This is a genomic window from Okeania sp. SIO3B5, assembly GCF_010692555.1.
In the GTDB taxonomy this organism is placed as follows: Bacteria; Cyanobacteriota; Cyanobacteriia; order Cyanobacteriales; family Microcoleaceae; genus Okeania.
On sequence record NZ_JAAHHG010000028.1, the window covers coordinates 4,432 to 53,995 of the forward strand.

Consider the following 49,564-nt stretch of genomic DNA (forward strand, 5'->3'; position numbering starts at 1 on the left):
CTAATTTCATTAAAGCATTAGCATAACTATTAATAGTTAGAACATTATCAGGTTTCAGTTGTAGAGATTTTTCAAATAAAGGCAACGTTTCTTCAACTCTTCCTAATTTCATTAAAGCATTAGCATAACTACGAATAGTTAGAACATTATCAGGTTTCAGTTGTAGAGATTTTTCAAATAAAGGCAACGTTTCTTCAACTCTTCCTAATTTCATTAAAGCATTAGCATAACTACGAATAGTTAGAACATTATCAGGTTTCAGTTGTAGAGATTTTTCAAATAAAGGTAATGTTTCTTCAACTCTTCCTAATTTCATTAAAGCAGTAGTATAACCATAAATAGTTAGAACATTATCAGGTTCGAGTTGTAGAGCTTTTTCAAATAAAGGTAATGCTTCTTCTACTCTATCTAATTCCATGAAAGCACTAGCATATTTATTAATATTTAGAACATTATTAAGTCTCATCCGACGTTTAATTCCACCTTTGCGTTGAACTTCAAAACCATATCTATAAATATCAGGCATATTAATTCGCCGATCTGAGCGACGAATTTCCACAATGCCTAATTCTTCTAAGTATTTTAAAATTTCTTGAGGTTTTCTAGAAGGAGGTTCTTGATTCCATTCTGTATTTTCTAGTATCTTGAGAAAGTTTTCTTCCTCAGTTAAAAGATTGAGATTTTTAAGACCTATTTTAAGAGCTTCTAACCAGGGATATTCTTCCACTGTAAGTTCTTTTATTCGATCTTTAGAAGTACCCATTAAAGCTACTTGTAAATCAGAAGGTTCTAATAAACGATTTTCTGGTAAATCCTTTTCCTCAAATTTTTTCAATCTACGTTCTGCTGCTAAAGAGAATAACTTTAAAAAAGAACGAGGAACAATTCTCCTTTTAGCATCTTGAAGGTGATTAGGAATCCATTTATAAGTGTAACTTTCTTGAGCATTATCTCCCATCCATTCCCCAACTATTTTTTCCATTAATAATTCAAAACAAGACTCATCTAATGCTGGCAATATACCCAATATTTCATCCTTTTTTGAAATTAAACCAGGAACTATTTGTAAATAATCATTCATTTCTGATCCAGAGTTAGCCAAACGCTTCACAAATACCTGATATAACCATGAAGTTTCCCACTCTAAACTAACTTGATATCCTCTGAATTTAGAAGCATCTGGAAATCCTAAAAATTCCTGTCGAAATAAATCTGTGCGTAGAAATATTTTGGGTCTAATTCGTTCCCAACGACGCCATCTATCTAGCCAAAATGCTAATAGTTCGGCGATAGAATTAGCAAGTTCTAAATAAGAAGGAACTACTCGCTCCAGCTCATCATAAGTGATAAATAACCAGCGATCGCTTGCCAATAATTCCTCATCTAATTTATCCAAAGCATAATTGATACTTTCAAAATTCTGACGAGCATCTGGAAACCAATGGGAAATTAATGATAATTTGTTAGTTAAACTATCACGAGTTTCCTCTGGTATTTCCTCAACCCAACTATGATTTGATAATTCTTTTTCTTGCTGAAATATTACTCCTACTATCAATCCTGCCCAGAAAATCCGCCAATCAATTCTATCCTTGTATTTCATGTAGTTTTCTGTGATATCTGGTGCAGGAAATTTTTTTTCCCTAGTTTTAGTACGACCATATCCAGAAATCCAGATTGTTGTTTCTAAAGGGGGTAAACCTCTAATATTTAAGTTTTTTACTAAAGCTTGGCGACCAGCATAATTTGCTAATAAACGAAAAAATTCTGTTTTACCAGCACCTCTTTCACCTAATATTAAAAGTGTGTCAACTTCCAAAGCCATTCGGTGGCTAGGTAAAGGTAAAAAATTTTTGAGGAATATATTTTCATCATTACTTTCATGTTCCGCTACACCTCTTCCTGGTGCAATATTAGCCATAATTTCTAATAGCTTTTTTTTATTAAAGTTAGTCATTTTCCTACCAAATTTTATTTATTTAATTTACGCTTAAAAATAGTGCAAAGTCTTTCAGCAAGTTGCTGATAAGGTTTACCTGTTAAAACATCAATAAGATATGACAAACGACTATCTTCCTCCGGAGTAGAATCTCGCTTAAATAAACTTACTTCTCTACGCAACTCACTTTGCCAATTTATAATTATTGGGTAAAAACTAGCTTCTCTATCATCGGGTTTAGGAACATCTTCCCTATAGTAATGCTCTTGAAAAACAATGTAAGCTTTCTCTCGAAAAGCTCCAAGTTCCTGTTCTGCCCATTTTACATCTAATCCCGGAGCTAAAGCATGGACGAGTAAAACTGGCAGCGGTTCAGGAGCTAAAGGTCTTGCTAGACGACGAATAACATGAGTTAAACCTTTCCAACTTTGACGAGATTGAGTGCCAAAAATGACTGCTGCATGGGATAAGTCAGCGATCGCCAGTCCACCAAGATCGTGAAACCCGGTTCTGGTATCTAGCAAAATAAAGTCTAACTTTCCCACTGCATTAAGTTCTTTGAACAAATTTTGCCAGGTTTCTGGCAGTTGATTATTAGCGTTGAGCAAATTTTGAAAATCTAGTCTTGCCAACTTTTCCAGATAGTTATCATCCACGCTACCAGCTCCCAGCAAACTCAGACTCTCTCCGGTATCTCCCAACAATTTCTGCTCGTTGACTAATTTCAAATGAGTGCGGAGTTTCCAGTTTTTACTCTGGATATTTTTCTCTAACAAATAATCGATCACCCCAGGAATGCTCTCCTCTGATGCAGAGGAGAAAACAGTCGATAGACCAGGAGATTCTAAATCTAAATCGACTATAGCTATACGATGACCATGACGAGCCAATGTCAGAGCCGTTGCTACTAATGTTGTTGTACGACCAACTCCACCCTTAAAGGAAAAAAATGAAACTATTGCTGGTTTGTGCCCTTCATCTACCACTTTCTGCGACCAAGGAGGCTGACCTACATTTTTATTTGTCCATGCTTGCTTCGCTACATGACGCTCTAACACATACCAATGAGGTTTATTTCCATCATCCCATTCTGCCAAAACCCTTTCTTGACAGATGACATCAATCAAGGCTTTATAACCATCTTTTTCGCCCTGTGGTAGCCAAATATCTTCGCCATAGTAGTTGCCAAGTGTTTTCCTCAGCGAGTTTTCTAGGTCATTTAGGATATCATCTTCTAGCTTACTGTTATTTAAAGGTTCCAGAAAAATCCTAATTTTCCCCACAACATCCCGAATTATAGTTATGGATTCTAGATTTTGTGTTAGTTTGTCTTTTATAGGAGATTCCGCAAAACATTCCCGCACTTTTTCAAATGTTGCACTGAAAGTTATATCAATCATCTAAATTTCCCCACTGGAAATTCTGCCATCCAAAATTAATCTAGGAATAATCTCATTATAGATTTTTCCAGCTCGTTTAACTGCCTCTATTGCTTGACTTTCACACCATAAGTCTGACTTGGCATAGCGTCGCTCTGGATGATCGTCCGCTAAGACTGTCCCGTTTGTACGCGAAATTGGTAGTTGAGTATCAAGAATGGGATACATTACCCGTAACCTCTCAACAGCTTTGCCTTGAAGTTCTGTTAAATCATGGCCGAATTTGCTACAAGCTTGATTTTTAATATATTGCTCTACTATAACTTTAAAAGCACATTCTACTACATAAGCTGCCAAATAAACCGCATTATCCCAACGATGCTGACTCAGCAAAATTTCTGCATCATGTAAATGCCTCCCCGCAGCTTGAATAAATGATTCTTCCATGGTTTACTCAGTTAAATTTCTCCCTTTTATACTTGACAAAACATTCTCATCCGGCACCTCCCCATCTGTATAATAACCCGCCGCTTTCTTCGCTGCAATTTCCACCTGCGCATCCTCTGGCACCAAATCATCAGGAATAGGCACTCGCTCCACTATCTCAATACCAGAATTAACAATAGCGTTATATTTCATATCGCTCATCGACACCAAACGGTCAATTTTACTCACACCCAACCAATGCAAAACATCTGGCATCATTTCCTGAAACCGCATATCTTGCACCCCTGCCACACATTCAGTCCGAGCAAAATAAGCATCTGCGCGATCGCCTCCTTCCTGTCTTTTCCGAGCGTTATAAACCAAAAATTTAGTCACCTCTCCTAACGCTCTCCCCTCTTTACGGAAATAAACTATCACACCCACTCCCCCCTCCTGCGCTGTCTGAATACAAACCTCAATACCATGTACCAAATAGGGGCGACAAGTACAAATATCAGAACCGAAAACATCCGAACCATTACACTCATCGTGAACTCTGACTGCCAATTTTTTTGTGGAGTCGGCAACATCAGCAACATTTCCCACTATATATACTGTCGTACCACCAATAGGAGGCAAAAATAAATGTAAATCTGGGCGCGTTACCAACTCTGGGAACATTCCACCCATTTGTTGAAACAACACCCGACGCAAGTCACTTTCTTCCACATTGAGTCGTTTAGCAATTCCTGGCAAATGCCAAACTGGGTCGATCGCTGCTTTTGTTACCAATAAATTACCATTATCTTTAACAATATTGCCATCAACTTTCAATACACCCCTAGCAACAGCATCCTGTAATTCTGGCATATTAATATTTGCCTTTGTAATAGCAATAGTAGGTCGGATATCGTATCCTTTTTCATAGTAAGATGCAAATACTTCTTCCACCACCGCCCCCCAAGGATCGAGACAGACAATTTTATCGGGGTCATACCAACTCGGATGAGGCCCAATATGTGCTGCCGGAGAAGTATTTGTTAAATCAGCACGGTGATTTGATTGTAGTTTACCAGAAGCGATCGCCAAAGCACGATAAACGGCATAAGAACCGGAGTGAGTACCAATAACATTACGATGGTTAGGATTACTCAAAGACCCGATCGCAGGTCCCCGCTCTATGGGGTTTTGAGCGCCCCACTGCACGGGAATTGGTTTTTTGTCCGCAGGACCAGGATGGGATGTTAATACAATATGCTTATGCTTTGCCATTTTTTCTTAACTTTGAGATAATAATTATATTATTTGTTTTGATGAAAATAAGCATAGCATAATTCAACAAAAAACAACTTAAAGCAAATTTAGCATTGCGAAAATAATGTGAAATTTATCATATAACTATCACAAATATAGTATAATCTTCTATAATTAAAATGAACATTTATATGGTCATATAATGTAACTCCTTAGATTAGTATTCAAATATCTGAATATTAGTCCTAAGTATTCAGCCGTTAGCTATCAGCTACTGATAACTTTTAACTAATAACTGAAAAAGCTATCAGCTACTGAAAACTAATAACTGAAAACTGATAACTGTTAACTAATAACTAAAAAAGCTATCAGCCACTGAAAACTGTTAACTAATAACTGAAAAAAATGAATTATATTAATCGTCGTCAATTTCTTCAATATAGTAGCCTCGCTATTAGTACCAGCATATTAACAAGTTGTGCTACTCCTGATAACTCCAATTCTACTGCTAAAAATAACAAAAATCTTGACAAAGTAACCTATGGAACTAATTGGTATGCTCAAGCCGAACATGGAGGATTTTATCAAGCAATTGCTACAGGTATTTATGAAGATTATGGATTAGATGTTACTATTAAAATGGGCAATGCTCAAGTGAATGGAACTCAGTTATTAGTAGGAGGTGCAATCGATTTTTATATGGGGTCTAGTATAGAGGCAATTAATTCTGTACAAACAGGAATTCCTACTATTACAATTGCAGCTATTTTTCAAAAAGATCCCCAAGTATTAATTGCTCATCCAGGAACAGGAAATGACTCTTTAGAACAACTCAAAGGTAAACCTATTTTGATATCTTCTTTGGCTGATAAAGGCTATTGGCAATTTCTTAAAGCTAAGTTTGGTTATACAGACGACCAGAAACGTCCTTACAACTTTAGTGTAGCTCCATTTTTATTAGATAAAAACTCAATTCAACAAGGTTATCTGACATCTGAACCTTTCACAATTCAGAAAAAAGGAGGCTTTGAACCTGTAGTTATGTTATTAGCAGATGCTGGTTATAAACCTTATGCTACTACTATAGAAACAACAACAAAAATGGTAGAAGAAAATCCCGATCTAGTGCAGAGATTTGTCGATGCTTCAATTAAAGGTTGGTATAGTTATTTAGAAAATCCTGAACCAGCTAATCAATTAATTAAAAAAGATAATCCAGAAATGACAGATGAGTTATTAGCTTATAGCTTAGAAAAAATGAAAGAATATGGCATTATTACTTCTGGAGATGCTGTAACAAAAGGTATTGGTGCAATGACTGATGAACGGTGGAAATCATTCTTTGATACTGTTGTAGAAGCTGGAGCAATTAAGCCAGATACGAATTATAAAGAAGCTTTTACTTTACAATTTATTAATTAGGAAGTAATTAATAATTAATAATTAATAATTAATAATTAATAATTACCTCTTCTTAGAAAAGGTAGTTCGTAAGCATTCAGCTATTAGCAATAAGATCTTGTGCTTAAGGACGAGATTTAAATGAATATAGACTTTGGAGCTGACTTTAGCCAAATTTTTCTAGCTTAATTCAATATTGCTTTTATCACTCACTAAAAGCAATAGCTGTTAACGCAGTTCCGACCATAGGAGGCTAGCTGATAGCTGACGGCTGAATGCTTACGGTAATTCTAAATTCTGAATTCTAAATTCTAAATTATTGAAGATTCCTGATATAATATAAATTAGCCAACAAAATTACGCAAGAGGAAAATTATGTCTATTAATCTCAGCAAAGGTGAAAGAGTAAATCTTTCCAAAGAATCTCCCAATTTGAAACAAGCAGGTATTGGCTTGGGATGGGATGTAAATACTACAGACACAGGGTCAGAATTTGACTTAGATGCTTCTGTATTTATGTTAGGAGCTAATGGAAAAATTCCAGCAGAAAAATACTTTGTTTTCTACAATAATCTCGTCTCACCAGATAGTTCTGTCAAACATTCAGGAGATAGTAGAACAGGAGAAGGTTCTGGAGATGATGAACTAATAGAAATTGATTTAACAAAAGTAGATGAAGCCATTCAAGAAATAGTATTTGTAGTGACTATCCATGAAGCAGATGCCAGAAGACAAAACTTTGGACAAGTTAGAAATTCTTTTATTAGAATCTATGATATTACCACTGAAGAAGAAGTAGCTAAATATGAATTAGAAGAAGATTTTTCACGAGAAACAGCTCTGGAATTTGGCAGACTTTATCGCAAAAATAATGATTGGAGATTCCAAGCTGTCGGACAAGGTTATAATTCAGGTTTACAAGGATTTGTTGATAAATATGCCTCTTAAATCAGCTAATATTATTAGTGCAGGATGGCAGAAATAACTAACCAGTTACAAAATCCTAAAAGCTTTAACAATCAATATTTTTGACTTTTTACTTTTGACTTTTAACTTCCGCGTAGCGGCACTAGAATAATTTAGGACTTTGGCAATCAATGAAGAATATTTTTTTATTTAATCAAATTTAATCAGGTAAAAAATTATGCCCATATCTCTCGAAAAAATTGAAAGAGATGCTCCCAGATTAATCGATCTTGCTAAAAAAGCAGATATTTCAATCCTCAAAGCAAATCTAACAAATCATCAGGCTAAAGTTGCACTTTGTCTAGATATTTCTGGCTCGATGTCCTTCCTTTATTCATCTGGTAAAATTCAAACTTTAGCAGAAAAAATATTAGCTCTAGGGTGTCGGTTCGATGATAACGGTTCTATAGACATTTTTCTGTTTGGACAAAATCCTCATCAGGTAGGAGAAATGACTTTAGGTAACTTTCAAGATTTTATTCCTAACATAGAACAAGAACATCCTCTAGAAACAGGAACTTATTATGGCAAAGTCATGAAAATGATTAGAAATTTCTATTTTCCAGAGGGAAATGGTGATAGTAGAAATTCTCCTTTTACTGCAGATGAACCCATTTATGTAATGTTTGTCACTGATGGTGCAACTTCTGATGAAGAGGAAACACAAAACCAGTTAAAATGGTCGTCTTTTGAGCCAATTTTTTGGCAGTTTATGGCTATTGGTAAGCCACGGAAAGATGTTTCAGGAGAAGGACTTTCGGGTTTTGTTGGTAAAGCATTAGCTACTGATTTTAGCTTTCTGGAAAAACTTGATGAAATGAAGGGTTATACTGACAATGCAGCTTTCTTTAATGTAGAAGATCCAGAAAGTATTTCCGATGACGAGCTTTACGATATATTAATGGAGGAATATCCTTCTTGGGTAAAGTTTGCTTATTCTAAACAGTTACTCAAATAGAAAATTTTGATTTTTAGTTAAATAGAACTTACGCAAATTCATCTTTAAAACGCCATCTGTAGGGGCGAATGGCATTCGCCCTCACTGGATTCAGTATCAGTCCGTTCCTGGAGTTAATAAATCATAGCTGATAGCTGATAGTTGACGGCTGAGTGCTTACTCACTAACTAACGGCAAATTCAGTTAAACTACGTTTATATGGGGCATGAAATCCTAAGACAATATCTTTTTTAGGAACCCCAGCAGCTATCAATTGATTAGCAATTCCGATTTCTGTTCCATCTCTTTGAATCCATATTTTATTATCTTTTAAGTCAACATGAATAATCACACCATAGATTATTTTTTGTTCTTTCCAGCCTATATTTAAAACTTGATAATGATGGCGTTTTGTATCAAAGAGAAGTTTAATTTCTGTGTTACTTTTTCCATTGTTTGCGCAGCATTCCGCAGGAAATGCTTACCTTTCAAAAGACTAGCTATTTCCGAAAGTCTAAAAACCCCCACTTGATTATTTCTTGATTGCCAGCTTCAATCCATGAATTTAGACGATAGTTCATTTTGTCAAAAAACTCCTGAGTCCATACATTCCGCTCTTCGTTTTGTATTTCTTTCATTGTGGCAAGTAATCGCGAATAATTTATACCAATTAAAAAAAAGAATGTTACGAATAATCAGGGCAATTAAAATACTTTATAGGAGATGTTTTTTGGACTAAAAAGATAAATTTAGCCCTAAAAACTGCTATTAAAGCCATTATTATGACTCCTGACTCCTGAGTTCTGAATCCTAAGAAATATCCTAACTATTTGTAGCCAACATTTATCAATTTGGTATTATAGCTATATTCTCAGACATATCGAGCCACCTACTAATACTGGGAAATTTAATAGACTTAGTAATGGAATTTTTTTTGTGATAAGTATCACTGCTGTTGTTAACTAAATTAATCTAAAATTTTGAGGTAATTTTAGATTCAATCAAATATGTTAACCAACGCATCTTTAATCAAAATAGGTTCTGGTTGGGAATTTGTCAGTGAAGAAATTTTAGAGGATTTTCTTTATGAAAATTTGGAAAAATTACTCGGTTTAAATGTCTTAGACAGACAATATATTGTTAATAATCAAAGATGCGATATTTTGGCAGTCGATAGTCATAAAAAATTAGTAGTTTTAGAATTAAAAAATGTGGAGGATAGGGGAATAGTTCAACAGTTGACTCGTTATTATGATGCTTTATTAGGCGAGCAACCTTTTAGTGAGAAAGTAGATTATCAGCAACCTGTAAGATTAATAGCAATTACTCCTAATTTTCATCGAGATAATTTTACAGATAGAACATATCATACTCTTGATTTTCAGTTTCTAGAGTTTTCTGTGATTGAAAATGAGGATAAGTTTTATCTCAGTTTGAAAGATGTCGATAATGGGAAGATTTCAAAGACAATTATTCCATATCAAGAATTAGAAAATGATTTATATTTACCTACTCCACCTACAGCACTTTTGAAACTTGTAAATAATTGTGATGATCAACGGCAAGAAGAGATTTTTAGGATTCGACAGAAAATTTTGGGGTTTAATCCTAAAATTCAGGAATTTGCTTCTGCTGGCAGTATTAAATACGGAAGTGGTAGTGGCAAAAGTAGTAAATTTTGTGCTGAATTTTGTTCTTATAAAGATGAAATAATATTGTTTCTTTGGCTGCCATATAAAGGTGGTGAAAGTTCAAGAATTGGTAGAGCAAGAATTTGGACAGATTGGCAAGATCAAGCTTTGATTGAAGGTTATGTTTCAAAAGGAATAGGAACAAAAATAAATAAGCATAAAAAGAGTATGCAAAAATTAATAGAAGCAATTGAAACAGAAGGAGATTGCTGCAAAGTAACATTCACTGAGAATAAAATTGTTAAGGGTAGATATAGTTTACCAATCAAACCAACTATGCTCAATAAATATTTTCAGGTAGTCAATAGAATTCTTAGTGATTACGAACACGCAAAACTTTTAACATACGAAGATGTAGAGTTATTTAAGCATTATAAAAAAATGTCCAAAGAAAGAATGGGAAAAGAATTAAATTCAAAAGTTTTAGATTATTACAAATCTCTAGACTCATTAATTGACCTAGTATTAGAAAAATGGTTAGCAAGACTTTGAATATAACTACAATTCAATCTGATAAAAAAAATATTTAGCTTTAAGAAAAACATCCTGCATATACAAATCCCGATACCTAAATTAATCATTACTAACTAACAGCAAATTCGGTTAAACTACGTTTATATGGAGCATGAAATCCTAAGACAATATCTTTTTTAGGAACCCCAGCAGCTATCAATTGATTAGCAATCCCGATTTCTGTTCCATCTCTTTGAATCCAAATTTTATTATCTTTTAAGTCAACATGAATAATCACACCATAGATTCTTTTTTGTTCTTTCCAGCCAATATTTAAGACTTGGTAATGATGACGTTTTGTATCAAAGAGAAGTTGAATTTCTGTACTATTTTTTCCATCATTAACTGAATGTTCGGTGAGAATATTTTGGATAAGTTGAGAGTAATATCATGTCCGGATAATTAGTGATAAAAAACTTTCTCCTTCTTTTCTTCTTTCTTCCCTCCTGAATTCTGAATTGCAGAATTGCTGAATTCTGAGTGTTTATTTATAACTGTTCAACCGGACATGATATAATCTATTCTTTCCATAACACGACTTCCTGTTTAATATAATCAAAAATTAAAAGTTTAATTTGATATTCTGCCACAGAATCTTGAATAAATTGACGAGAAAAGAAATCTTCATAAGTATCTTGAGGAATTGCCAAGTAGAGGATTCTTTCTGGTTATTCCTGTTTTAAGGCTAACCGATAATTGAGAATTTGCCCTAAAGCAAGATGAAATTCTGTGACTTCTGATGCTCTTAAGAAAGATTTAATTTCTATGGCGATTTTTTGACCTGCTTTTTCGGCTGCAATTAATCTTTCTGCGCCTAGATATATGTAAAATTCTACATCATTTACTTTCAGATAAAGCGGATCGTTAGTAATCTTCCAGCCATCTTTTTCAATGGCGATACAAACTGATTGATGAAATATATCTTTGGCTGACACAGAATTTAATTATTAACACAATTACATTAGTATAAATAGTTATTATCTCTAGCTGTAGGAGCTAGCTGTTAAGAAACCTTGAAAATTCAATATTTATCTTCAATATAGACTCTCTCCTACAGATATTTTTTCATTACCAATTAATACATAATTCCCTTACCTTTTTCATTAAACTCTTTAAAAGTTTGCTCTGATAATTCCTGGGTAGTCATTGCTTGCAAAACAGAAAATGGTAATGTCAAATGATTAGCACCTGCTAATAAAGTGGCAACAGCTTCATCAGGAGATTTTATACTTGCTGCTAAAATTTCTGTACCGCTACCCTGCACTACCTCAGCCATTTCCCGTACCAACTTTAAACCATCTCCCAATAGTCTTGTTGCCCGGTTAACATAAGCGATCGCATATTTAGCACCTCCTTCTACAGCTACTACTGCTTGAGCGGGATGATATATTCCAGTTACAGAACAACTAATTTCTCGAGACAGATGAGATAGTGCTTGAAAACCAGTGGCAGTTGCCGGAATTTTCAGAACCATTTTATGACCAATTAATTTCGATGCAGTTTTCGCTTCTGCCATCATGTCATCAAAATTAGTAGCAGTAAGTTGGTAATATAATTCTCCAGAAACAATTTCTGAAAGTTCTTTTAATGTAGCTTCTGGAGACAGATCGCTTTTTACTAACAAAGTAGGGTTAGTTGTCACGCCAGATATCCAACCAAATTTACTGGCAACTCTAGCTTCTGTTACTATTGCTGAATCAAGATAAAGAACCATTTTTTCTCCTACAAAAATTGGCGTTGCTGAATTTGTGTATGATATTAATTTTAATTACTAAGGAGTCAGGAGTCAGGAGGAAAGAAAGGAAGATATATTTCTCTTTCTCCCCACACTCCCCACACTCCCCCACTCCCCCACTCCCCTACTCCCCTACTCCCCTATTCCCTCAAAAGGTCCTAAAAAAGTAGGTCGAGGGCGAGTAATATGAACTTCCCATAATGCTTTTAATACTGCCAAAATTTCACGGGTTGAATAACGCCTCATGGAATCATTTCTAAATTTTCCCCAATCTGGTGTACCTAAACCTGTAGCATCGACTCCCAGTTGACGACAGGTATAAACTGCACGAGGTAAATGATAACGTTGAGTTACTAAAACTGCTTGGGTAATGCCAAATATTTCTTTGGCACGATAACAACTTTCATAAGTGCTAAAACCAGCATAATCTAAAGTAATATCATCAACAGATACACCACGGGAAATTGCATATTCTTCCATTGCCTTCACTTCATTATAATCAGGGGTACCATTGTCACCAGTCATCAAAATTTTTTGAACACTACCAGTTTTGTACAAGTTCACAGCTCCTTGTACTCTGTCAGCTAACATTGGCGTGGGAGTACCATCTTCCCATATTCCGGCCCCAAAAACTATAGCAATAGGTTGCTCTGGCACTTCTTCTGGGTTTTTGTATCGATATTTACTTGTCGCTATTCTGACATAAACGTTTAAAGCTAGAGGCATTAGTAGCATTGTTAATACTAAAACTAGAAAAATTAAGCGTTGATTGAGTAAAAATAATTTAGGTAACATAATTAAGAATAAATTTTAGGTTTTATATCAAGTTCTGGTAATTTGAGTATAGGAGACATGTATAAATGTTAACTAGGGCTTGTTGATTAAATCTCAAAGCATTAAGTGATATTGGCTAAAGCCTTTTTGGGGTTTAAAAAAAGTGCCTGGTATCACGTCCCACACTCTCAAAAAGTTAGCATAAATAGCAGAATAATTGCAGAAAAATCACGATCGACAAATATATCCGACTACCTCCTAACTACTTTCTACTCCCTCACTCCCCTACTCCCCCACTCCCCTACTCCTTAAAAAGACTTTTTCAGCAAACCCTAACTACTATTTGTGTGCCAAACCAATTGCTTCAGAAATAGAATTTAATCCTCTTTCATCTAACTTTTGTAATAACCCTTGGAGAATTTGTTTGACCATTCCCGGTCCTTGATATACCCATCCTGTGTAAACTTGAATTAAACTTGCCCCCGCCGTAATTTTATCCCAAGCATCTTCTACAGTAAATATACCACCTACACCAATAATTGGTAATTTTCCTTGAGTTTCTTGCCAGATAAATTTAATTATTTCCGTAGATCTTTGAGTTAATGGTGCGCCACTAATTCCACCTGCCTCTTCAATGACAAGTTTACCAGTTTTAGCAATAATTTTAGTTTTTAATCCATCACGAGAAATAGTTGTATTAGTGGCAATAACTCCAGAAATTTGATATTGTTGAATTAGGTCTAGTATTGAAGCGATCGCTTCTTTTTCTAAATCTGGCGCAATCTTAACTAAAATTGGCTTAATACCTTGATTTTCTGCTTGTAAATCTGCTAGAATGTTACTTAAATTTTCAACATTTTGCAGGGAACGTAGCCCTGGAGTATTAGGAGAAGAAACATTAACTACAAAATAATCACCCCAATCTTTTAACAATCTAAAACTACCTAAATAATCTGTTGCTGCTGACTCTAAAGATGTTATCTTGGATTTACCAATATTTATACCATAAGGAAAAAAATTACGACAAAAAGAATAATTATTCTCCCGTAAGCTGAGAACCTCTGGAACATTTTTTCCTTGAGATTGTAATCTCATAGCTAAAGCAGCAGCACCTTGATTATTAAATCCCATTCTATTCAAAGCAGCTCGATCTATTGGCAAACGAAATAATCTTGGCTGAGGATTTCCCGGTTGTTCGTGAAGAGTAACTGTACCAAGTTCAGCAAACCCAAAACCTAATTGAGGCCAGGCATTAATGGCCACACCATCTTTATCAAATCCTGCAGCTAAACCAACGGGGTTTTTAAAGTTTAATTTCCATAAAGTTTGTTCTAGACGAGTATCCTCAAAACATAAAGATTTTTGCATCATTGTCTGCAACCCACTTATTAGTTTACTAGAGGAGTTAGTATCCATAAAACTGAGAATATTTAGGACTTGATGATGTACCCATTCTGGATCGGATTTTAATGCAGAAAATAGAGTCGGAAATATGACAGAGCGATAAATATTTAACACTTGATTCTAAATGGTAGTTGACAATTAAAAACTAAAAATGAAAACTCAAATTTTTATAAGGTATAATCTTGAGATGACAAGACTATTTTTAATCAAAGCACACTAATTAATTCTCGATTGTTAATATATCATTAATATTACTGATAAATAAGAGTTAGAGATATGCACCCGTCTCAACAGGAAAATTTTATAAAATATCTCTTTCCCATCACTAAAAACAAGATATTTTATTGAGAACAGCTTGTTTAAAATTAATATTAAGCCATATTTACTAGATTGAGCGGATATAAATTAATAATTAATAATTAATAATTAATAATTAATAATTACTTCTCATTGAAAACAGATTGAATTGACTCAAAGGAAAATTTTTCTTTATTATTCCCTGAAAATGCGAGGATTAAAACCACAATTTTTCTGCAAAAAATATTGAAAATATTATGTCCTTAAAGGCTTATGAATAAACAGTAATAGGGAGTAAAAAAAATGAGTTATGAAAGCAGAAATAATACAATAAACCATAGGAAAAGAAAGTTTTTAACTTCTAAATAATTAGGGTTTGCTGATTAATTCTCAAAGCATTGACATATAAAGACAAATAGGGTGCATCTCATATTGGCAAAAATACTTTTTTCCTATATATTTCCTGTTCCCTGTTCCCAGATCCGGTGTTCCCTAAAAGCAATAACTTTTTGGCTTTATTCACGCATTGAGATGCACCCGACAAATACCTTTTTGGGGCCTTTAAAAAGTGCACCTGTTTCAGCTCTTAATGCTCAAAAAATTAGTATTTTAGGCACATAGTTGGGCAGAAAAATTATTCTTACAATTCTTACTCCTACTTCCTCGCTCGTACCCCGTTCCTCCTGTCTCCTGTCTCCTGTCTTCCCCTCCACCGGAGGGGGAGGGGCGAGGGGTGGGTTGTCTCCTACCCTTACCCATAAGACTTTTTCAGCAAACCCTAATTAAGCTTATATATTATAATCTATTTCTTTTCTTCTCAAGATAACCATTAAATAATGAGGATAATCGATCGATGTTCAAAAAAAATGAATCAGGAACAAATCATAATAATTTGATTGCTTTAGAAAGCATAATTAGAGCAATTAGAGAAGAAGAAGATTTAGATTTCCTCATTAAAAAAGTCATCAATTATCTCCAATCAGAATTTGATTGTTGTTTAATTTGGGTATGTTTGTACGATCAATTAGCAAATAAAATAGTAGGCAAAGGTGGAATTACTCCCAATGGTGAAATTTCTGCTCTCAAACAAAAATTCACAATAAATCATGGAGATATATTAGAACAAGTATTACTGGAAAGAAAAGCAATTAAAGTCGCTGACTTAAGGGCGGAAAAGCAAGTTGGGGAATGGGTAAAAATACCGCAAACATATCAGATTAAAGGTACAATTTTCTTTCCTATACATGACAAAGAAAAATGTTTTGGTATTGCCTTAATAGGTTCACAAGAGTGGGGAAGCTCTTTAGAGCCAGCAGAAAAAGCACTACTATCTTTAATTTGGGGCGAACTAGGGCAAAAATTACACAAAATAGAAAAAGAATGGCAACAGCAACAAGCAAAACGACCTGATAAACCCATCCTCTCATTACTATCTCAATTAGGAAAATTAACAACCCTAGACCGACGCCTCGAAACAGTTGCAGAAATAACTCATAAATTTTTACAGCCATCCCGCACAAATATTTACTGGTATTATCCCAATGGACGCTATTTTTGGCGTCGTGCGAGTAATTATCAAGTAATAGTAGAATGGAGCGACTTTAAACGTCCTGCTTCTGGCATTACATTGCAAGACTTAGGTGAATTCTATCATGTACTATTAACTGGACAAATTATTTGCATCGGAGAATATTACACTTCTGTAGACAACGATATTACTCGCAGACTGACTCAACAAATTAGAGCTTCTTCTGTATTAGCAGCACCAATTATCTTAGAAGAGGAACTATTAGGATTTATTGCCGTAGAAGAACAACACAACCGTCTATGGCAAGATGATGAAAAAAACTATTTGCAAGGAGTAGGTCAACTGATAGCTTTAACTTCTCCCCTCTCAGAAATGCAAGATAAAATTCGTCAAGCTAAACTAGACCAAACCTTAACTGCAGGCATAACTCGTGCTATTTACGGTGATGATGATTGGCAAAAAACCCTAAAAACAACAGCAGAAAAAATATCTCAGCGCTTAGGTGCTAAATATTTTGTGTTGACTATCCGCAACAGAGGACAATTTGAAGTTGTTTATCAAAATCATTCTACCCAAAGTCGAACAGTCAAAACTGCTCTACCCCCCCTCAGTCAGAAAGATATGGCCTTACTAGGCCGAAATACTGGAGTAGTAGGCATTGAAAATTGGTCAGAAAGTCATATATTGGGTGCTTGGCAGGAAGATTTTGAGAAACTTGGAGTACGTTCTCTTCTCTTGTGCTGCACCATAGGAGCTGGGAAAAACGAACAAGAAGAATTTATTACAAAAAATCAAGGCGATCGCTACAACCAACCTGAAGGACTCGTAATTATTGGTGATGAAACACCCCGCACCTGGACTCGCAATGAACGAGAATTAGTACAAATTGTCAGTCAACAGTTAGGTTTTCTCCTGCATCAAAGGCATATTAATCAGATAATCAACAAGCAGCAGCAATATACGCAATATCTACAGTCTGGTTTAACTACTGTACAACCAACGACAATACTGGCAAATTCAACAAAAATATCGATTGACTCTTCCAACTCCTTATTATTACAAGAAGTGAAAAATTTGGAACCAGTGGGAGAACAGAGCGTATTAGGAAATTTATCACTGGACAATCTCGAACGAAATTTTCTTGAATTTATTGCTCAAGCAATTGTAGGAATAACAGAGATCAACCTGCAAACTGTTCCCCTAGTTGGTTTAATTACCTGGTATCCAGTATCACAAACAGGTAGAGTAATTAGCTATAGTTATCTTGAGTCTCATATTACTAGCACTGACAAAATTTCGATTCCAGTTCGCACTGATTCTTGGATTCAACAAATAATTTCTACAAATGGTTGGTTGCATCTGAGCGTAAGTGATGTTCCAGCAAAAACTCTACGGTGGCTCAATATTCTTCATAGCGGTCAGGTTATAGCAACTGCTTTGCGTACTGCTGTTGAACATCAACCAACTGGTATATTATTACTTGCAGATCCTCACAAAATTTTATGGCAAAAAACAGAAGTACCACAACCACCAAATTCTCCTACTGAAACTCTGAAAAATTTATTGACTCATTTGGTTTCTCAGTTTGCATGGTCGCGTCGCTATTTGATAGTCAAGACTACTTTGGAATCTCAGCGAGAGGAATTAGAGTGGTTGAACTGGTATAAACAAAGGCGTTTAGAAGAACTTTACCGTACTGTTGGTTCTGGTTTTAAACAGTTAAGTGAATTGAATTATACTCCATCAGAAAATCCAGCTCAACAGAAAAATGTATTGACAAATCTACGTTATCAGCAATTATTACGACAAATTGGGAATGTTTTATCATCTACTACTTCATTATTGAAACAAGAAAAATGGCGTTTACAAGCAAATTTTGATGTTGTATCTGTAGCTAATTTGTTGAGGCGATCGCTCACTCGAATTGATTCCCATGTTAAAAAAAGACAATTGCAATTAGAAGTTCATCGGGAAGGAAATTTGAATATTTATGGAGACAGTATTAAATTAGAATTAGTTGTTTATGAGCTTTTGATTGGTGCCTGTCGTCGTTCTCCAACTGGAGGAAAAATTGATATTAAATGCCAAACTATAGATGAAGAATGGTTAGAAATTTCTATTCTTGATGCAGGTAAGATTAGCTCAAAATTAATTGCAGAATTTAAATCCACTTCCATCCCAGATGTATTAGAACCTTCTCCATTAGTTTCACCTCCAGGCAAGCATTTAATTATCTGTCGGCGAGTAATTCAACAAATGGGAGGAGAGTTGGAGTTAAATTTACAAGAAAGTGGTTTAATTGAAAGTAAATTACTTTTACCCTTAGCTCTCCTTTGATTTCTACAAAATTTAGGGAGTAGGGAGTAGGGAGTAGGGAGTAGGGGAGTAGGGGAGTAGAGGAGCAGGAAAGTAATTTTTTTTTGCCCAACGATGCGCCTACAGCGGTTTTCATTTGGGTAAACCACAGTAGGGGCGATTTCCGTTCCGGAATGCTCCGCAAACACGAATCGCCCCTACACGATTTTTGCTTGTGAAGATGTGGTTCATCAATTTGAAAAGCGCTGTAATTAGGGCTTGCTGAAAAAGTCTTTTAGTGGGGGGAGGAGACAGGAGACAGGAGACAGGAGACAGGAGAAATAGGAATGAGCGAGGAGGTAGTCGGAAAAATTGTCCCTTGATTTTTCTGCCCAACTCTTGCCTAAGATACTCACTTTTTGAGCATGAAGAGCTGAAAACCAGGCACTTTTTTCAAACCCAAAAAGGCTAAAATCTTTATATGTCAATGCTTTTTGATTTAATCAGCAAGCCCTAATTAGTGATAACAAAACTTTCTCCTTCTTTTCTTCTTTCTTCCCTCCTGAATTCAGAATTCAGAATTCTGAGTAATTTATTTATAACTGTTCAACCAGACATGATATTACTTATAATCCTGAAAAGTGTTAAAATATAAAATTAACACTAATTCACATAATTGAAAAAAATAAACTTAAGCTCTTTGGCTTATTATAAAATGTTTGTCAAATAAATATTAAACGACATAGGGTGTTAAGTGTGTCACATAATGCATACCTCCCACAAAACAGGTCGGTGAGATGTAAGGCCAACCATTATTCCAAAAATGGTAAGTGTGCCGTCACACATCCTACTTAATCAGCATATTAGTAAAAATTAAAAATCTTAGCTATGACTGACAAATACCAAGCAAACAATGTAGCTCAACTTATTTATACTACAGCTATTAGTGTAATTGAAGAATGTAGCAGTAAAATTTTTTCTAATATTTTAGATGCTCATATTATTCAGTTTCAAGCTAATTTCAATATTTTGAATGCCACAGAAAGCCAACAACTAAAAGCAGCAATTGAACAGTTATATAGTAATTATAAAATACAGCAAATACCAGCATTACACATTGCCAGTATAGATTTTATTATTGGTCGAGAGGAATATGCTAATAATCAAATAGATACAGCATTAAATAAATTTAAAAATAGCCTATTAATCTGGGAAAAAAGTACAAATTTTCTACCTGGAGAAGTAGTTAATCAACAAATCAATGAAAGATTAGAAAAAATAGGAATTGTATTATTTTATATCGGATTATGTTGCGAACATAAAGGCAATTCAAACATTCCAGTAGAACAAAAAAATAATTATTGGCAACAAGCACAACATAATTTTCAGCAAAGTTTAGATTTATTTGGTAAAATAGACCGACAAGAATTAGTAGCTAAATTCATCATTCAGCAAGGTGAAGTTCTCAAAAAATTAGAAGCATGGGGCGATCTATACAAGCTTGCTCAAAAAGCTTTAGAACTACATTTAACTTACGGTACAGAAGAACAAATTGCTCATGATTATGGATTTTTGGCTGAGGCAGCAATGCACGAGTCAAAATGGGACCATGCTAGTCAATTAGCAGAATTAGCAGTTGCCATTCAAAATCAATCCATAGGAGACCCTCTAGAAATTGCAGAATATCAAAATTCTTATTTCTCAATTTTAACTGAATCTCAAAGTAATTTAGAAGAGTGGCAAGCTACTGTTAATCAACTAGAAAAAGCACGACGAAAAACAAACCCTCATCATGATTTACAGTCCTATATTTCCATACTAAAAGCATTAAAAAAACTTTATTTTGACCAAGACCAATATGGAAAATCTGCCAGAGTCAAAGAAGAACAATTACGAGTTGAACATCAATATGGATTAAAAGCTTTTATCGGAATAAATCCATTACAACCACAACAAAACTCTGATAATAATCTGATAGTTCCTAGAGAAATTAAAGTTTCTGGTCGCCTAGAAGACTTGAATAATTTAGTGGGAAGAATCAAAAGCCAGGAGCATAAACTAATAGTTATACATGGAGTCTCTGGTGTGGGTAAAAGTTCTTTAATTAATTCTGGATTAATACCTACTCTACTAGCAGAAAATTCAGATGAGAATCAAGAAATTTCACCCATACTACTGCGAGTTTATACAGATTGGATGAGAAATTCTGACTCTGCAACTTGGAATCTAGAATATGTATTAGAAACATTGCGTAAAAACCATCAAAAAAATAATTTAAAAGTATTAATTTTAGACCAGTTTGAAGAGTTATTTACTGTCTGTCCAAAACTAGCTCAAAGACTACCACTTTATCAATTTTTATATGACTGTTTAAACTTGGATTTTGTTAAAGTAGTTTTATCTATTCAAACAAATTACTTACATTACTTATTAGAGTGCGATCGCCAGGCAAACTTAGAAACAGTAATTAACTATGAAATTTTATCTAAGGAAATTCTTTACTACATCAGTAATTTTGAGCCAAATCATAGTCAAGAAATTATCAAAAATTTAATTGGATTTGCTCAATTAGATTGGGAGCCAGATTTAATTTCTCAAGTAGTAAAAGATTTAAGTTCAGCAGACAACACAGTAAGTCCGATTGAATTGCAAGTAGTAGGCACTCAACTTCAAGAAGAAGCAATTACAACTGTTGAAGCATATCATAAACTAGGAAATAATCCTATCAAAAAACTCACAATAAACTTTATAGATGGAGTAATAAAAGATTGTGGTTTTCTGAACGGACAAACAGCAATATCTGTCTTATACTTATTAACAAATGAACATGGTACACGCCCTCTAAGAACTCATTCTGAATTAGCATCAGAGTTATTAATGGAAGCCAATAAATTAGATTTAGTTTTAGATGTATTAGTTGCTCGAGGATTAGTTTTGCTGCTGCCAGATTTACCAGAAAATAGTTATCAATTAGCTCATAACTATTTAATTCCTTTAGTTCGAGAACAGAAACAGGAAGGAGAAAAATCAATTTCTGAATTTGAATTTGACGGAGATATGATGTAAGCATTAATTAATAATTAATAATTAATAATTAATAATTAATAATTAATAATTAGGGTTTAAAGAAATAATATCTCCTTATATTCAATCCTCTCGGTTTTAACCAGAGGTAATTATCAATTATCCATGATCAATTATCAATTAATGAACTCTCTTTGAAAAAAAGAGGATTGACTAAAAGGAAATTTTTTTCTTCTCTTGGTCGATTGGATATGGCGAGGTCTCCTCGCCATCCCTCGACCGCTTTTTTATCCTTTAAAAGAGAGGCTTTAAACCTTAATTATTCGCTAAGGGAGTAGGGGAGATTGAATATTGAAATAATTATAAAATTATCAACATATACAACATATATATGATACCTGAAGTGACAAGATATAATTATTTACCTTAGCTTCATTTTTAACTCAGTTTAATTTAAGGTATATACACCATTCTTAAAATTGAAAATATTGTAATTTTATAGCAGAAGAAAGAAGGAAGAAGGAAGAAGGAAGAAGGAAAAATTTTTCCTTCTTGTATCATGTCCAGTAACATCGTTTGTGTATAGAATCAAGTCACAATTGGAAGAAACCTTTCTGCCTTCCTTCCACCAAAATATAAGTATTCAAGCGGACGATATTATTTCTTACCGAATAATTAATAATTGTTAATTAAATAATTCAGCTTTATTAGCTTCCCCTTTCAAAGGGAAAAAAAAGAAGAAAAAAATCCTTTTAATCAATCCTCTTATTTATAAGAAGAGGTAATTCTAAATTCTAAATTCTAAATTCTAAATTCTTAAATTCTTCCTTATTGAATTATGAAAAAACTAGCTAAAATCATCCTCAATACTGCTTTATTTGCTAGCTTGGGTTTGAGTTCTATAGTCATACAAGCAGGTAGTTGGGATAACTTTAAACTGCGCTATTTTCATCTAACACAATATCTAAATAATCAAGATAAAGAACTCCAAGATATTCAAGCACAAAACCTCGATCCTCAGAAATATAGTCGAATTAATTTAGATCAACTTTTGAATGGCGGACCGCCAAAAGATGGTATTCCTTCTATTGATAAACCGAAATTTGATACAGCCACAACAACACCTTTTTCAACTAATGAAACAGTAATTGGTATAGAAATAAATGGTGAAGCTGTTGCTTATCCTTTTGGCATTATGAATTGGCATGAAATTGTTAATGATACAGTAGGAGGAATGAAAATTACTGTTTCTTATTGCCCTCTTTGTGACACTATAATCGCATTTGAACGTGGTAATACAACTTATGGAGTTTCTGGCAAACTTTATCAAAGTTGTTTAGTTATGTACGACCGCTCTAATGATACTCTTTATTCTCAACCTTGGGCCATTGGTATTCTTGGCCGGAATGTTAACAGTAACTTAAATAGAATTTCTGCCATTAAAACTACTCTAGAAAATTGGTTAGCAGCCCATCCTGATAGTAAGATTTTATCTACAAAAACAGGTTATAAACGTGACTATTTTAACTATCCTTACGGCAGCTACTATACCGATAAAATGTTGATTTTTCCAGTCAGAAATCAAGACAAAATTAATCAACATCCTAAAGCTATTATTAGCTATGTTTGGGAAGCAGACCGACAAACACCTGAAAATTATTTCTCAGGTAGTAGTGTTCAGTTTTTACATTCAGAAATTAAGCAACTAAAAGAAAAAATTGTAGAATTTAATGGGCGAAAAATTCGTGCCAAATGGGACAGTAAAATGCAAACCGTCATTGTTGAAGAATTCGATGGTACAACTATCCCTAGTTCAACCGCTTTTGCCTTTGTTTATCCAGCATTTTTTCCACAAGAATAGCTATTTCAGTTATCAGTTATCAGTTATCAGTTATCAGTTATCAGATAGTTTTGTTTTGCTTTGCTTTGCTTTGCTTTGTGGAATGGGTTTTGTGGAATGGGCCTCTGGCCCGTTCATTCCGTTCATTCCCGTTCCCCAGAAAATACTAAACCCTAAGTCGCAAAAAGTCACAGAAACTCCAATGATACAGACTATAACAGATTTCTCCCCCAATTTCTTGCTGATGTAAAAATTCTACCCAAGTTTCCAGCACCTCTTCTATATCATATTCATCAATGTCTACGAACTGAGCATTGCCAGAACATAGCGATCGCTCTATCCCCTCCACAGAAACTGCTTCTTCTTCCTCCACTAACACCCTCAGCACTCCTAACTCAATTTCTGACAAACCCTCACCCCCCATTTTTTCCCACAAACCCTGATAATATTCCTCCAAACCTGCCGTAGGGACATTCCATCGAACCTTCCAAGGGCGAATGCCATTCGCCCCTACAGTTGTCTCCCCCCCTTCCAAAAAGAGGTTAGAATTCCGGTCCCCCCCTTCCCAAGGGGGGTTAGGGGGGATAACACCCAATACCCGACTCAAATACATAAAATTATTCCCACTCTCAACCACCAACTCTCGACAAAACTCTGCCTCACTCAAATAATTTTCAGCAACCCAAGATTTAATATTTTCCCCTACTCCCGGAATTGCCAAATAATGCTCAATATAAGCTCGTGCATCTTCCCGGTTTTGTTCTGGATATTCTTCTAAATTCAGTGTTTCCGCAGGAGTTTCAATTAATAAACCAGATTTTGCTCTCAGAAATGGTCTGCGGGCGAGGAGGAAATAGACTTGTTTGGGCAAATATCTGGGCAGGTAGAATATATTGGAGTCTCGTGGTTGACTTTGTGGATCGAGGTTGTCGCATCCATCCACAACTACGATTAATTTTTCCTCTGCTGTGAGGTTGTCGCTAATTTTCTGGAGTAATAGGGATAGATACCAACTACCTTCCGTAACATTGTCGGGAAGGGTGGGGTTTTGGTTTTCTATTTTTTGGATGAGTTGGGTGCAAATGGTAATTAGAAATTCGTCAGCGCGGTTTTTGCCCTCAACTTCCGCAGTGTAATAAACAGTTTGGGGGTTTTGCATGGTGTAGTTGGCGAGGATGGCACTTTTACCACTACCGGGGGAACCGATGAGAGTGAAGTAACCGTGGTTGTGGTTTTGGAGGAAGTTATTGATGGTGGTGGAGATGAGAGAGCGATCGACATAATTTTCAGTTTTTTGTTGAATGAATTGTTGAAATATTGTTGGGTAGGGGGTGGTTGGAGTGAGAATTTGAGGTTTGTTGTTCATGGTTGTTTCTCCATTCCTTCCAGGCGGAAGAAATGTAAGTTTCCTGAAGCTTCCCCTACTACAATAGTCATCCCATTGGGTGCAACAGTACAGCATTCTACAGGACTTTCTCCAGTGAAAATGGCAACTTCTGCCCCAGTTTCCAGACTCCAGACTTTGATAGTGTTATCACCTGAACCAGAGATCGCTTGCTTGCCATCAGGGGTGACTGCTACTGTATTTACCGAGTCACTGTGGCCTTTTAGCGTCTGAATTTCCTCCCCTGTTTTCATATCCCAGAGTTTGATAGTGTTATCATCCGAACCCGAAATCACTTGTTTGCCATCAGGGGTGACTGCTACCGCATTTACCGAGTCACTATGACCCTTTAGCGTCTGAATTTCTCTCCCAGTTCTCAGACTCCAGACTTTGATGGTATTATCCTTTGAACCAGAAATCACTTGCTTACCATCAGGGGTGACTACTACAGCATTTACCCAGTCGCTATGACCTCTTAGGGTGTGAGTTTCTTTTCCAGCTAGGGTATAAATATCTCTTCGAGTTGGGGTATGAATGCCACCTCTTCTAGTTTTCAGACTCCAGACTTTGATAGTATTATCCTTTGAACCAGAAATCACTTGCTTACCACCAGGGGTGACGGCTAAAGCATTTACTGAGTCGCTATGACCTGTGAGGATACCAATTTCCTCCCCAGTTTCCATATCCCAGAGTTTGATAGTACTGTCAGATAAGCCAGAAATTACTTGCTCGCCATCAGGGGTGACTTCTACAGCTCTTATAAAAGACCTCTCGAATAGCCTTCTAGCTGAGGCTGGTATAAAAAGGTTGTTAGACGTTAATCCCAATCTAAAGGGTGATAAAATACGGTCAATATCGTCAATATCAAAAAGATCGTCATATTCTACAAGTGGATATCTCAATCTGAATCTGAATCTTCTAAAGAGAGAGGAAAAATCCTCATTTTTTCTAATTCGAGAGTAGTCACCATCTATAAACCTACTTCCCCGTTCCAGACTCCAGAGTTTAACAGCATGGTCATCTGAAGCGGAAATAGCTTGTCTGCTATCAGGGGTGAATGCTACAGTATTTACCGAGCAAATATGACCTTTTAGAGCATAAGTTTCCTCCCCAGTTTTCATATCCCAGAGTTTGATAGTGTTGTCACTAGAAGCAGAAATCACTTGCTTGCCATCAGGGGTGACTGCTACAGCATTTACCCAGTTGCTATGACCTCTTAGGGTCTTAATTTTGGCTCCAGTCTCAATGTTCCACACTTTGATAGCGTTTTCCTTTGAAGCAGAAATCACTTGCTTGCCATCAGGAGTGACTGCTACAGCATTTACCAGTTCCCTATGACTTTTTAGGGTCTTAATTTTGGCTCCAGTCTCAATGTCCCACACTTTGATAGTATTGTCCCATGAACCCGAAACCACTTGTTTGCCATCAGGGGTGACTGCTACAGCGTTTACCCAGTCGCTATGACCTCTTAGGGTCTTAATTTTGGCTCCAGTCTCAATGTTCCACACTTTGATAGTATTGTCCCATGAACCCGAAATCACTTGTTTGCCATCAGGGGTGACTGCTACAGCATTTACCCGGTCGCTATGACCTCTTAGGGTCTTAATTTTGGCTCCAGTCTCAATGTCCCACACTTTGATAGTATTGTCCCATGAACCCGAAATCACTTGTTTGCCATCAAGGGTGACTGCTACAGCTATTACTGAGTTTCTATGACCTTTTAGTGTATGAGTTTCTGCCCCTGTCTCCAGACTCCAGACTTTGATTGTTTTGTCATCTGAAGCAGAAACCACTTGGTTGCCATCGGGGGTAACTGCTACAGCTATTACTGAGTTTCTATGACCTACAAGGGTATGAATTTCTGCTCCTGTTTCAAGACTCCAGACTTTGATTGTTTTGTCAAATGAGGCGGAAATCACTTGCTTGCCATCAGGGGTGACTGCTAGAGCATTTACCGAGTCGCTATGACCTGAAAGAGTACGGGTCAAAGGCCCTCCAGGAGTGATTAAGCTCGTTGTCAAGGGTCGCAACCAGATATTATGTTTGTTCTGCTTTGCTTCTAACAGTAACTCCCAAATTTCTGGCTCGCGAAAATACTGCGTCCTCCCCCATAACTGACTTGCCAGTTGCTCCCCATCCTTTTCCAAAATATGCGCCGACAGTCGCAACGCTCCTTGAATTAATTTCAAAGTTTTAACTTTATCATTGTCATCCTCAACTAGATCGTAATCTTCAATTAACGCCTGCACCCCAAACTCAGAATGTTGCACCTTTGCTACCAGGAAATCAAAATTAGTCAGGAGTTTGTAATACTTCTCCAATTGCTTTGACTCCACCAGAGTATGAATATTACCCAACATCGCACGTTGACGCGCAGGCGTTGCAGAAGCTAATTTTTCAGCAAATTTCCCCACAATATTACTCCTGTCTAAGAAACTTTTTGTTAACTCATATTTGTTAAAGCTCTCTACTGGGTTTGATCCCCCCAACCCCCCTTACCAAGGGGGGCTTAAGAATTAAGATTCATGCAACAAAGCCTTAAAATAGTATAAAAGTAAAGAGTCTGGTCCCCCCCTTTTCAAGGGGGGTTAGGGGGGATCAGAAAGATTGATCGCTTCCACCCAACACTTCCTAAACAACTTCTAAACATCGGAATATAAATCATCCGCCATCCGTGCATTCACTTCCTTAAACAACTTGCGGTTACTACCCAACTGCCTTTGCTCTTGGAGAAAATCAAGAAAACTTGCATGATAGATGCCGTAGCAAGTTTCCTTCCCAATTTTCCGCTTACTCAAAAATTCCACCCACTCTTCCAGAATATATTCCACATCAGACTCCTCCTGTTGCCCCCATTTGGCAATCATGTCCAGGGTAGGCATAGTCCGACTTGCCACCAAAATAAACAAAACAATAAGCTTATTTTTCTGGGGTTTATCATCCATTCCCATTCGCGCCCAATGTTTTTGATAATAATCTTGCAAACCATCAGGCAATTCCTTCAAAATCAAATCTTGATAATTACCTTTAGCAATATCCGGTAACACATAACGCAGATACATGAAATTATTTTCACTCTTTTCTGCCACCTGCTCAATAAAATCTTCCTTTTTAATATCCCGCTCTTGCACCCAGTTTTGCAACCTAACCCCATAGTCTCGGTCTGCATTCAACATAAAACCGATATATTTTTTCACATCATCCCGACTCAAACCCTGATATTGACTCGCCCTCAAATCTAATTCTGTCATCCCCCCCCCTGGAGAAACACTCAAACGTTTGTTCTTACGTTCATAAGGTCGCCTAGTCAAGAAAAAATAAACCCCATCCGGCAGCGTCGTCGGAAAATCAAGAATATTACCGCCTCCAGTTTGATCCACCTCATCCAAAGCATCAACCACAATAACCAACTTTTGCCCCCGAAGCTTTTCACTAACCCTTTGCAGCAAAGCAGACAAACCAAGGCGATCGGCATCTTGCAACTCATAGCGTCTAATCAATTGTTGGCGGATACTCTCGAGAAAAAGTTCTAGTTTATTACGACCATCAGCACGAATATTAAAATAACAGGGACACTTATGGTCATAAACATATTTAGCAGCAATAGCACTTTTGCCCATCCCCGGCTCTCCAACCACAGTAAAATAACCGTTAGAATTATCCCTAATAAAATTCTCAAATTCCTTAAATACAAATTCCCGACCACAAAAAGCCTTAATTTTTTCCTCAATTAAAGACTTAAACTCCGGCGGATATTCGTCAAAATTCCATTCTGGATAAGGCCAAAATTCTAAAGATTTACTCCGCTTCGCCACATCAATAAAAACTCGGCCAAATTCTTCTAATTCTGACTTAACGTCAATCTCGGATTCTTTTATTTCATCCCCCAAAGCATAAGATTGAATAAAGTCATCAGCTTTATTCCAGAAACTTATAGGAGAATTGGCAGCATAGGCACTCCAAAAAGCCTTTCTTATTTCCTTTTCCCGCAAAAGCTTCAAAATTGGCTCATCCTTACCCACACCATATTCCACCAAAGCATAAACATAAACCCCATCAACATCTTTCGGAGGTTGTGTAGGGTCAAGTTTTAATTTTTTTAAAGTATTAACAACAAGTTCATTTCGTTGAGCTGCATCGATCGCTTGAGGAACAGCAGATTTAGCAGCATTAATAATCGTTTTAACAATATTATCTAACATAAATTAAACCTCAAGTTAGGAATAGCAAATCGAAAGCAGAAAGTTTTTTCTAGGATTTTTCAATTAGACCTAGAGCAAAGTTTAAGAGTTCCACCCTTTTTTCTTCCGAAAGGAAATTAATCAGAGCAGTAACTTTATCTGTTGTAGTTAACCATTGCTTAGTTTGAGCTTGCCAAACAACAATAAATTGATTATTACTTAGACTACATAAGGCTAAAGTTTCTCCTTGTTCATTAGAAAATTCAACTTCATATTTTCCATCATTATAACATTCAACAATTGTCCCTCTATTGCCTATAAATTGTTGATCTGAAGGTAAATTAACTAATAATTCAACAACATCAAATAACTCAGGTTTAATCATAATCTTTTCCTCACATATAAGGTAATTAATCTAGCAGTATTAATCCCTCGTTCAACAATCCATCCTGTACGAACAATCTCTTTTTGTCCTTCTTGTGTGCCGATAATTTCTAAATCTATTTGATAGCGATCGCCATGTTCATCGCTAGATTTAAAAATAGCTTCGGCTTCTAAAGCTTGAGTAGAAATTTGTTCTAATAGTAGTTCATAATTATCTTTTGTGAAACCCAAATGACGCTCAAACATGAGAGCTTTATTAGCACCTTTCGGGTTCTCAGGATTGAGAGCATATTCTGTTAGTTTACGAGGATTAATCGTAATTTGGTTGATAATTTCTCTCAGTTTCATATTGTATGCTTCTTTTAAAGAATAAGTAGATAACAGCACCCAAGACTAGCCAGTTAAAGAGTGCTATGCTATCCATTCTTTATTTACTATTCTACTAGATGGCGTTTATTAGAATTATGTTTATTAATAAACACCTACATTCGTAGCTTTTTCCTCTTAGTTTAGGGTCATTATGGTTCCACCAAACAAAAATATGAGTGTCTAGAACAATCATAAAACCTCTTCATAACAAGTCTCCATATCCCAGTCTTCTACAGAAATAGCTGGTTCTTGGGGATCGGCATAATCAAGATATGGCTGTTTATTTGCCAATGGATTAGAAGGATATTCTTCTTTATTTTCACTAATATTAACAACTTCAACCCGCTTATTTTGAATAGCTTCATTTAATATTTCTGAAGCGAGTTCTTCTACAGATACTTGTTTTTTAGCCGCTGCTTTTTTCAAAATTGATTAAGCCTCTGGAGTAATATTAACATTCGTTTTAATCATAATCTTTTCCTCTAAATTTCATAATTATAGGGAGTAGGGAATAGGGAGCAGGGAATAGGGAACGGAAGGAGGGAATTAGGATAGCTTAAATCATCGTCAGCATTCTGCGTTGTCAGCTATCAGTTTCGTTTAACTGTTAATTGTTAACTGATAACTTAAATTACCAATATTTTTGAGAGCTGCTAAAACTTGCTCCAATTCATTTTCTTTCTCAATAGACAAAGCATAAGAACGACCATATATAGGAACATCTGCTTTTTGAAGTTTAACAAAAACAAACTCTCTACCATTCAGCAAAAAAGCAAACGTTGGCCGATCGTGTTGCGAGTTTTTCAACATATAAACTAGAGCTTGAGGTAGAGCTGCCGTAACATCAAATTTAGTCCTTTTGGATTCAATAACCAATATCCAAAATCTCTGTTGTAGAACTAAAACATCTATTCTACCTCTAACAATTAAATCATTATCTTCATCAGAAATTTCCACAGAAGTTTCAGTTGTTATGGAAAAGGGAGATTGAAAAAATCCAGCTAAATCTAGTAAAGGTGCTAAAATAACCAACTTGACTCCCTCTTCCAATAAAGGGCGACGATTAACTAAGTTAAAATAGTTACTTCTAACTCTTTCTAAACTGCGTTTTTCTTCATCAGTTAAAGAAGGTAAATTATCTTGCCATTCTCGAAAAAATTTACTATCAGTTGTTAGTTGCAGTCCGAAATTTTCTTGTAATTCTTCTAGAGTAATATCCTGAGCTTGAATAGTTTTAACCATTAAAAATCATTGCTTTTAGGGAACAGGGAACAGGGAACAGGGAACAGGGAACAGGGAATAGTCTCTACAAATTAGGAACTACATTCGTGACTTTTTTATCACTCTTTAACCACTCCTTATATTTCTGTTCATCGCCACCAAAAGAATCAACAGTTACTGGCATTAATTCAATAGGTTCAATAAAATCTTTTACCTCATCAGGAGTCATTGGTTTATAAACACAAAATGCCAAAACAATATCCTTAAATAAAGGTATCTGTCCTTCATTAGGAGAATACCTACAAACATCCGTTACCACCCATCCAGTAGGTATTTCAGTAGTAGGTTTTCCCGGCGCTCCAAAAATAGACATTGTTAAACGACGACCTATTTCTCGTTTTTCATCAAACTTTCCACATTGATAACTTGTTTGTAGATGGCGTTTAACAGTAGACTTTGGCGACAAATAATTAGGTTCTAAAACCATCTTTTCACCATCTTTAATGAAGTACATAATAGCTGTAGCTTCTTCACTAAAAGTTTTATTATTCACTCCTATTAATCCTCCTGATAAAATTCCGTTGTATGACTACGGTCGTCTGTTTCTTCAAATTGACATTCTGTATCTAAATACTATTCGAGCCATCATTTTCTATCTTAACTAGATTCCAACCAGGGTTTCTCCTTGCCATATTCTCACAATCTTCTGGAGATGCTGCCCAGTGACTAAACCGCTTTCTTTTTTTGTCTTTATCTGCCATCTATAATCTTTCACACAAAATTTTATTCTGACTTCTGACTCCTGACTCCTGACTCCTTTCTTCGCAGGCAAGATGCCCGCACTACCCAGGTTTTATTGTTCTGCTAACTCCCGACTCCTGAATTCTAAATTCTAAATTCTAAATTCTAAATTCTAAATTCTAAATTCTAAATTCTTAACTACAAAACTCCCTTAGAACTAGGAATTTCCCCAACTCGCCTGGGGTCAATTTCCGTAGCCATCCGTAGAGAACGAGCAAAAGCTTTAAACCCCGCCTCAATAATATGATGAGAATTAATCCCCGCCAACTGCCGAATATGCAAAGTCATCAAACTATTATTAGCCACAGCCACAAAAAATTCCCGCACCAACTGAGTATCATAACTACCAACCCGTTGAGTAGGCATTTCCAAACCATAACTCAAATGTGGACGACCAGAAAAATCCAAGGCCACCTGAACCAATGCCTCATCCAAAGGAGCCAGAAAATGACCAAAACGCACAATACCCTTGCGATCGCCCAACGCCTGCTTTAAAGCCTGGCCCAAAGTAATCCCCACATCCTCATTAGTATGATGGTCATCAATTTCAATATCCCCCACAGCATGGACATCCAAATCAATTAGTCCATGAGAAGAAATTTGATGCAACATATGGTCTAAAAAAGGAATTCCAGTATTAGCCTTACAATTACCCACACCATCAAGATTAAGACTAACAGTCACATCAGTTTCTCCAGTAGTTCGTTTCACCGAAGCAACTCTAGCAGGCAAATCAAGTTTTTCTGTAATAGTAGATTGAGAAGGGCGATCGCTTATTTGCATAATAAAAATATAAATATAAATTTTGAATTTTAATTTTTCAATATTAGGGGCAGGTTCCGCACTATATGTTAATTGCTCAACATTAAATTTAGATGAACCCGCCCCATTCCCCCATGTCAGTCCAGTAGGTTGGGTTGACGCAGGAAACCCAACAACAACCCACCAAACCCAACCTTAACTTAAGTCAATCGGGAAACTCTACTGCTATAAATAGCAGTTGCCATCACAATTAGGACATTCTCAAATATAGTCCGTATCACAAATGTAGGGGCGAATGGCTATTTACCCCTACTGACTTCACCTATACTTTCTTCACTTTTGACTTTTGACTTCACCTATACTTTCTTCACTTTTGACTTTTGACTTTTGACTTTTGACTTCACCTATACTTTCTTCACTTCTGACTTTTGACTTTTGACTTTTGACTTTTGACTTCACCTATACTTTCTTCACTTTTGACTTTTGACTTTTGACTTTTGACTTAAAACTCACATTCCCATAATTTCATAACCAGAGTCCACATAGATAACCTGACCAGTAATGCCACTTGACAGATCACTACACAAAAAAGCAGCAGTATTACCAACTTCAATTTGAGTCACAGTCCGACGTAATGGAGCTATTTGTTCCACATGATGAATCATATCCTTAATACCACCCACTGCCGAAGAAGCCAAAGTTTTAATTGGACCAGCAGAAATAGCGTTGACCCGAATATTTTTCTGCCCAAGTTCCGCTGCCAAATAACGAACATTCATCTCCAAAGCAGACTTAGCAATGCCCATCACATTATAATTAGGAACTACCCGCACGCCCCCCAAATAAGTCAGAGTTACAATACTCCCTCCTTCGGTCATCAGTTCTTTCGCTTCGGAACTCAAATCAATCAGAGAATAAGAACTAATTTCCAAAGCACGAGTAAACCCTTCACGGCTAGTTTTACTAAAATCCCCAGACAATTCATCCTTACCTGCAAAGGCCAAACAATGAATCAAAATATCCAACTTACCCCATTTTTCCCCTATTGCAGCAAAAGTAGCCTTCACCTGTTCGTCGTCCTGAACATTACAAGGTAAATATAAAGAAGGACTCAAAGGTTCTACTAACTCCCAAACCTTCTTTTCAAATCTACCCTTATCGTCCGGTAAAAAAGTGACACCCAAATTTGCTCCAGCTTTGTAGAGTTGTTGAGCAATTCCCCATGCAATAGAACGATTATTCGCAATACCTGTTACTAGAGCATTTTTTCCTGTTAAATCTAACATAATACCTTGATTTATTGAGAAACTATAGTAAAATTTTCAATCAAATAATAAAGTCTAAAATTTAATTTCATACTTAGAAGCTATAATACATAGCATCTTTGACATCAAGCAAATTTATAGATAAGATTAGCGCTTATGGCCATAATTAGAAGTTAAATTTCTCAGTGTCAATCCCCTAATCTATACAAATATATAAAATCAAGTAAGTATTAAATATATATATAGCAATATGTTGAAAATTACATAGTATATTTCAGGAACTGAGCTATTTAAGGTTAAGAGACATTTAGTTAGTTATTAGAGAGTAAGGAAATTGGTCGTGACGCATGATAGACCGCTAGCAGCAGTTTTCCGTAATATATCTGGTGGGTCATATCCGCCAGTTGTAGAAACTTTTGAACGGGGTAAGACAATATTTTTTCCAGGAGACCCTGCAGAGCGCGTCTACGTTCTCATTAAAGGCGCAGTGAAGCTATCAAGGGTGTATGAAGCAGGAGATGAAATTACAGTGGCCTTGCTCCGGGAAAATAGTGTATTTGGAGTATTGTCTCTAATTACAGGCCATAAGTCTGACCGTTTCTACCATGCAGTGGCTTTTACGCCAGTAGAATTAATATCTGTGCCAATTGACCAGGTGGAGAAAGCTCTCAGAGAAGATCCAGATTTGTCAGTTGTCTTATTGCGTGGACTTTCATCTCGAATTTTACAGACAGAGATGATGATTGAAACTTTGGCACACCGGGATATGGGGTCTAGACTGGTTAGCTTTTTGTTAATCCTTTGTCGAGATTTTGGAGTTCCTAGCAAAGATGGGATTACCATAGATTTGAAATTATCTCACCAAGCAATTGCAGAAGCAATTGGGTCAACAAGGGTGACGGTTACTCGTCTGCTCGGAGACCTTCGGCAAGATGGGATGATATCTATTCACAAGAAGAAAATTACAGTACATAACCCAGTGGCTTTAAGTCAACAATTTACCTGATTTACCTAAACTACACGGGAGCATGAAAGCCATCGTCTTTTAAGCGATGGATGAAAGGCGAGGAGTCGGATTTTAATCTTCGGTATTTTATTTTACCGAGGAAAGTTATACAAGTATTGCTTCATTTTTAGATGGTGACAATCTACCTAATTATGGTGAGAAACCCAATGATTGGAAACCGTCAGGAAAGAGAATTAAGCATGGTTTGTATAGAACAGGTAATAATTGGTGTATTAATGCAGACTGTAATGGGGCTGCAAATATAATCACAAAAGTAAGCAGCAAAGCATGGGTTAAACTTAAGCCGACTGTGTAGGGGCACTGCGGAAATTGTCCCCAAAGAGTATATCTTTGGTCAGCTAGGAAAAAACGAAGCAACATGGATTTATCGGTGTTGCGTAGTATCAACTTAGAATCCCCGTGACTTAAGTCCGGGGAGTAGTCAAAGACACAAATATCTGTAAAAATTAAGATGAAATAACTGCTGAGGGTAAACTGAAAAAATTTTATAATGGCAATCTGAGGAGAAAATATTATTTTCTCTTAAAATATTAATTAAGCAAAGAGATTGCCTTATAGAAACCAGAGAATTTTATATTTAACAGCTAGTCAAATAAATAATTACTGTCTATAATTTTTGATATTAGGCATAGTAGCCTGAGACAATAAACTAAAGGCAACCTTAAAATTAAACTACTACCAGCAGCCATTAATGACCGCCGGTATTATCTTAGTATTAGCAATTCTGGTTTTAGGTGGTGTCATCGCTACTATTAGCGATCGCCTAGGTACAAAGGTAGGTAAAGCTAGACTACGACTTTTTAATCTTAGGCCCCGCGATACTGCTGTATTGGTAACCATGATCACTGGCAGTATTCTTTCAGCATTAACCTTAGCTATCCTATTTGCAACTAGCAAACCATTAAGAAAAGGTGTTTTCAGAATAGATGAAATCCAAACCAAGCTTAATGAAACTCGCAAGGAAGTTACAAAAGCTGAACTTGAAACAACTCTAATCAAAAATGAATTACAAAAAGCAAAAGCTGATTTAGAATTATCTCTAAAGCAATTGAATCAAGTTAATCAGTCTTTGGAAAAAGCTTTAGTCCAAAAAGCAGAAATAGAGTTCCAACTAAAAATAACTAAAGAGCAATTAAATCAAGTTCAAGCAGTAAAAAACCGTACTCAAGAAGAACTAGGGCAAGTTCAAAAAGCAAAAGCTAGAACTGAAGCTGAACTTAATTTAACTCAAAACCAATTGAATAGTATAGTACAACAAAAAGAAACTTTGAGACAAGAAATTGAACAATTGCAAATAGAGCGTCAAAAAATATTAAAAGATTAAAAATATAGCACTTTATAGCAGAAGGAAGAAGAAAGAAAGAAGAAGGAAGAAGGAAAAGTATTACTTTGTCTGAGTGTTAAACTTTTGAACTGTCCTAACCTTTCCTTCGACTGCTATACCTTACCTTTATATCTACTCCCTAAAATTACATTTTTTGTAAGCATTCAGCTATTAGCTGTCAGCTATCAGCAAAAAGACTCTCTCCTTAAAAGACGGTGTTTAAATTAATATAGACTTTAAGGGCAAGGGAGGCAACTTTTGTAGTAAGACAGTTAAATATTGCTTTTCTCCTAAACTAAAAGCAATAGCTGATGGCTGACGGCTGAATGCTTACCATTTTTTTTACCGAATTAATGAATAATTAAAGTTTAAAGCATTTTTTTTATAGAATAAATAATATTAAATCCGGTTACCATACCACCCTTATTTTAGTAGACAAAATTTTTTATATAATATGGAATTGAGTTAACTACGATAAAGGGGTTGTGGTAATCGTAAGCATTCAACTATTAGCTGTCAGCTATCAGCAACAATACTCTCTCATATAGGAAACTATTTAAATTAATATAGACTTTAAGGGCAAGGAAGCCAACTTTTTTAGTAAGAGAATTAATAAAGCTTTTATCGCCAACTAAAAGCAATAGCTGATGGCTGACGGCTGAATGCTTACATAATTTTCAGGAGAAGTAATTATTAATTGTTAATTATTAATTGCTTAATTTATGCAACTGAGAAAAGTTACAACAAAAAGTAAAATCTCAATAAAAAAGATTAATCTAGTCAGCAAATTAAAGATATCTAAACATGATTTTAGGATTTGACCCAGGTAGCCAAAAGTGTGGTATTGCACTTATGGATAGAGAAAAACAACTACACTACCACCAAGTTGTAGAATCTCTAGAAGTTGTCAGAACAATCAAAAACTTACATCAAAAATTTGACATTGATTTAATTGTGATTGGCGATCAAACAACCTCAAAAACTTGGAAACAAAGCCTCACAAAAATCATTTCAAAAACAGTACCAATTATCAAAATAGATGAACGTTATTCTAGTTTAGAAGCTCGCGATCGCTATTGGCAAATGTATCCTCCTCAAGGTATTTTTCGTCTAATTCCTCTAGGAATGAGAATTCCACCTCAACCAGTAGATGATATTGTCGCGATAATTTTGATAGAAAGATACTTAAAAAGTGACTCACTCTATAGTTTATAGTTAATTTTAACCTATTCATAAATTTAATCTATTTCTAAAATTAAGAAAGCTATAATAAAATATTAAGTAAAGATTTAATAACTTACATTAAATTCAGAAAATTATAGAGCCATGAAAGAACAAGAACTGATCCAGCGATACGAACAAGGAGAAAGAAACTTTAGTGGACTGAATTTAGCTGGAGCTGACTTAAGAGGAGCAATTCTAATAGGCGTTAATCTCTCGAAAGCTAATTTAACAGGAGCAAATCTAACTAGAGCATTCCTCACAAAAACTCAACTCAATCAGGCATTATTACACAGAGCTAACCTGAGCTTTGCCAAAATGGGTGAAACAAAAATGGCCGACGCTAACCTGATCAAAGCTAATCTCAGTGGAGCTTTTTTAATAAAATCAAAACTTCCTAGAGCTAATCTGACAGGAGCTAATTTGACAGGAGCTAATCTGACAAAAACTAATTTATGGAGTGCTAACCTATGTAGTGCTACTTTAGAATCAACTAATCTACGAGAATCTAACCTCACAGGTGTTAATCTTAATTGGGCTAATATGTACGACGCAAAATTAATGGCAGCTAAACTATTTGCAGCTCAACTGACAGGAGTTAACTTTAGAAAAGCTTACCTGAGCGGAATAGATTTGAGTGGAGCAGACTTGAATGGAGTTAACTTTAGTGAAGCTAAATTAAATGGGGCCAATTTAGAAGGAGCAAATTTAATAACAGCCAACTTCAGCAATGCTCTAATGCGTAGTATTAAATTAAATAGTGCAGATTTAACAAAAGCAAATTTAACACAAGCTTATTTAGTCAAAGCAAATTTGAATTGGAGTAAACTTTATGAAGCTAATTTGAGTGAAGCTAATTTGGATGAAGCAACATTTATTGGAGCAAATCTAGAAAAAGTAAAGTTCGTAAATACAACGTTACCAGAATCAACAAGGTTATATTTTAGTTTTGCTACTGCCAGATAATTCAGCTTTTAATTAATCTCAATTTTTCTTGATTTGAAAGATTAACTGACAAGATCGATATACAGATTAAATAGACATCTCCAAAAATCAAAAATAAAATCAATTCTCATACAGAAATTATCAATTATTTCTCCCTACTCCCTACTCCCTACTGTCTACTCCCTACTCTCTCTTTTCTGGAGATGTCTAATAGTTAAATATATAGTTATAACTACAGTAAGCATTCAGCTATCAGCTATCAGCTATTGCTTATTGTTCAAACGAATATAATAAATATCAAATTTTAAATTAAAAATCTAAAATTAAAAAAATCGACAAAAATCGTAATCGGCTGAAAAATGAGAAAATAATGATATAGTTATTTAAAAAGATTTACTATGTCTGCAAGCTTGATTTTCTATTCAACTTAATAAACCCACTAACAGGGCAAACGCATCTAATTTTGCTGATTCCTATGTGTAGTGTTTATTTAATTTTATAAACACTATATGTGGAAATTATATTGTCAACAAGCGCAATAAACCCCGGTTTATTGATAATTACCCCTACTTTATTGACAAGATGCGTTGGCCCTGAACCCACTAAGTAGGGCTTGCTGGTTAAATCTAAAAGCATTGACATATAAAGACAAGTGCCTGTTTGGGGTAAACAAAAGTGCAAGCTTTTCAGCTCTTCACGCTCAAAAAGGAGCGTATTTTAGGCGCATAGTTGGGCAGAACAATCTTGGGACAAAACGCCCGCTCCTACCTCCTCGCTCCCAAGCCATTTCTCCTGTCTCCTGTCTCCTGTCTCCTGACTCCTACCTCAACAAAAAGACTTTTGAGCGCAAACCCTAAGTAGGGCTTGCTGATTAAATATCAAAGTTTTTACTGGCAAAGGTTTCAGTCTTTGCTGGTACTAAGCTAAGGAAGTACCAGCTTTTAGGTAATTCCAGTTCAAAAATCTGGGATTTTGGGCATTTCGAGGGGTAGAAAACCAAGGGAAAATTCTTCTGACTACCTCTTCTCGGAATCTCATTCCTCCTGGATTCTGGATTCTGGATTCTGGATTCTGGATTCTGAATTCTGGCTCCTCCTCTGAAAAAAAGACTTTATTCAGCAAAGCCTAGGTACACCCAAAGCAAAATTTTTAAGCATTACATATAGATTCTACGGATTTTAGAGCCACTTAAGCGTACTACCTAAGTAGGGTTTGCTGAAAAAGTCTTTTTTAAGGAGTAGGGGAGCGGGGGAGTAGGGGAGTAGGGGAGATTTTTTTTGCCCAACTATGCGCTAAAAATGCGCTCCATGCATGAGCATGAAAAGCTGAAAACCATGTACTTTTTCAATACCTAAAAAGGCACTTACCTTTATCTGGTAATTATTTAAGATCTAATCAGCAAACCCTAAGTATTAGTAGGTATAGCAATGTGCGCTGGCATATTTACAAATTACAGGAAGTGTCCAATAGCTAAAAGTCTGATATTATTCCAACGGAGGTGCTGCGCAAACAGCTTTTTGTCCCCCCTGTTGCCTGTTGCCTGTTGCTTGTTGCCTATTGCCTGTGTACAGCGCTATAGACAAAAAGTATATATAAAAATGAATCAAAACCGCATCCAAACCTATATAAATCTAATTCAAGAACTATTAAATAGCCCCACAGAAAGAACAGATAAAATCCTCGCAACTAACCAAGAATTACTAGATAAAGGATTACTCCAAACAATAATCATGCTGGCACAGACATCAGCAGAAAAAGGAAACCAGGAAGCTCAAGAACTCTTACTAACCTTAGCAGTAGAACTCTCCGAAAAATTAGAAATCTCAATTACAGAAAACACCTCAGTAACAGCAACCCCATTAGAATATTTGACATTCTTAACCCAGGTATTACAAGCAACCCACGAAAGCAAAAACGATCCTCAAATTATCTACCCTATTTTGCAAGAAAACCTAAATAAATTAGATCTAGGTTTAGCAGAAACCTTACAAACTTGGGCCACCTCAACCTTAGTAGAAATTAAACCAGAAGAAGCTCATAGTATTGCTGTAGATATAGTTAACTTCAGTAACCAGATACAAGAGTTTACTCTTGGGGATAAAGCCAATAATTTAGAAATAGCAATTACGGGATATAAAACAGCATTAACTGTATACAATAATGCTTCTAAAACTCATCATTGGGTAAGCATTACCAACAATCTTGGTACTGCTTATCTCAACAGAATCTATGGAGATAAATCTGTAAATATTGAGCAAGCAATAGAAATTTATCAATCAGCATTAAAATTAATATATCCAGAAGATAGTCCCCAAGATTGGGCAATAATTCAAAGTAATTTAGGCAACGCTTATAATCATAGAATTGAAGGGGATAAAGCCAAAAATATTGAACAATCAATAGTCACTTATCAAAAAGCATTGCAAATTATTACCAAAGAAAATTCTCCCCAACAATGGGCAACTATTCAAAATAATTTAGCTAATACCTACTTAACAAGAATTACAGGAAAAGTCGGCGAGAATATTGAATTAGCAATAGATGCTTACAAAAAAGCATTGCAAGTTATTAATCAAGAAGAAAAGCCTCTAGACTGGGCAGTAACTCAAAACAATCTTGGTAATGCTTATCTAAATAGAATGACAGACAATCTAGAGGAAAATATTGAGCAAGCAATTGTAACTTATCAGCAAGCATTAAAAATTATTAATAGGGAAAATAAACCTTACCAATGGGCAAATATTCAAAAAAATCTGGGCACTGCTTACTTAAATAGATTCACAGGAAAAAAAAGCCAAAATATTGAACTAGCTATTACAGCTTATCAACAAGCATTAACAGAAATTACTCCCATCGATCGTCTATTAGATTGGGTAATAATTTCCATAAATCTTGGCACTGCTTACCTCCACCTAGATACTGTAGAAAGAGTCGAAAATATTGAACTATCAATTGCAGTCAATCGACAAGTGTTGGAAGTTATTAATCCAGAAAAATTTGCTTTATGGTGGGGAATTATTCAAAAAAATCTTGGTGATGCTTATAGTTATAAAGTCATAGAAAATATAGAAAATATTGCTGATTTTTATCAAAATATTGAATTAGCTATTACCGCATATCAACAAGCATTAAATATTTTTACTGTAGAAAGTTTTCCACTTGAATGTCTACAAATATATCGTAAATTAGGCGATTTAGGATTTCAACAGGAAAATTGGCAACTTGCTATTGAAAGTTATCAAGTAGCAATTCAATTGCTAGAAATAACTCAAAGTTTGGCAAATACCGAAATATCTTACCAAGAAATGTTAGCTGAATCAATTTATATGTATGGCAACATAGTAGAATGTTATGTCAAGATTGAGGAATATGAACAAGCATTAGAATATGTAGAAGCTTCTCGCTCTCGTCGTTTAGTAGAGTTAATGATGATCGACGACATTGATAAAAATGAGGAAAAGCCAGCAGAAGTAGAAGAATATTATGATTTACAACAACAAATTAATCAGCTCAATTTTGATAGTACTAGAATTAATCAACCAATTACAGTGGGAAGTAAGTTTAGCATCAAAGAAATTAAATCAGAGAATCAAGAAAAGATTTCTTTATTGAAAGAAAAACAGCAAAAAGTTTGGCAAAAGATTTGGAATAGCGATCGCGTACTAGCGGAACAGTTACAAGTTACATATCTGAGTTTTTCAGATATTCAGCAGTTAGTAAAGGATGAACAAACTGCCATTATAGATTTTTATTCAACCAGAAATAATACCTATATATTCCTTCTGACTCAGCAGCAACTTACTGTTCATATTTGTCAAGGAGAGGGAATTGATAAATTACAAACTTGGATACATGATAATTGGTTTAAACTCCATGCAGAAAATAGTAGTGAATGGCAGAATCAAATGGAGGCTTTTCTTTCAGAATTATCAGAAAAGTTAGAATTAAATCAATCTATAGAACAACTGAATGAAATAAAAGAATTAATTATTATTCCCCATTTATATCTACATCAAATACCTTACGCTGCTTTACCAGTTACTAGAGAAAAAGAAACAAAGTATTTGTGTGATTATTTCCGTTTAAGAATTTTACCTAGTTGTCACATTCTCAATTATTGCTCAGAGCGAACGCTCATTAATAATCCCCGTAAAATAGGAATTGTGGAAACTCCTATAACAAATAAGTTTTATACAAGATATGAATGTGAAACTCTAGCAAATATGTACTTAATTTCTCCACAAAAACGTCTGCAATATAGTCAGGCAAAAATTAATAACTACCACAACTTTATTCAACAACTAGAAGTGCTACATTCCAGTCACATTTCTCAAGTAAATATTGTCAATCCCTTAGCATCAAAACTAAAATTATTTGATGGAGAGATAGTTCTTAGTAAAGTTTTTGCTTGGCGTTTACCAGAATTATTTGATGTATTTCTTTCCAGTTGCGAAATTAATCTCAATCAAACTAAAATTTATGACGAAATTCTTACATTTGCTAGTGCTTTTATTAGTGCAGGTGCCCGTCATGTAATTAGTTCATTATGGTTAGTAGAAGACTTAGCTACAGCATTATTTTGCATTTTCTACTATCAACATCGCCAAAAATATAGCCGTTCGGAAGCATTTAAAAAAGCACAAAATCAACTTCGTTATTTAACAGGAACTCAGCTTAGTCGTTATAAAAAGCAACTAGAAGGATATTTGGAAGAATACAAGAAACACGAAAATTCAGAAAAAATACAACAAAAAAAAGAACTCTTATCATGGTTTTGTCAACAGAGTCTTCCATTTACTCATCCTTACTACTGGGCAGGTTTTATTTCTCAAGGTATTTCAACAATTAATAATTAATAATTAATAATTAATAATTACCTCAGGTTTTAACCGTTACGAAATTGAATTAAGCAGAAATCTTATTTCTTTTTTTTCTCCTTGCTCATGAGAGGCTTTCAACCTTTGGTGATTAATTAGGGTTTGCTGATTAAATCTAAAAGTCTTTACAGATAAAGGTTTTAGCCTTTTTAGGAACGAAAAAAGTACCTGGTTTTTAGTCTAAAACGCTCAAAAAGTTAGTATTTTAGGCCAGAGTTGGGCAGAAAAATCACTCTTACAATTCTTACTCCTACTTCCTCGCTCATTCCCATTTATCCTGTCTCCTGTCTCCTGTCTCCTGTCTCCTACCCTCACCCATAAGACTTTTTCAGCAAACCCTAATTATCAATTATCAATTATCCATTATCCATTGGTAAAAATATCTCTACTTAGGGCTTGCTGATTAAATCTAAAAGCATTGACATATAAAGACTTTAGCCTTTTTGGGATCAAAAAAAGTACCTGGTTTTCAGCTCTTCATGCTCAAAAAGGAGCGTATTTTAGGCGCATAGTTGGGTAGAATAATCTTGGGACAATTCTTTCTCCTACCTCTTCGCTCATTCCCATTTCTCCTGTCTCCTGTCTCCTACCCCAGCAAAAATACTTTATTCAGCAAACCCTACTTATATCATTATCAGCAGTTGTCAATTTATCTTTTTTGTAGCAGGCTTAATACTCCACCTTACCTTATAGCAATTTGAAAAAAGAATGCTATGCTTAAGTGATACTTCAACTATTCTTCAACTATTAAGTAATTAACACAGGCTGAATAAATTTTTTGATAATTAGCACGCTAGTTATTGTTAATTATTAATTATTAATTATTAATTGTTGAATTCTCCCCTACTCCCCCGCTCAAGAAAATAATTAGGTTCTTATCCGTTGATAAAGAATAGCCTTACCTTGTCTTTTTCCAGAATCTTTCCACCCTCTTTGTTCCAGATCGCCTAATCTATTAAGAGTAGTTATATACGCAGGAGAACACCCTAAAACTTTCCCTAATTCCCTTGCTGTTTTCAATTCTTGAACATCATCATTCAACAAGTTTTTTGTCATTTCTCTTTGTTTTATAACTGTTGTCGTTGATGATTGTTCATATTCATATTTATCCCTGAATACAAGGTTTTCTTTTTCTATACTATGTAATTTATTATTTTTTTTAGGAGTTACTAAATCTTCAGAATTATCTATTTCTTTAACTTCTTTAATCAATTTATTTTCTATATACTTGTCTATATAACTATCCAATTTATTCCCAATATACTTGCCTATTTCCACATTAATTTTAGTTTCCAAGCTAAGTGATAAAATACTTTGATCGCCATCTATTTCTTCTCCTAAATAAAGATCGATAAACAAATTTAAAACTTCAATATCTGTAGAATCATTCTCCTTACATTTTACTTGGAAACGTTGCCATTTATCACAATCTAATTTTAAATTGATCTGAACTTTATCTTCTCTATCATTGCTATACATAATTAACTAAATACCTAGATAAGGGACGAAATTCAAGCAGACATCACGCTTGAAAGCCTAAAGCCGTTTATCTACCACTTATGGTATTGTCTATAATTATATACAAAAAGTCAAATAATTTTTGCAACTCTATTGATGAATAAAAAATTAATCAACCTCGAACGAGTAATTGATAATTATCATCAATAATTTACTATAATCTACTTAATCTCAAACTTCCAGATTATAAATATCAATACAGGATACTAATCTATATTCAGTGATTTTATGTTTATTTTTTAGGAAAAATTATTGAGGAATTTTATCATTAAACTTACTCAAGAAAAAAAAGTAAGCATTCAGCCCTCAGCTATCAGCTATGAATTATTAACTCATTATCTTGGAAGAAGGAATTAGTAGTCAAGAAGTGAAATATGTTTGCGCAGCATTTCGCAGGAAATGAAATATTTCTGTCAGCTAATCTTAGTCTTTGCTTGATTCTTTAAAAAGCTGATAGCTGAATGCTAATAGCTGAATGCTTACAAAAAAATAATAGAAAAAAAGCTAAAATTTAAACGTTATCTAATTTAAAAAAACACTTCCAGTTTTTTCAATTAACAAACTAGATTTATCCAAATTAAAATTATTAGTCTCAGTCATAGTTAACTTCAAAAGACTATTTTCAACAATAAACTGAGGTTGTATCAATAAAAAACCTCCCTTATCCCGATAAAAAGTAATATTGACAGGAACTTTTAATTTCCTTAAAATAACTTCAGACTTTCCTGATAACCGGCGCTGTGTAGTATCTCCAATTATCTCATAGGAAATTGTAGCAGCAGTATTATTTGTAAGTTTGATATTGACCAAACCATTTACAGGTTGAATAACTCCAATAGGCAATTGTCTTGCTCCAGGCAAAGGAGCTGTAGAATCATTAACAAATAATTGTTTTGAGGGTTGAGTAGGCTGAATTGGAACAATATTTGATGGTGATACAGTCGAAGACGGTTTTTCTGGAGAAGATTGTTTTGAGGGTTGAGTAGGCTGAGTTGGAGCAATATTTGACGGTGATACAGTCGAAGACGGTTTTGCTGGAGAAGATTGTTTTGAAGGTTGAGTAGGCTGAGTTGGAACAGTATTTGATGGTGATACAGTTAAAGGTGGTTTTTCTGGAGATAATTCAGAATCAAAACGAGGCAACTGTGCTAGGCTAAAACTAGGTAAAGTTATACTTGATAGCAATATAATTATCAGCCCACAAATTTGCTTCTTTAGTCTAGTATTTATACTGAATAAATGGAAATAAAACTGCATAATTATTTGCCTAAATAATCTAAATATTTTATTATTAGTTAAATACCTATTATTATATCAGGAAAATGTTAGAGTAAATGGTTTATGAAAAGTTACGATTGGATTGTAGTTGGGGGCGGAATAACAGGAGCAGCTCTCAGTTATGAGTTAGCAAAAAAAGGTTTTACCGTACTCCTGTTGGAAAAATACCCAACTTTAAAAGGTGCAAGTCGTTATAGTTATGCTATTTTACCCTACTGGTCTGGTACTACAGATTTGACTAATCAACTTTTTCAAGAAGGAAAAGAACGTCATCATTGGCTATCTGAAGAATTAGAAACAGATACCCAATTTAGAGAGTTAGATTTATTACTAACTATCGCCCTAGAAGATGACCCAGAAAAAATAGCTGCTGCCTTCAACCACTACAATACTGTACCTCGCCTAATAAGTGTCCAAGAAGCCTGTGAAATCGAACCCTTACTCAATAAAGAAGCGATCGCAGGAGCTTTAACTGTTAGTCACGGTCATGTTTCTCCAGAAGCAACAACTTTAGCCTACTCTCAAGCATTGGCCAGATTAGGAGGTCAAATTGAAATTGTAGAGGTAACTGGGTTAGTCAAAACAGGCGATAGTATAACCGGAGTCTACACAACTACTCAAACTTATCACGCTGCCAATGTAGTTATTTGTGCAGGTGGAATTTCTCGTTACTTCCTAAAATCAGCAGGCATTCCTACCCGTGTTTACTTCACCCATGCTGAAATGCTAGAAACTTCTCCTACAGATTTACAACTACATACTACTGTAATGCCAGCAGTACAGGAACGTTTTGAATGTGAAGCTTCTACAAGTACAGTTGAGTTTGAACAAATGTGGGATGAACCTGATCGTGAATTTGTGACATTTAGTTTAGATGCTGGTGCAATTCAATTTAAAAACGGTAGCATCAGAATAGGTCAAATTTCCCGCGTACTTAGCAACCCCCACGCTAAAATTGATGCAGCTAACAGCGAAATTGCTATGCGAACAGAGATAGGAAAAGTTTTACCAGCATTAGAAAATTTACCAGCAACCTGGCATCACTGTTTAATCGCATACAGTGCTGACAATTTACCCCTCATCGGAGCTATTCCTAATCAAGAAGGGATACATATTTTTTCTGGGTTCAGTAGTCCGTTTGCATTTGTACCTCCCCTAGCGAAAAGATTCGCCAATTATCTAGCCGGAGAAAATGATGAGATTATCAAGCAATTATCTCCTAGTCGCTTTATCTAACTAATTAGTCCTCTTCATATTTATATCCTTACCAAATAATTAAGGTTTAAAGCCTCTCTTTTAAAGGAGAAAAAAGCGATTTTTAGCGGAGCTTCCCGTAGGGTGGGATGGCGAGGTTTCCTCGCCAATCGACCAAGAGAAGAAAAAATTTTCCTGATGCGTTATACCATTTTGAAAAAAGAATGTTACGAATAATAAGCATGAGAAAAAGACTTTAAAGGAGGTCTCCCTTTGACAAAAAAATAGAATTTATTAGCTCAAAACTGCTATTGAAACTATTCATTCTGACTCCTGACTCCTGACTCCTGACTCCTAAGAAATAGCCTAACTATTTGTAGCAAACATTTATCAAATTGGTATTAGTCCTCTTCTTTTCAAGGAGAGGTAATTGTTAATTAGGGCTTGCGCTCATAAAATTGTAATCAATACCAGTTCAGGCTTTCAGAGTCAAATATTGCTGAAAAAGTACAAGGTTTTTGGCTCTTTTGGTCTCAAAATGCTCATATTTTTCCCCTGAGTATCAGAAAATTTGGCCGTAGCAGATAGTCTAGACTGTTCCCTGTTCCCTGTTCCCTATCACCACCATCAGACTTTTTCAGCAAACCCTAATTATTAATTATTAATTGTTGAACTACATTCCGTAATCTTTTTATGTTACATTGTATTATGTAGTATATATAAACAAGCAATAGTAACTTAAAATCAAATATGCCATACGAAAAGCTAAAACTCTCAACCCCAAAACCAGTATTATCTTGGGCAAATCATCCCCTAGAAAATCAAGAACACCAAATGGCCAAAAATGTAGCATCCTTGCCATTTGTTTTCAAGCACGTTGCCCTAATGCCAGACGTCCATTTAGGCAAAGGAGCATTAGTAGGTTCTGTAATTGCCACAAAAGAAGCAGTTATTCCTGCTGCTGTGGGTGTAGATATTGGTTGCGGAATGTGTGCAGTAAAAATGCCTTTTGTTGCCGATCAACTAGAAGGCAAACTCAAAAAAATCCGACAAGATATTGAAGCAGCTATTCCTGTAGGATTTTCTGACAACAAAGAAATCGAAAAATCTGTCACCAACTGGCAGCGCTGGAAAAACTTCAAAGAGTTACATCCAGGAGTAAAAAATTTAGAAAGTAAAGCCCTCAAACAAATGGGTTCTCTAGGTGGAGGCAACCATTTCATTGAACTTTGTCTGGATACAGAAAACAATGTTTGGTTAATGCTACACTCAGGTTCTCGTCATATTGGAAATAAATTAGCTCAATGTCATATTAACACTGCCAAGGAATTAGCAAAACTGGCAGATACAAAATTGCCAGATTTAGATTTAGCCTACTTTGTCACTGGAACACCAGAATTTGCAGCCTACTGGCGCGATCTACAATGGGCGCAAAATTATGCTCGGTTTAATCGAGATGTAATGATGGCTCGTTTTAAGCGAATAGTTGAAAAGCATTTAGCAGGAGGTAAACCAACAAAACCACTATTAGATGTGAACTGTCATCACAATTATGCAGAAAAAGAAGTACATTTTGGTGAGGAAGTTTATGTAACTCGTAAAGGTGCTGTGCGAGCACAAGAAGAAGATTATGGAATTATACCCGGTTCAATGGGAGCAAAATCCTTCATTGTCAAAGGAAAAGGAAACCATGAAAGTTATTGTAGCTGTAGTCATGGTGCTGGCAGAATGATGTCTCGCACTCAAGCTAAAAAACGTTTTTCTGTTGATGATTTAGTGAAGCAAACAGAAGGAGTAGAGTGTCGAAAAGATGGAGGTGTGATTGATGAAATTCCTGGTGCTTATAAATCTATTGAAGAAGTGATGAATCAGCAAACCGATCTAGTAGAAGTTGTAGCAACTCTTAAACAAGTTGTCTGTGTAAAGGGGTAATTTTTCTATATTTGTTTGCTTGTCTACAAAAAAACCAAATAGCCTGTTTCCAAAATCTGAGAAACAGGCTTTAATCAATCTCAAAAAAAGAAGATTTCAATAAATTAAATTATTAGCAAAAAAGGAATAAATATGTCAATCAACTACTACCGAAAACAACAAAGCATCCTTCCCATATATCAGAAAGATGCTTCGTTAAATATTATCCTGGCATCGAGCTATTTTCACATGGGGCGACCCCCAAAGTATCTTCGCCAGCACTACGTTTCACTACCGAGTTCGAGATGGAGTCGGAGTGGTTCCATAGCCTCATAGACACCAGGAATAAAGAAATCAAAGAAACAAAGAAGACTGCATAGTCAGAAGTAAGAAGTGAGTGTATGAGGTCAAGTCCTCGGTCTGTTAGTGTGTCTAGGCTGCATACATTACTGCATTTCCACCGAACACCTATAAACGGGTAGTCTTCCCGTGACCTTAC

The 49,564-nt window shown here is 35.4% G+C and carries 37 protein-coding genes, 2 rRNA genes and 2 pseudogenes; 14 read left to right on the plus strand and 27 right to left on the minus strand.

The genetic code is table 11. The features are described 5' to 3' along the window. From F6K54_RS06405 to F6K54_RS06420, 4 genes are all read right to left on the minus strand, one after another. Window positions 1–1,957: tetratricopeptide repeat protein (locus F6K54_RS06405; RefSeq protein WP_293075754.1), on the minus strand; the 1,957-nt coding region annotated here is incomplete at its 3' end. Between the two features lie 14 nt (window positions 1,958–1,971). Further along, window positions 1,972–3,339, minus strand: coding sequence for a KGGVGR-motif variant AAA ATPase (locus F6K54_RS06410; protein WP_293075755.1), 1,368 nt, complete (start codon window positions 3,337–3,339; stop codon window positions 1,972–1,974). Further along, window positions 3,340–3,765, minus strand: coding sequence for a HEPN domain-containing protein (locus F6K54_RS06415; RefSeq protein ID WP_293075757.1), 426 nt, complete (start codon window positions 3,763–3,765; stop codon window positions 3,340–3,342). Between the two features lie 3 nt (window positions 3,766–3,768). Next, a complete protein-coding gene (locus F6K54_RS06420) occupies window positions 3,769–5,016 on the minus strand; it encodes a GTP cyclohydrolase II (RefSeq protein ID WP_293075759.1) in 1,248 nt (415 codons plus the stop codon). Window positions 5,017–5,403: 387 nt separating this feature from the next. On the opposite strand from F6K54_RS06420, the gene F6K54_RS06425 reads away from it, so the two are divergent. The 3 genes from F6K54_RS06425 (at window position 5,404) to F6K54_RS06435 (ending at window position 8,323) form a co-directional block, all read left to right on the plus strand. After that, on the plus strand, window positions 5,404–6,420 hold the full coding sequence (locus F6K54_RS06425) for an ABC transporter substrate-binding protein (RefSeq protein ID WP_293075761.1): 1,017 nt from the start codon (window positions 5,404–5,406) through the stop codon (window positions 6,418–6,420). Window positions 6,421–6,774: 354 nt separating this feature from the next. Beyond that, entirely contained in the window at window positions 6,775–7,347 is a 573-nt protein-coding gene (locus F6K54_RS06430) for a TerD family protein (RefSeq protein WP_293075762.1), read from the plus strand. A gap of 196 nt (window positions 7,348–7,543) precedes the next feature. Beyond that, complete coding sequence (locus F6K54_RS06435; protein ID WP_293075764.1) at window positions 7,544–8,323, plus strand: VWA domain-containing protein; 780 nt, start codon at window positions 7,544–7,546, stop codon at window positions 8,321–8,323. 163 nt (window positions 8,324–8,486) lie between these two features. On the opposite strand, the pseudogene F6K54_RS06440 reads toward F6K54_RS06435, so the two are convergent. Further along, window positions 8,487–8,741, minus strand: a pseudogene (locus tag F6K54_RS06440) (XisI protein); the annotation flags it as partial. 61 nt (window positions 8,742–8,802) lie between these two features. Further along, the gene (locus F6K54_RS06445; protein WP_293075766.1) at window positions 8,803–8,940 is read right to left on the minus strand and encodes a hypothetical protein; all 138 of its coding nucleotides are present in this window, start codon (window positions 8,938–8,940) and stop codon (window positions 8,803–8,805) included. A 369-nt stretch (window positions 8,941–9,309) separates the two neighbouring features. Here F6K54_RS06445 and F6K54_RS06450 point away from each other — a divergent pair, with 369 nt between their 5' ends. After that, on the plus strand, window positions 9,310–10,485 hold the full coding sequence (locus F6K54_RS06450; RefSeq protein WP_293075768.1) for an endonuclease NucS domain-containing protein: 1,176 nt from the start codon (window positions 9,310–9,312) through the stop codon (window positions 10,483–10,485). A gap of 91 nt (window positions 10,486–10,576) precedes the next feature. On the opposite strand, the gene F6K54_RS06455 is transcribed toward F6K54_RS06450, so the two are convergent. The 5 genes and pseudogenes from F6K54_RS06455 to F6K54_RS06475 all read right to left on the minus strand — a co-directional run bounded on the left by F6K54_RS06455 (window position 10,577) and on the right by F6K54_RS06475 (window position 14,533). Then, window positions 10,577–10,879 (minus strand): XisI protein, encoded by a 303-nt coding sequence (locus F6K54_RS06455; RefSeq protein WP_293075820.1) that lies wholly within the window; start codon window positions 10,877–10,879, stop codon window positions 10,577–10,579. Window positions 10,880–11,024: 145 nt separating this feature from the next. After that, window positions 11,025–11,441 (minus strand): annotated as a pseudogene (locus tag F6K54_RS06460) (XisH family protein). Between the two features lie 140 nt (window positions 11,442–11,581). Next, window positions 11,582–12,220 (minus strand): transaldolase family protein, encoded by a 639-nt coding sequence (locus F6K54_RS06465; RefSeq protein ID WP_293075770.1) that lies wholly within the window; start codon window positions 12,218–12,220, stop codon window positions 11,582–11,584. Window positions 12,221–12,373: 153 nt separating this feature from the next. After that, entirely contained in the window at window positions 12,374–13,036 is a 663-nt protein-coding gene (locus F6K54_RS06470; protein ID WP_293075772.1) for a vancomycin high temperature exclusion protein, read from the minus strand. Between the two features lie 318 nt (window positions 13,037–13,354). Next, window positions 13,355–14,533: a quinone-dependent dihydroorotate dehydrogenase gene (locus F6K54_RS06475; protein WP_293075774.1), complete on the minus strand. Its 1,179-nt coding sequence runs from the start codon at window positions 14,531–14,533 to the stop codon at window positions 13,355–13,357. Window positions 14,534–15,569: 1,036 nt separating this feature from the next. On the opposite strand from F6K54_RS06475, the gene F6K54_RS06480 reads away from it, so the two are divergent. The 3 genes from F6K54_RS06480 (at window position 15,570) to F6K54_RS06490 (ending at window position 23,424) form a co-directional block, all read left to right on the plus strand. Next, window positions 15,570–18,581 carry a GAF domain-containing protein gene (locus F6K54_RS06480; protein WP_293075776.1) on the plus strand — a complete coding sequence of 1,004 codons (3,012 nt, stop codon included), beginning with the start codon at window positions 15,570–15,572 and terminating at the stop codon, window positions 18,579–18,581. Window positions 18,582–19,427: 846 nt separating this feature from the next. Next, entirely contained in the window at window positions 19,428–21,605 is a 2,178-nt protein-coding gene (locus F6K54_RS06485; RefSeq protein ID WP_293075778.1) for an ATP-binding protein, read from the plus strand. Window positions 21,606–22,401: 796 nt separating this feature from the next. Then, complete coding sequence (locus F6K54_RS06490) at window positions 22,402–23,424, plus strand: DUF3179 domain-containing protein (protein WP_293075780.1); 1,023 nt, start codon at window positions 22,402–22,404, stop codon at window positions 23,422–23,424. Between the two features lie 145 nt (window positions 23,425–23,569). Here the strand turns inward: F6K54_RS06490 and F6K54_RS06495 are convergent, their stop codons facing one another. From F6K54_RS06495 to fabI, 12 genes are all read right to left on the minus strand, one after another. Further along, complete coding sequence (locus F6K54_RS06495) at window positions 23,570–24,769, minus strand: AAA family ATPase (RefSeq protein ID WP_293075782.1); 1,200 nt, start codon at window positions 24,767–24,769, stop codon at window positions 23,570–23,572. Beyond that, the gene (locus F6K54_RS06500; protein ID WP_293075783.1) at window positions 24,766–27,201 is read right to left on the minus strand and encodes a hypothetical protein; all 2,436 of its coding nucleotides are present in this window, start codon (window positions 27,199–27,201) and stop codon (window positions 24,766–24,768) included. The genes F6K54_RS06495 and F6K54_RS06500 overlap by 4 nt, the downstream gene beginning before the upstream one ends. 228 nt (window positions 27,202–27,429) lie before the next feature. Next, entirely contained in the window at window positions 27,430–28,989 is a 1,560-nt protein-coding gene (locus F6K54_RS06505) for an ATP-binding protein (RefSeq protein ID WP_293075785.1), read from the minus strand. A gap of 49 nt (window positions 28,990–29,038) precedes the next feature. Then, window positions 29,039–29,353 carry a DUF4926 domain-containing protein gene (locus F6K54_RS06510; protein WP_293075787.1) on the minus strand — a complete coding sequence of 105 codons (315 nt, stop codon included), beginning with the start codon at window positions 29,351–29,353 and terminating at the stop codon, window positions 29,039–29,041. After that, complete coding sequence (locus F6K54_RS06515) at window positions 29,350–29,700, minus strand: DUF6883 domain-containing protein (RefSeq protein WP_293075789.1); 351 nt, start codon at window positions 29,698–29,700, stop codon at window positions 29,350–29,352. Before F6K54_RS06515 ends, F6K54_RS06510 begins: the two co-directional genes overlap by 4 nt. Window positions 29,701–29,910: 210 nt before the next feature. Continuing rightward, the gene (locus F6K54_RS06520) at window positions 29,911–30,147 is read right to left on the minus strand and encodes a hypothetical protein (protein ID WP_293075791.1); all 237 of its coding nucleotides are present in this window, start codon (window positions 30,145–30,147) and stop codon (window positions 29,911–29,913) included. 174 nt (window positions 30,148–30,321) lie between these two features. Beyond that, on the minus strand, window positions 30,322–30,963 hold the full coding sequence (locus F6K54_RS06525) for a type I restriction endonuclease (RefSeq protein WP_293075793.1): 642 nt from the start codon (window positions 30,961–30,963) through the stop codon (window positions 30,322–30,324). A gap of 64 nt (window positions 30,964–31,027) precedes the next feature. After that, window positions 31,028–31,495 (minus strand): hypothetical protein, encoded by a 468-nt coding sequence (locus F6K54_RS06530; protein WP_293075795.1) that lies wholly within the window; start codon window positions 31,493–31,495, stop codon window positions 31,028–31,030. A gap of 73 nt (window positions 31,496–31,568) precedes the next feature. Next, the gene (locus tag F6K54_RS06535; RefSeq protein WP_293075797.1) at window positions 31,569–31,703 is read right to left on the minus strand and encodes a hypothetical protein; all 135 of its coding nucleotides are present in this window, start codon (window positions 31,701–31,703) and stop codon (window positions 31,569–31,571) included. A gap of 178 nt (window positions 31,704–31,881) precedes the next feature. Further along, the gene (gene hisB / locus F6K54_RS06540) at window positions 31,882–32,526 is read right to left on the minus strand and encodes an imidazoleglycerol-phosphate dehydratase HisB (protein ID WP_293075799.1); all 645 of its coding nucleotides are present in this window, start codon (window positions 32,524–32,526) and stop codon (window positions 31,882–31,884) included. Window positions 32,527–32,838: 312 nt separating this feature from the next. After that, window positions 32,839–32,964 carry a hypothetical protein gene (locus F6K54_RS06545; RefSeq protein ID WP_293075801.1) on the minus strand — a complete coding sequence of 42 codons (126 nt, stop codon included), beginning with the start codon at window positions 32,962–32,964 and terminating at the stop codon, window positions 32,839–32,841. Window positions 32,965–33,014: 50 nt separating this feature from the next. Continuing rightward, window positions 33,015–33,791 (minus strand): enoyl-ACP reductase FabI, encoded by a 777-nt coding sequence (gene fabI, locus F6K54_RS06550; RefSeq protein ID WP_293075802.1) that lies wholly within the window; start codon window positions 33,789–33,791, stop codon window positions 33,015–33,017. A 313-nt stretch (window positions 33,792–34,104) separates the two neighbouring features. Here fabI and ntcA point away from each other — a divergent pair, with 313 nt between their 5' ends. The 5 genes from ntcA to F6K54_RS06575 all read left to right on the plus strand — a co-directional run bounded on the left by ntcA (window position 34,105) and on the right by F6K54_RS06575 (window position 43,143). Continuing rightward, window positions 34,105–34,776 (plus strand): global nitrogen regulator NtcA, encoded by a 672-nt coding sequence (gene ntcA, locus F6K54_RS06555; RefSeq protein WP_124146907.1) that lies wholly within the window; start codon window positions 34,105–34,107, stop codon window positions 34,774–34,776. A 712-nt stretch (window positions 34,777–35,488) separates the two neighbouring features. Next, window positions 35,489–36,121: a DUF3084 domain-containing protein gene (locus F6K54_RS06560; RefSeq protein ID WP_293075805.1), complete on the plus strand. Its 633-nt coding sequence runs from the start codon at window positions 35,489–35,491 to the stop codon at window positions 36,119–36,121. Window positions 36,122–36,925: 804 nt separating this feature from the next. Beyond that, entirely contained in the window at window positions 36,926–37,336 is a 411-nt protein-coding gene (locus F6K54_RS06565; protein WP_293075807.1) for a pre-16S rRNA-processing nuclease YqgF, read from the plus strand. A 111-nt stretch (window positions 37,337–37,447) separates the two neighbouring features. Next, the gene (locus tag F6K54_RS06570; protein WP_293075809.1) at window positions 37,448–38,308 is read left to right on the plus strand and encodes a pentapeptide repeat-containing protein; all 861 of its coding nucleotides are present in this window, start codon (window positions 37,448–37,450) and stop codon (window positions 38,306–38,308) included. A gap of 1,577 nt (window positions 38,309–39,885) precedes the next feature. Next, window positions 39,886–43,143 carry a CHAT domain-containing protein gene (locus F6K54_RS06575; protein ID WP_293075811.1) on the plus strand — a complete coding sequence of 1,086 codons (3,258 nt, stop codon included), beginning with the start codon at window positions 39,886–39,888 and terminating at the stop codon, window positions 43,141–43,143. An 888-nt stretch (window positions 43,144–44,031) separates the two neighbouring features. On the opposite strand, the gene F6K54_RS06580 is transcribed toward F6K54_RS06575, so the two are convergent. Further along, the gene (locus tag F6K54_RS06580; protein ID WP_293075812.1) at window positions 44,032–44,643 is read right to left on the minus strand and encodes a hypothetical protein; all 612 of its coding nucleotides are present in this window, start codon (window positions 44,641–44,643) and stop codon (window positions 44,032–44,034) included. Between the two features lie 561 nt (window positions 44,644–45,204). Then, complete coding sequence (locus F6K54_RS06585) at window positions 45,205–45,867, minus strand: hypothetical protein (protein ID WP_293075814.1); 663 nt, start codon at window positions 45,865–45,867, stop codon at window positions 45,205–45,207. Between the two features lie 156 nt (window positions 45,868–46,023). Here F6K54_RS06585 and F6K54_RS06590 point away from each other — a divergent pair, with 156 nt between their 5' ends. Together F6K54_RS06590 and F6K54_RS06595 are read left to right on the plus strand one after the other, a co-directional pair. Continuing rightward, the gene (locus F6K54_RS06590; RefSeq protein ID WP_293075816.1) at window positions 46,024–47,196 is read left to right on the plus strand and encodes an FAD-binding oxidoreductase; all 1,173 of its coding nucleotides are present in this window, start codon (window positions 46,024–46,026) and stop codon (window positions 47,194–47,196) included. Window positions 47,197–47,904: 708 nt separating this feature from the next. Further along, window positions 47,905–49,086: an RtcB family protein gene (locus F6K54_RS06595; protein WP_293075818.1), complete on the plus strand. Its 1,182-nt coding sequence runs from the start codon at window positions 47,905–47,907 to the stop codon at window positions 49,084–49,086. 205 nt (window positions 49,087–49,291) lie between these two features. Here the strand turns inward: F6K54_RS06595 and rrf are convergent. After that, a 5S ribosomal RNA gene (gene rrf / locus F6K54_RS06600) occupies window positions 49,292–49,409 on the minus strand. Between the two features lie 59 nt (window positions 49,410–49,468). Continuing rightward, window positions 49,469–49,564, minus strand: a 23S ribosomal RNA gene (locus F6K54_RS06605); the annotation flags it as partial.

Excerpts from the sequence above, each read along its gene's own strand:
- F6K54_RS06410 (WP_293075755.1), bottom strand. The coding sequence starts at position 3,339 with ATGATTGATATAACTTTCAGTGCAACATTTGAAAAAGTGCGGGAATGT.
- F6K54_RS06415 (WP_293075757.1), bottom strand. The coding sequence starts at position 3,765 with ATGGAAGAATCATTTATTCAAGCTGCGGGGAGGCATTTACATGATGCA.
- F6K54_RS06420 (WP_293075759.1), bottom strand. The coding sequence starts at position 5,016 with ATGGCAAAGCATAAGCATATTGTATTAACATCCCATCCTGGTCCTGCG.
- F6K54_RS06425 (WP_293075761.1), top strand. The coding sequence starts at position 5,404 with ATGAATTATATTAATCGTCGTCAATTTCTTCAATATAGTAGCCTCGCT.
- F6K54_RS06430 (WP_293075762.1), top strand. The coding sequence starts at position 6,775 with ATGTCTATTAATCTCAGCAAAGGTGAAAGAGTAAATCTTTCCAAAGAA.
- F6K54_RS06435 (WP_293075764.1), top strand. The coding sequence starts at position 7,544 with ATGCCCATATCTCTCGAAAAAATTGAAAGAGATGCTCCCAGATTAATC.
- F6K54_RS06445 (WP_293075766.1), bottom strand. The coding sequence starts at position 8,940 with ATGAAAGAAATACAAAACGAAGAGCGGAATGTATGGACTCAGGAGTTT.
- F6K54_RS06450 (WP_293075768.1), top strand. The coding sequence starts at position 9,310 with ATGTTAACCAACGCATCTTTAATCAAAATAGGTTCTGGTTGGGAATTT.
- F6K54_RS06465 (WP_293075770.1), bottom strand. The coding sequence starts at position 12,220 with ATGGTTCTTTATCTTGATTCAGCAATAGTAACAGAAGCTAGAGTTGCC.
- F6K54_RS06470 (WP_293075772.1), bottom strand. The coding sequence starts at position 13,036 with ATGTTACCTAAATTATTTTTACTCAATCAACGCTTAATTTTTCTAGTT.
- F6K54_RS06480 (WP_293075776.1), top strand. The coding sequence starts at position 15,570 with ATGTTCAAAAAAAATGAATCAGGAACAAATCATAATAATTTGATTGCT.
- F6K54_RS06485 (WP_293075778.1), top strand. The coding sequence starts at position 19,428 with ATGACTGACAAATACCAAGCAAACAATGTAGCTCAACTTATTTATACT.
- F6K54_RS06490 (WP_293075780.1), top strand. The coding sequence starts at position 22,402 with ATGAAAAAACTAGCTAAAATCATCCTCAATACTGCTTTATTTGCTAGC.
- F6K54_RS06495 (WP_293075782.1), bottom strand. The coding sequence starts at position 24,769 with ATGAACAACAAACCTCAAATTCTCACTCCAACCACCCCCTACCCAACA.
- F6K54_RS06505 (WP_293075785.1), bottom strand. The coding sequence starts at position 28,989 with ATGTTAGATAATATTGTTAAAACGATTATTAATGCTGCTAAATCTGCT.
- F6K54_RS06510 (WP_293075787.1), bottom strand. The coding sequence starts at position 29,353 with ATGATTAAACCTGAGTTATTTGATGTTGTTGAATTATTAGTTAATTTA.
- F6K54_RS06515 (WP_293075789.1), bottom strand. The coding sequence starts at position 29,700 with ATGAAACTGAGAGAAATTATCAACCAAATTACGATTAATCCTCGTAAA.
- F6K54_RS06525 (WP_293075793.1), bottom strand. The coding sequence starts at position 30,963 with ATGGTTAAAACTATTCAAGCTCAGGATATTACTCTAGAAGAATTACAA.
- F6K54_RS06535 (WP_293075797.1), bottom strand. The coding sequence starts at position 31,703 with ATGGCAGATAAAGACAAAAAAAGAAAGCGGTTTAGTCACTGGGCAGCA.
- hisB (WP_293075799.1), bottom strand. The coding sequence starts at position 32,526 with ATGCAAATAAGCGATCGCCCTTCTCAATCTACTATTACAGAAAAACTT.
- fabI (WP_293075802.1), bottom strand. The coding sequence starts at position 33,791 with ATGTTAGATTTAACAGGAAAAAATGCTCTAGTAACAGGTATTGCGAAT.
- F6K54_RS06560 (WP_293075805.1), top strand. The coding sequence starts at position 35,489 with ATGACCGCCGGTATTATCTTAGTATTAGCAATTCTGGTTTTAGGTGGT.
- F6K54_RS06565 (WP_293075807.1), top strand. The coding sequence starts at position 36,926 with ATGATTTTAGGATTTGACCCAGGTAGCCAAAAGTGTGGTATTGCACTT.
- F6K54_RS06570 (WP_293075809.1), top strand. The coding sequence starts at position 37,448 with ATGAAAGAACAAGAACTGATCCAGCGATACGAACAAGGAGAAAGAAAC.
- F6K54_RS06575 (WP_293075811.1), top strand. The coding sequence starts at position 39,886 with ATGAATCAAAACCGCATCCAAACCTATATAAATCTAATTCAAGAACTA.
- F6K54_RS06580 (WP_293075812.1), bottom strand. The coding sequence starts at position 44,643 with ATGTATAGCAATGATAGAGAAGATAAAGTTCAGATCAATTTAAAATTA.
- F6K54_RS06590 (WP_293075816.1), top strand. The coding sequence starts at position 46,024 with ATGAAAAGTTACGATTGGATTGTAGTTGGGGGCGGAATAACAGGAGCA.
- F6K54_RS06595 (WP_293075818.1), top strand. The coding sequence starts at position 47,905 with ATGCCATACGAAAAGCTAAAACTCTCAACCCCAAAACCAGTATTATCT.